Origin of the sequence: Spirulina subsalsa PCC 9445, from assembly GCF_000314005.1 — a bacterium.
Taxonomy (GTDB): domain Bacteria; phylum Cyanobacteriota; class Cyanobacteriia; order Cyanobacteriales; family Spirulinaceae; genus Spirulina_A; species Spirulina_A subsalsa.
In genome coordinates, this window is the sequence record NZ_JH980292.1 from 4,666,598 (window position 1) to 4,724,268 (window position 57,671).

47 protein-coding genes and 1 pseudogene (1 of these 48 cut by a window edge) are annotated in these 57,671 nt (G+C 46.0%); 32 read left to right on the plus strand and 16 right to left on the minus strand.

Annotated elements, in window-relative coordinates:
- Positions 1–100: 100 nt before the first annotated feature.
- Both SPI9445_RS0121260 and psaX read right to left on the minus strand, forming a co-directional pair.
- The gene (locus SPI9445_RS0121260; protein WP_017306811.1) at positions 101–295 is read right to left on the minus strand and encodes a hypothetical protein; all 195 of its coding nucleotides are present in this window, start codon (positions 293–295) and stop codon (positions 101–103) included.
- Positions 296–538: 243 nt separating this feature from the next.
- Entirely contained in the window at positions 539–661 is a 123-nt protein-coding gene (gene psaX, locus SPI9445_RS28920) for a photosystem I protein PsaX (protein ID WP_017306812.1), read from the minus strand.
- Positions 662–747: 86 nt separating this feature from the next.
- On the opposite strand from psaX, the gene sixA reads away from it, so the two are divergent.
- Together sixA and SPI9445_RS0121275 are read left to right on the plus strand one after the other, a co-directional pair.
- Positions 748–1,233, plus strand: a complete 486-nt coding sequence (gene sixA / locus SPI9445_RS0121270) for a phosphohistidine phosphatase SixA (RefSeq protein WP_017306813.1) — start codon at positions 748–750, stop codon at positions 1,231–1,233.
- Between the two features lie 299 nt (positions 1,234–1,532).
- Positions 1,533–2,675, plus strand: a complete 1,143-nt coding sequence (locus tag SPI9445_RS0121275) for a citrate synthase (protein WP_017306814.1) — start codon at positions 1,533–1,535, stop codon at positions 2,673–2,675.
- Between the two features lie 70 nt (positions 2,676–2,745).
- Here SPI9445_RS0121275 and SPI9445_RS0121280 read toward each other — a convergent pair whose 3' ends face one another.
- Complete coding sequence (locus SPI9445_RS0121280) at positions 2,746–3,690, minus strand: DUF5357 family protein (protein ID WP_017306815.1); 945 nt, start codon at positions 3,688–3,690, stop codon at positions 2,746–2,748.
- A 20-nt stretch (positions 3,691–3,710) separates the two neighbouring features.
- Positions 3,711–4,241, minus strand: coding sequence for a filament integrity protein FraC (gene fraC, locus SPI9445_RS0121285; protein WP_017306816.1), 531 nt, complete (start codon positions 4,239–4,241; stop codon positions 3,711–3,713).
- Positions 4,242–4,390: 149 nt separating this feature from the next.
- Here fraC and SPI9445_RS0121290 point away from each other — a divergent pair, with 149 nt between their 5' ends.
- Together SPI9445_RS0121290 and SPI9445_RS0121295 are read left to right on the plus strand one after the other, a co-directional pair.
- A complete protein-coding gene (locus tag SPI9445_RS0121290; RefSeq protein WP_017306817.1) occupies positions 4,391–5,032 on the plus strand; it encodes a TetR/AcrR family transcriptional regulator in 642 nt (213 codons plus the stop codon).
- 44 nt (positions 5,033–5,076) lie between these two features.
- Positions 5,077–7,257: a protein kinase domain-containing protein gene (locus SPI9445_RS0121295; protein ID WP_202803746.1), complete on the plus strand. Its 2,181-nt coding sequence runs from the start codon at positions 5,077–5,079 to the stop codon at positions 7,255–7,257.
- A gap of 102 nt (positions 7,258–7,359) precedes the next feature.
- Here SPI9445_RS0121295 and SPI9445_RS0121300 read toward each other — a convergent pair whose 3' ends face one another.
- Positions 7,360–8,745: a hypothetical protein gene (locus tag SPI9445_RS0121300; protein ID WP_164674571.1), complete on the minus strand. Its 1,386-nt coding sequence runs from the start codon at positions 8,743–8,745 to the stop codon at positions 7,360–7,362.
- Between the two features lie 74 nt (positions 8,746–8,819).
- Positions 8,820–9,671, minus strand: a complete 852-nt coding sequence (locus tag SPI9445_RS0121305) for a formylglycine-generating enzyme family protein (RefSeq protein ID WP_017306820.1) — start codon at positions 9,669–9,671, stop codon at positions 8,820–8,822.
- 173 nt (positions 9,672–9,844) lie between these two features.
- Here SPI9445_RS0121305 and uvrA point away from each other — a divergent pair, with 173 nt between their 5' ends.
- A complete protein-coding gene (uvrA, locus tag SPI9445_RS0121315) occupies positions 9,845–12,724 on the plus strand; it encodes an excinuclease ABC subunit UvrA (RefSeq protein WP_202803827.1) in 2,880 nt (959 codons plus the stop codon).
- Between the two features lie 44 nt (positions 12,725–12,768).
- Here the strand turns inward: uvrA and SPI9445_RS0121320 are convergent, their stop codons facing one another.
- Together SPI9445_RS0121320 and SPI9445_RS29450 are read right to left on the minus strand one after the other, a co-directional pair.
- Entirely contained in the window at positions 12,769–13,143 is a 375-nt protein-coding gene (locus SPI9445_RS0121320) for a response regulator (protein ID WP_017306823.1), read from the minus strand.
- Between the two features lie 642 nt (positions 13,144–13,785).
- The gene (locus SPI9445_RS29450; protein WP_083883575.1) at positions 13,786–14,307 is read right to left on the minus strand and encodes a response regulator; all 522 of its coding nucleotides are present in this window, start codon (positions 14,305–14,307) and stop codon (positions 13,786–13,788) included.
- 112 nt (positions 14,308–14,419) lie between these two features.
- On the opposite strand from SPI9445_RS29450, the gene SPI9445_RS0121330 reads away from it, so the two are divergent.
- The gene (locus tag SPI9445_RS0121330; protein ID WP_017306825.1) at positions 14,420–16,609 is read left to right on the plus strand and encodes a Tex family protein; all 2,190 of its coding nucleotides are present in this window, start codon (positions 14,420–14,422) and stop codon (positions 16,607–16,609) included.
- 129 nt (positions 16,610–16,738) lie between these two features.
- Here the strand turns inward: SPI9445_RS0121330 and SPI9445_RS0121335 are convergent, their stop codons facing one another.
- The gene (locus SPI9445_RS0121335) at positions 16,739–17,593 is read right to left on the minus strand and encodes a universal stress protein (RefSeq protein WP_017306826.1); all 855 of its coding nucleotides are present in this window, start codon (positions 17,591–17,593) and stop codon (positions 16,739–16,741) included.
- 260 nt (positions 17,594–17,853) lie between these two features.
- Here SPI9445_RS0121335 and SPI9445_RS0121340 point away from each other — a divergent pair, with 260 nt between their 5' ends.
- Both SPI9445_RS0121340 and lexA read left to right on the plus strand, forming a co-directional pair.
- A complete protein-coding gene (locus SPI9445_RS0121340) occupies positions 17,854–18,153 on the plus strand; it encodes a hypothetical protein (RefSeq protein ID WP_017306827.1) in 300 nt (99 codons plus the stop codon).
- 260 nt (positions 18,154–18,413) lie between these two features.
- The gene (gene lexA, locus SPI9445_RS26520; protein ID WP_017306828.1) at positions 18,414–19,070 is read left to right on the plus strand and encodes a transcriptional repressor LexA; all 657 of its coding nucleotides are present in this window, start codon (positions 18,414–18,416) and stop codon (positions 19,068–19,070) included.
- 56 nt (positions 19,071–19,126) lie between these two features.
- On the opposite strand, the gene SPI9445_RS0121350 is transcribed toward lexA, so the two are convergent.
- Positions 19,127–20,101 (minus strand): DMT family transporter, encoded by a 975-nt coding sequence (locus SPI9445_RS0121350; protein WP_017306829.1) that lies wholly within the window; start codon positions 20,099–20,101, stop codon positions 19,127–19,129.
- A 490-nt stretch (positions 20,102–20,591) separates the two neighbouring features.
- Positions 20,592–21,013 (minus strand): annotated as a pseudogene (locus SPI9445_RS32245) (Uma2 family endonuclease); the annotation flags it as partial.
- Positions 21,014–21,119: 106 nt separating this feature from the next.
- Between SPI9445_RS32245 and crn3 (SPI9445_RS0121360) the strand changes: the two are divergent.
- The 13 genes from crn3 (SPI9445_RS0121360) (at position 21,120) to SPI9445_RS0121420 (ending at position 36,216) form a co-directional block, all read left to right on the plus strand.
- Positions 21,120–21,461, plus strand: a complete 342-nt coding sequence (crn3, locus tag SPI9445_RS0121360; protein WP_017306830.1) for a CRISPR-associated ring nuclease Crn3/Csx3 — start codon at positions 21,120–21,122, stop codon at positions 21,459–21,461.
- A 15-nt stretch (positions 21,462–21,476) separates the two neighbouring features.
- A complete protein-coding gene (crn3, locus tag SPI9445_RS0121365) occupies positions 21,477–22,415 on the plus strand; it encodes a CRISPR-associated ring nuclease Crn3/Csx3 (RefSeq protein ID WP_017306831.1) in 939 nt (312 codons plus the stop codon).
- Between the two features lie 139 nt (positions 22,416–22,554).
- On the plus strand, positions 22,555–23,769 hold the full coding sequence (csx2, locus tag SPI9445_RS0121370; protein WP_017306832.1) for a TIGR02221 family CRISPR-associated protein: 1,215 nt from the start codon (positions 22,555–22,557) through the stop codon (positions 23,767–23,769).
- 54 nt (positions 23,770–23,823) lie between these two features.
- Positions 23,824–24,444, plus strand: a complete 621-nt coding sequence (locus tag SPI9445_RS0121375) for a hypothetical protein (protein ID WP_017306833.1) — start codon at positions 23,824–23,826, stop codon at positions 24,442–24,444.
- 66 nt (positions 24,445–24,510) lie between these two features.
- The gene (locus SPI9445_RS0121380; RefSeq protein ID WP_017306834.1) at positions 24,511–26,241 is read left to right on the plus strand and encodes a Cas10/Cmr2 second palm domain-containing protein; all 1,731 of its coding nucleotides are present in this window, start codon (positions 24,511–24,513) and stop codon (positions 26,239–26,241) included.
- Positions 26,238–28,637 carry an RAMP superfamily CRISPR-associated protein gene (locus SPI9445_RS0121385; RefSeq protein ID WP_017306835.1) on the plus strand — a complete coding sequence of 800 codons (2,400 nt, stop codon included), beginning with the start codon at positions 26,238–26,240 and terminating at the stop codon, positions 28,635–28,637. Before SPI9445_RS0121380 ends, SPI9445_RS0121385 begins: the two co-directional genes overlap by 4 nt.
- A 3-nt stretch (positions 28,638–28,640) precedes the next feature.
- Positions 28,641–30,227, plus strand: coding sequence for an RAMP superfamily CRISPR-associated protein (locus SPI9445_RS0121390; protein ID WP_017306836.1), 1,587 nt, complete (start codon positions 28,641–28,643; stop codon positions 30,225–30,227).
- Positions 30,224–30,841, plus strand: a complete 618-nt coding sequence (csx19, locus tag SPI9445_RS0121395; RefSeq protein ID WP_017306837.1) for a type III-D CRISPR-associated protein Csx19 — start codon at positions 30,224–30,226, stop codon at positions 30,839–30,841. The genes SPI9445_RS0121390 and csx19 overlap by 4 nt, the downstream gene beginning before the upstream one ends.
- Before the next feature lie 108 nt (positions 30,842–30,949).
- On the plus strand, positions 30,950–33,370 hold the full coding sequence (locus SPI9445_RS0121400) for a TIGR03986 family type III CRISPR-associated RAMP protein (protein WP_017306838.1): 2,421 nt from the start codon (positions 30,950–30,952) through the stop codon (positions 33,368–33,370).
- Positions 33,371–33,407: 37 nt separating this feature from the next.
- Entirely contained in the window at positions 33,408–34,655 is a 1,248-nt protein-coding gene (csx2, locus tag SPI9445_RS0121405) for a TIGR02221 family CRISPR-associated protein (protein ID WP_017306839.1), read from the plus strand.
- Positions 34,652–34,876 (plus strand): nucleotidyltransferase domain-containing protein, encoded by a 225-nt coding sequence (locus tag SPI9445_RS30795; protein WP_017306840.1) that lies wholly within the window; start codon positions 34,652–34,654, stop codon positions 34,874–34,876. Before csx2 (SPI9445_RS0121405) ends, SPI9445_RS30795 begins: the two co-directional genes overlap by 4 nt.
- 131 nt (positions 34,877–35,007) lie before the next feature.
- Positions 35,008–35,256 (plus strand): hypothetical protein, encoded by a 249-nt coding sequence (locus SPI9445_RS26535; protein ID WP_017306841.1) that lies wholly within the window; start codon positions 35,008–35,010, stop codon positions 35,254–35,256.
- A gap of 12 nt (positions 35,257–35,268) precedes the next feature.
- Positions 35,269–36,216, plus strand: coding sequence for a putative CRISPR-associated protein (locus tag SPI9445_RS0121420; RefSeq protein ID WP_017306842.1), 948 nt, complete (start codon positions 35,269–35,271; stop codon positions 36,214–36,216).
- A gap of 79 nt (positions 36,217–36,295) precedes the next feature.
- On the opposite strand, the gene SPI9445_RS0121425 is transcribed toward SPI9445_RS0121420, so the two are convergent.
- The 4 genes from SPI9445_RS0121425 to SPI9445_RS0121440 form a co-directional block, all read right to left on the minus strand.
- Positions 36,296–37,507: a 4-hydroxy-3-methylbut-2-enyl diphosphate reductase gene (locus tag SPI9445_RS0121425; protein ID WP_017306843.1), complete on the minus strand. Its 1,212-nt coding sequence runs from the start codon at positions 37,505–37,507 to the stop codon at positions 36,296–36,298.
- Between the two features lie 117 nt (positions 37,508–37,624).
- Positions 37,625–38,461, minus strand: a complete 837-nt coding sequence (locus SPI9445_RS0121430; protein WP_017306844.1) for an SGNH/GDSL hydrolase family protein — start codon at positions 38,459–38,461, stop codon at positions 37,625–37,627.
- A 161-nt stretch (positions 38,462–38,622) separates the two neighbouring features.
- A complete protein-coding gene (locus SPI9445_RS0121435; RefSeq protein WP_026079999.1) occupies positions 38,623–40,119 on the minus strand; it encodes an ammonium transporter in 1,497 nt (498 codons plus the stop codon).
- A 503-nt stretch (positions 40,120–40,622) separates the two neighbouring features.
- Positions 40,623–41,399 (minus strand): sulfite exporter TauE/SafE family protein, encoded by a 777-nt coding sequence (locus tag SPI9445_RS0121440; RefSeq protein ID WP_017306846.1) that lies wholly within the window; start codon positions 41,397–41,399, stop codon positions 40,623–40,625.
- A 108-nt stretch (positions 41,400–41,507) separates the two neighbouring features.
- Between SPI9445_RS0121440 and SPI9445_RS0121445 the strand changes: the two genes are divergently transcribed.
- The 4 genes from SPI9445_RS0121445 to SPI9445_RS0121460 all read left to right on the plus strand — a co-directional run bounded on the left by SPI9445_RS0121445 (position 41,508) and on the right by SPI9445_RS0121460 (position 44,417).
- A complete protein-coding gene (locus tag SPI9445_RS0121445; protein WP_017306847.1) occupies positions 41,508–41,711 on the plus strand; it encodes a DUF751 family protein in 204 nt (67 codons plus the stop codon).
- 166 nt (positions 41,712–41,877) lie between these two features.
- Positions 41,878–42,291 carry a 30S ribosome-binding factor RbfA gene (gene rbfA / locus SPI9445_RS0121450; protein WP_017306848.1) on the plus strand — a complete coding sequence of 138 codons (414 nt, stop codon included), beginning with the start codon at positions 41,878–41,880 and terminating at the stop codon, positions 42,289–42,291.
- Complete coding sequence (locus SPI9445_RS0121455) at positions 42,291–43,898, plus strand: glycoside hydrolase family 3 N-terminal domain-containing protein (protein WP_017306849.1); 1,608 nt, start codon at positions 42,291–42,293, stop codon at positions 43,896–43,898. Before rbfA ends, SPI9445_RS0121455 begins: the two co-directional genes overlap by 1 nt.
- Positions 43,899–44,165: 267 nt before the next feature.
- Entirely contained in the window at positions 44,166–44,417 is a 252-nt protein-coding gene (locus tag SPI9445_RS0121460; RefSeq protein WP_017306850.1) for a DUF4327 family protein, read from the plus strand.
- Positions 44,418–44,878: 461 nt separating this feature from the next.
- On the opposite strand, the gene SPI9445_RS0121465 is transcribed toward SPI9445_RS0121460, so the two are convergent.
- Positions 44,879–45,220, minus strand: a complete 342-nt coding sequence (locus SPI9445_RS0121465) for a hypothetical protein (RefSeq protein ID WP_017306851.1) — start codon at positions 45,218–45,220, stop codon at positions 44,879–44,881.
- A 623-nt stretch (positions 45,221–45,843) separates the two neighbouring features.
- Between SPI9445_RS0121465 and cdf31 the strand changes: the two genes are divergently transcribed.
- The 7 genes from cdf31 to SPI9445_RS0121510 form a co-directional block, all read left to right on the plus strand.
- Positions 45,844–46,752, plus strand: coding sequence for a CDF family zinc efflux transporter Cdf31 (gene cdf31 / locus SPI9445_RS0121475; RefSeq protein WP_017306853.1), 909 nt, complete (start codon positions 45,844–45,846; stop codon positions 46,750–46,752).
- Between the two features lie 212 nt (positions 46,753–46,964).
- The gene (locus tag SPI9445_RS26540; RefSeq protein ID WP_017306854.1) at positions 46,965–49,697 is read left to right on the plus strand and encodes an NB-ARC domain-containing protein; all 2,733 of its coding nucleotides are present in this window, start codon (positions 46,965–46,967) and stop codon (positions 49,695–49,697) included.
- A 201-nt stretch (positions 49,698–49,898) separates the two neighbouring features.
- Positions 49,899–50,135 (plus strand): hypothetical protein, encoded by a 237-nt coding sequence (locus SPI9445_RS0121490; protein WP_017306855.1) that lies wholly within the window; start codon positions 49,899–49,901, stop codon positions 50,133–50,135.
- A 506-nt stretch (positions 50,136–50,641) separates the two neighbouring features.
- The gene (locus SPI9445_RS0121495; protein WP_017306856.1) at positions 50,642–53,689 is read left to right on the plus strand and encodes a CHAT domain-containing protein; all 3,048 of its coding nucleotides are present in this window, start codon (positions 50,642–50,644) and stop codon (positions 53,687–53,689) included.
- A 30-nt stretch (positions 53,690–53,719) separates the two neighbouring features.
- Positions 53,720–55,426 (plus strand): methyl-accepting chemotaxis protein, encoded by a 1,707-nt coding sequence (locus SPI9445_RS27905; protein WP_017306857.1) that lies wholly within the window; start codon positions 53,720–53,722, stop codon positions 55,424–55,426.
- 168 nt (positions 55,427–55,594) lie between these two features.
- Entirely contained in the window at positions 55,595–56,002 is a 408-nt protein-coding gene (gene psb27 / locus SPI9445_RS0121505) for a photosystem II protein Psb27 (protein WP_017306858.1), read from the plus strand.
- Between the two features lie 276 nt (positions 56,003–56,278).
- Positions 56,279–57,671 carry the 5' portion of a family 10 glycosylhydrolase gene (locus SPI9445_RS0121510; RefSeq protein WP_017306859.1) on the plus strand. 65 nt of this gene lie beyond the right edge of the window, so only the first 1,393 of its 1,458 coding nucleotides appear in the window; the start codon lies at positions 56,279–56,281; its stop codon lies beyond the right edge, outside the window.

The window sequence follows — 57,671 nt, forward strand, 5'->3', positions numbered from 1 at the left end:
TAGGGAGTCGGGAGAGCGTGAGAGAGGGGGAGAGGGGGAGCAGGGGAGAGGGGGAGAGGGGGGGCAGGGGAGAGGGGAATTAAGACTTATTCCCTATTCCCTATTCCCCATTCCCTATTCCCCGTTCCCTAATTAAGAGGAAGACAGCCAGTAGGAGGGGGGGGAAGGCGATCGCAATTAACGCATCGAGGGTATTCGCAGGAATCGGCCAGAGGGGGGCAAGATACTTGATGAGGAGGGAAATTGCACCCGATAGAGCCAAGACTTTGAGGATAAAGATTAAGGGACTGTTCATAGGGGGGGGGAAACTGAGGAGTGGAAGCTAAGTCTACTCCCCAAGTTTAACCAATGCGCTCTGAGACTAGATAGGGTCTGCTGAATATCCATCTAATCACTGTTAGTAGGGCTTTCGATTGGGAGCGAGAAAGTGCAAGGTTTTAGGGATAAATCATCAAAAAGGCTTGCCTTTTTCCGATTCCCCCTGTTTCCTGTTCCCCGTTCCCTGTTCCCCACCCAGAGTAGAGTTATTCAGCAAGCCCTAGATATCTAGGATTCCTGCATAAATTGCAGCCACCAGAATATTGACTCCGAGGAGAAGACCAGCCCAGAGAACACGGAAGGTGTAGGGGGGTTTGCCATTGGGAACGGGACGATCTGTCATGAGTTTTGCTCCGTATTTTAATGTTGACGTTATATTAAGAAGTAACCAAAATCTATCATAATTAACCCGCTTTTTAACCTCTTTTGATGGATATTTATTTCATTCGTCATGGGATTGCAGGCGATCGCACCCTCTACCGGACTGATCAGGAACGCCCCTTAACAGACCTCGGCATCAAAAAAACCCGTAAAGTCGCCCAACGGATTCGATCTGTGGGAATACAGGTTGATCTCATCTTAACTAGCCCCCTTCTGCGAGCCAAACAAACGGCCGAACTGTTACAACAAGAGGGTTTAGGTCAACAAGTCCAAGAATTTGCGCCCCTCGCTCCCGAAGGCGATATTAACCTGTGGGTGAACTGGTATAGTGTCAATTCTCATTATCAGGCGATCGCCCTCGTTGGGCATCAGCCCGATTTAGGCAACTGGGCCGAACAGATCATCTGGGGAAGCCATCACGAAAAACTGATTGTTAAAAAAGCAGGTATAATAGGCGTTCATCTTTCCAGCCCTGGATCCCCCCTCGGTCAAGGTGAACTATTTGGCTTGATCCCCCCCAAATGGTTTTTATAGTTTTTGGATACCCCTCAGCCAATTCGACCTAAAAACGGTAAAACCAGATAAATTTAGCCCAAACTTTACCCTATTAACCTATTCTTAAGGTGTAACGCAACCTTACACCCTCTTACTTCTGTTCTTAATCAGCCCTTCCCCACCCCTCCCAGCAAAATCCTAAGCTATTCCGTAAAAATCGAGACTCTTCAAACTTTTGCTGTAAGTTAACGTCATATCTTCCAGATCGAGTTGAGCCTTGTTTAAGAAGGCCCATGACAAGAGAGGACAGATATTTCCCTCTAGCTACGAGAAGAGACATGACAGCAGTTTGCGAATATATTCCTGGCCTAGAGAATATCCCAGTTGCCGAATCTGCCATCAGCTATGTTGATGGACAAAAGGGTGTTCTGGAATATCGTGGGATTCCCATTGAAGAACTCGCCCAAAAAAGCACCTTTCTCGAAACGACCTATCTCCTGATTTGGGGAGTTCTGCCCACCAAAGAAGAACTAGCCGCCTTTGAAAACGAGATCCGCTTTCACCGTCGGATTAAATACCGCATTCGGGACATGATGAAATGTTTCCCCGAAACCGGACATCCGATGGATGCACTGCAAACATCCGCCGCCGCTTTGGGCTTATTCTATTCCCGTCGGGCTTTAAATGACAGTCACTACATTCGGGAAGCTGTAGTGCGTTTAATTGCCAAAATCCCGACCATGGTTGCTGCCTTTAAGAGTATGCGCAAAGGGAATGATCCCATCCAGCCGCGAGATGATTTGGACTATTCCACCAACTTTTTGTATATGCTCACCGAACGCATTCCTGAGCCTGTGGCGGCCCGAGTGTTCGATGTGTGTTTAATTCTCCATGCAGAACACACCATGAATGCGTCTACTTTCTCCGCTATGGTGACATCTTCCACCCTGACTGACCCTTACGGGGTGATTGCATCCGCCGTGGGTACTCTAGCGGGTCCCCTTCATGGCGGTGCCAATGAAGAAGTCATCGATATGTTAGAAGCCATTGGCTCCGTGGAAAATGTGCGGCCTTACATTGAAGATTGTATTGCCAACAAGAAAAAAATTATGGGCTTTGGCCACCGAGTTTATAAGGTCAAGGATCCCCGGGCAACCATTCTTCAAGGGTTAGCAGAACGTTTGTTTGAACAAATGGGTCACGACCGCTTCTATGATATTGCTTTAGAGCTAGAAAAAGTCGTAGAAGAGAAATTAGGCCATAAAGGCATCTATGCCAACGTAGATTTCTATTCCGGTTTGGTGTACCGCAAATTAGGAATTCCGACGGATCTCTATACGCCCATTTTCGCCATTGCTCGGGTCGCCGGATGGTTAGCTCACTGGCGCGAACAAATCTCGGAAAACCGCATTTTCCGACCCACTCAGGTTTACGTCGGGGAGCATAGTCGTCCCTACTTACCCTTTCATGATCGGGGATAATCTCCCAAACTAGCGCACTGTCTGTTACAGGTCGCTAACTCCTCTTTTCTCTTCTCTCCTCCCTCCAGTTCTAGTTATCGAGAGTGTAGCCAGCCCGGCGCGCTCTTTGACAACGGGTAATCACTCCTTGGATGGAAGGTTCTACCCGACAATTCATTGCACCTAAATAGGGATCTTGTTCCTGACTGCGATTAGAGCGCGGTCCAGTCCAATGGGCTTGTAAAGTGACAAGATAAAGATTGGGCTGCTCCGACACTTGAATGGTAATTTTCCAGAGTGGGTATTCGGCTAAGGGTTTGAGGCGGTTTTCTAATTCTGCGATCGCCTCCTGCCGTAATGCCCCCAAAGAATCCCGCTCTTCCTTGCTTTGGGTGGGATGTACAGCCCCCCGCAACCACTCCCCAGCATCCGTCCAGTTTCTCTCCTCCAACGTTCTCCCTAACAACTCCCCCATTGTGTCCAACAATAACAACCCTTGAGGGTCAATCCTTGGGGTGAGTTGCCATTTCACCACAAAGACACTGCGGCTAAAATCATCCACTAACAGACTGGGATATTGTTCTAACCAATTTTGCATCAAAACATTGACTTGAAAAAGACAACTGCCGAGCAGTTGAATTCCGAGCAAAATCACTAATCTTTGCCGTTCTATAATAGTCGGGGAATGGAAATGACAGAATTTATCAAAAAAACAGGGATAAGCGGCAATAGTCCCCGCTAAGGGCAACCACAACAACAGGAGAGTCTCTAGGGGAATTTTTATCAACAAAAATAGGTGAAAACAGATTAATGCACTGGCAATCCAAGGAGTTAAGGGAACATGGTTTTTAATGCAAAGCCATGTTATACTAATTGTAAAAAAAATAGCGGCAAATAGTAGTAAAATAAAGCGAAGAGTGGGACTCAGCAAAGCCGACATCACGAGAGAAAAAAAACTAATCCAAAGAAAACATTGCCAAGAATAGGCTTGAATTGGTAAAATGTTTTGCCATAAATTTTGTAAAGTTTTAATCATAAAGTTTTAATCATAAATTTTTAATCATAGGTCGGCAAAATTTTGAACAACACAACCAATAAAATAACGCTATTACTACAAATATTAGCTAAGACAATGACTGAAGCCTTACTAACATCCGTTTTCAAAAGAGCTTTGTTAATTCGATTCACTAACAGTTGTTCTTCCTCCGAACTGTCTTGAGAACTTAACAGTAATGCTTGTAAAATATCGAGTCCTTTAAATTCAATAACGCAGACCAGAACAAAGAAGAATAAAAACATAACAAAAAAGCTCAAATTAGCTTGAAAAGAGCTTAATTGATAGAAATTACTAAAGAGTACATAACTCATTAACTGCATTTTTACCGGGTCAGGGGCAACAGAAAGAAAGATGGAAAAAGAAATCCAGAGGAAAATGGCGGATAACAAATTAACGGAAACAGAAAACTCAACACTCCGTTTATGATTAAGATTTAATTTATTTTGATAGATCATCGCTTCAATGGCAATGCTAATCAATAACGTGAGACTTTGAAGCAGAATTAGGGGGAAGGGGATCAAGTAGGCCATCGTTCGTGACAGGGGAGATCTAAGAGAGGGGGGAAGGCGGAACAGACTAGGGGGAGATCGAGAAATTTTATGAAGCTTTTGCAGCAATTGCTCATATTTCGGGTCAAATAAGGTTACGGTGTAAAGTAAGCCTAATTCAAGTCAGACCCATGCGAGTATTTCACCAGCGACCTGTTTTAGAGCAGCCTACGGAAGAAAGTACGCGCACTCGTATTTTACAGGCGGCTCTTCATTTGTTTGCCCAACAGGGCTATGATGGCACAACGACGAGGGATTTAGCGGCGGCGGCTCATGTAGCCGAGGGAACCTTATTCCGCCATTTCACCAATAAGAAAGCGATTTTAGTGGAGGTGGCTACTCAGGGGTGGGTGGATATTCTCACGGATTTGCTGACGGAATTGAGCGAAATGGGGAGTTATAAGGCTGTGGCGCAAGTGATGCGACGGCGGATGTTGCGGATGAATGAGAATAGCGATTTGATGCGGGTGTGTTTTTTTGAGGCTCAGTTTCATCCGGATTTGCGCGATCGCATTCAAACGGAAGTAATCGAAAAAATGACGGATGTCGCCGAGGCCTTTTTTGAAACCGCCATGGAGCGGGGAATTTACCGCCGTATGAATCCCCGGGTAGTGGCTCAAGTCTTCTTAGGAATGTTCACCATTGCCGGATTTTCTAAAGCAACGATTGGGGAGCCTCAAGCCTCCCCTAAAGCTATGAAGGAAATGGCGGAAGGCATTGCGGACATCTTTCTTAATGGAGTGTTACAACCCGACAAGGGAGAATCTCCGTGAAATTTGGGATCTCCGGTTGTTGGTCGCACAACAAGTGTTAGATTTTGTTTAACCCTGTTTTGCGACTCTCCATGAGTTATTGTATCAACCCGTCCTGTCCTCATCCTCAAGACTCCACCCTGACGGATCAAGTGGTTTGTCCTCATTGTGGCTCATCCCTGGTCTTGTTGGGACGTTATCGTGTGATCAGTCTTCTGAGTACCAATAGCGGGTTTGCGGTTATTTATGAGGTGGAAGATGGTACAACCCGTAAGATATTAAAAACGCTACAAACACGCCACAACGAGAGCAAAAAGGCCGTTGAATTGTTTAAACAAGAAGCGGCGGTTTTAGGTCAACTGGATCATCCGGGGATTCCCCAAATTGATCCACCGGGTTATTTTCAGTTTTTCCCCAAAAATTCGTCAGAACCGATCCACTGTTTTGTTATGGAGAAGATCGACGGACCGACCCTTTATGATTGGATGTTACAGCAGGGTCATTTGCTCATTAGTGAACAACAGGCGATCGCTTGGTTAGAACAAATTGCCCAAATCCTCCACCTCGTCCACCAAAAAAACTACTTTCACCGGGACATCAAACTACAAAATATTATGCTGCGCTCCACCGGACAGTTAGTCTTAATTGACTTCGGCACAGCGCGGGAGATGACCTACACTTACTTAGCCCAGATTGGCAGTTCCGGCAATATTACCCGCATTAGTTCCGCCGGATATACCCCCCCAGAACAGGAAAAAGGCCACGCAGTACCCCAATCAGATTTTTATGCCCTCGGGCGGACATTTGTTTACCTACTCACCGGACGAAAACTGACCGACACTGATATTTACAACCCCTTTACCGATGAGTTTTGTTGGCGAGAAAAAGCCTCGGATATTTCCCCCCAGTTCGCTAATTTTATTGACCATTTAATGGCACATCGCGCCATTGATCGTCCTAAAGATACCCAAGAAATTTTAGATACTTTACGCGAGATTAAAAAACATCTTGCAGATCCCGCGACAACGGCCACAACGCTCCGTTTACCTGCAACTAAGATCCAATTTTCTCCCGACAGTCCCACCCTCCCGGAATACAAACCTCCTCGGAAAATTCCTAAGATTTGGTGGGGGCTAGGATTAATTGGTTTAACACTACTAGGGGGGTATGGAATTTGGGAGGGTTATCATTACCTAACCTTGGAGAGTTCCCCCCCCGAAGTTGTGCAGGAAGTGGCCACAGCTAAAAGCTTCCAAGGTCATCAGAGTTTAGTCAATGCGATCGCCATTAGTCACAACAATCAAATTCTCGTCAGTGCCAGCGAAGATCAAACCCTGAAAGTGTGGGATCTCAACAGAGGAGAACTCTTAAAAACCCTCACCGGACACACCAGCGCCGTCCGCGATGTAGTCCTCAGTGATGATGGTCAATTTGTCATCAGTGCTAGTTCTGACCGCACGATTAGAATTTGGGATTTAAATACCGGAGAAGTTCGTCATAACCTAACAGGTCATGCCAGTTTTGTCAACCATGTAATTCTGTCCCAAGACCAGCAAATTTTAGTCAGTATTGGCACCGACCGAACCTTACGGATTTGGGGCGTAGAAACCGGGGAAAACCTGCACACTCTGACCGGACATACCAGTTTTATTAATGATATGTTGATCAGTTCTGACGGGACTCAATTAATCAGTGCTAGTGCAGACCGAACCTTGAAAATTTGGGACATTGCCACGGGGGAATTATTACATAATCTCGTCGGACACGCCAGTTTTGTTAATCGCTTAACCCTCAGTCCTGATGGGCAATTTGTCGCCAGTGCCAGCGCCGATCGAACCGTGAAAATTTGGAACATTACCACAGGGGAATTGCAAAAAACTTTAAGTGGACATACCAGTTTTGTCAATGATGTAGTGATTAGTCCTGATGGTAAATTAGTGGCTACAGCTAGCGCAGACAAAAGCATTAAAGTGTGGAATTTTGCCACAGGAGAGGAACAATATACCCTAGATGGTCATGCCAATTATGTCAATCGTTTAGCCATCACCCAAGATGGTCAAACTTTAATTAGTAGTAGCGCCGATCAAACAATTCGCTTGTGGGATTTATCAACAGGGGAAGTCAAGCGGGTTTTAAGTGGACATAATGCACCGATTAATGATTTTGCACTCAGTCGAGATGAACGATATATCGGCACGGGAAGCGAATCTTCCCAGATTATGGTCTGGACTATTAATCGGGAATAGGGAATAGGCAAGAGGCAACCTTGACCCGTTAGACCTAAAGTTAGCAGTCAACGGCACCACCTCACGCCCTCGCAGGTGGGGAGAGCTTCAACGGTGGCAGTTTTAAAATAATTTGCGGTTTAAAAATTGCCAGAAGTCCAGCAATAATTCCTCAATGGCCAACATGATGGCATCGAAAAAATGAAGGAGGCGCTCTAAGGGGTGTTGAACATAGCCAATGGGAGTGACTTCTGTTTCAATCCAATCGGGTTGATACTCTGGTGAGTTGCCGGAATGGCCTGATCTTGCCAGATGTACGGAGGAGGAGGATTTTGGGGGGAGGGGCTTTTTGAGACGGGAGGGGAACCAGGGGGGGCGGGGGAACTGGCGGGGGGCGGGGGCTGACATTTCTCCTAATTCTAGGGGATCTTCCAACTGGGGACGCTGAGGAACAAAGGTTTCGGGTTCTATTGGGCCTTGATATAGGTCTTCCCAGGTTAACCAAGGGGTGGCTACAACGGAACGAGTGGGGGGGAGATCGGTGTTAGGTTTTAAGGGTTTGGGGCCGAAAAAGTAGGCGATCGCACCCTGAATTAAAACGATAATCTCCCAAGGTTCTAACTCCCCGGTTTCGATGGTTTCTCGGCGATGGATTTGTTCCCAAGCTTGGGCGACTTTATCACTCCATTGATCCTGTTTGACCTCCCAGAGGGCAATTTTGGCATCCAAACGACTGAGCAATCCCGGATGATCCGGTTGGAGAGGTTCTAGGATGTCTCCTAATGGCAGGGTGGGTAAGGGTAAGGGGAGGGGATTGGGGCGAATCGGCTGTAGGGATGACATCATCTGCTCGGAAACCACTTCAATGGGAACGAGATGTGCCTCCCCAAAAACATTGGTTGTCACCGCGACAGGGCTTTTTTGCATCCAGCGCATGAACTGCCAAAAGCGTCGCAGGAGGGGGAATACTTGGGGATTATCGGTTAGGGTGTGGGGAATTAAAAACCGTTGACGTTCCACCCGTTGCAGATACTGTTGATAGGCATAATCGGCCATTTCCCAGAGAATATGCTGTTGAAGCTGTTGCTGTTGTGGGGGGGTGAGGATATCTAGGATTTGATTTTCTGGTGTGACTAAAACAAGGGCTTGTTCCTCCAAGGTACAAGCCAACCCCTGAAGGGCGGGCATTTCCCCCTGTTCTGGGTCTGCTAATAAACAGGACTGGGCGATGAATAACAGATTGCCTAGAGGTTGATTAGTGTCGGGGGGGGGATTGCTGCCGAGGGGGGGCAAACTGGGAGCATTGGCTACTTTTTGGGCGAAGGCAAAGCCCACACCGCGCCCTAGTTGGGTGAGTAAATAGAAGGGATAAACTAAGACCTGTAAGCCCCAAACGGCGGCTAGTTTGACTGAGCGCGCTGTTTGATCAAGGCGATCGCGCCAAACAATCCGTTGTTGATTAATAAAATTAAACAGACGACTTTGATAAGGACGCTCTGGGGCAGGCATAACATTTTGATTCCCTCCAATTTGTCCTAATTTTGACATACTCTCCTGCCTGAAGGCTGAAAATTCTCCAAACATCACATTCTGTTGGAGGCGACGACACGGAAACCGATGTAGTCGTACTTAAGGTGAGGGGGACAACTATCACGACAAGCTGAACGACAGAACTCCGGTAGATTAAGCCAAGAACCGCCGCGTAGAAGCTTTTTAGGGGATCGGTTTTGTTCTAATAATTGTCTTAATCCAGTGCTGTGATATTGAGCTTTAGAGTGATGATTGAGCCATGCTCTTCCATCCTTGGGCGCACCTTGATAATGGTCATGCCAATCATCTAAACACCACTCCCATACATTGCCGTGCATATCATCAAGGCCCCAAGCATTGGGCGCGTTGAAGTGACCGACGGGGCTTGTTTTGCGCCCCGTTTTCCCCAGATTTTCCCGGTCATAGTGGCGACAGTTAGCGACTTGGGGGGAGAGAGTCAACCCAAAGGAGTAGGGTGTGGTGGTTCCGGCACGACAGGCATATTCCCATTCCGCCTCACTGGGAAGACGGTAGAATTGACCCGTGGCTTGATTTAAGCGCAGACAGAATTCTAGACAGTCTTCCCAACTCACTTGTTCTACGGGGTGGTTTTGACCTTTGAATTGAGAGGGGGCCACATCAAGGGAATGCACTACTGGGGGCAGTTGGGCGACAATGCGCCATTGTTGTTGGGTAATGAGGGTTTGACTGATGAAAAATTCGGGTAGGATGACCCGATGTTGGGGGCCTTCGCTGCTGTGTCGCTCGGGTTCGTCTTCAGGAGATCCCATCATAAATTCTCCAGCCCGAATAACTATCATGGCTAAGTCTAATCCCCCGACGGTTTCTCTGTAGCCTTGGGGCTGTAACTTTTGCTCTTGGATGCTCTTTTCTGAGTCATTCATCGTTCAAATTGGCGGCATCAACACAGGGAATCGGGAATAGGCAATCATTATCAACTCCCCCTCCCCCCTGCTCCCCCCACCAGTAAGCCCTCCTTCATCATTGCTGGGAAGAAAATCCCTCATCAAGATACAATTGTAAACGGATTGTTACATTTTTCCTCATGTCCCACACGATGAACCTGTCCGATAACTTACCTGATAGCAAGGGGAAATCCTCTAATCTACGAGAACGCAATTTAATCTGTATCCGGGGGGCCAGACAACATAATCTGAAGAATGTGGATCTGGATTTACCCCGCGATCGCTTGATTGTGTTTACAGGGGTGTCCGGATCGGGGAAATCGTCCTTGGCGTTTGATACCATTTTCGCGGAGGGACAACGGCGTTATGTGGAATCCCTCAGTGCCTATGCGCGGCAGTTTTTGGGACAGTTGGATAAACCGGATGTGGATGCCATTGAGGGGTTAAGTCCGGCCATCTCCATTGACCAAAAATCAACCTCCCATAATCCTCGCTCAACGGTGGGGACGGTGACGGAAATTTATGACTATTTGCGCTTATTATTTGGGCGGGCGGGAGAACCTCACTGTCCCCACTGCGATCGGAATATTGCCCCCCAGAGTATTGATGAAATGTGCGATCGCATTATGGAACTCCCGGAACGCACCAAGTTTCAAATTCTCGCCCCTGTGGTACGAGGGAAAAAAGGCACCCACAAAAAACTACTCTCGGGGTTAAGTTCGGAAGGGTTTGTGCGGGTGCGGATTAACGGGGAAGTGCGAGAATTGAGTGATGCCATTGACCTGAACAAAAACCACAGCCACGATATCGAAATTGTGATTGATCGGTTAATCACAAAACCGGGCATTGAGGAACGTTTAGTAGACTCCCTCAGCACCTGTTTAAAACGCTCCGAAGGCACGGCCATTATTGCCATTCAACCCGACGAAAGCGAGGAAATCCCCCCCAAAGAGTTGATTTTTAGTGAAAACTTTGCCTGTCCTGAACATGGGGCCGTGATGGATGAACTGTCTCCCCGTTTGTTCTCCTTTAACTCCCCCTATGGTGCTTGTCCCCATTGTCACGGTATCGGCAGTTTACGCACCTTCTCGCCGGATTTAGTCATTCCTGACCCCAGTCAGCCCTTATATAGTGCGATCGCCCCTTGGTCCGATAAAGATAATGCCTACTATCTCTCCATACTCTTCAGTTTGGGGGAAACCTTCGACTTTACCATCCAAACCCCTTGGGAAAAACTCACCCCTGAACAAGAGCAGATCCTGTTCTATGGCTGTGAAGACCCCATCTTAATCCAAGCCGACACCTACCAAGGAAAAGGCTATTATCGCAAGTTTCCCGGCATTCTCGCCATGTTGGAGCGCAACTATGAAGAAACCAACTCGGAAACCTACAAACAAAAACTAGAGCAGTACATTGTCTTTCAAACCTGCGAAGTCTGTCACGGCAAGCGCCTAAAACCCGAATCCTTAGCCGTCCGTTTAGGAAAATATCACATCGACGAGTTAACCAGTGTGTCGGTGCGGGATGCCCTAGAACGGGTGAATCAGATGGATTTGACCCCCCGACAGGCCCTAATCGGGGAACTCGCCCTCAAGGAAATTAAAGCCCGTCTCCAATTCCTCTTAGATGTGGGCTTAGATTACCTGACCCTAGACCGGGCGGCCATGACCTTATCCGGGGGAGAAGCCCAACGGATTCGTCTGGCGACCCAAATTGGGGCGGGTTTAACCGGGGTGTTGTATGTATTAGATGAACCCAGTATTGGGCTCCACCAACGGGATAACGGGCGCTTACTCCTGACCCTGCAAAAATTGCGGGATTTGGGCAATACCTTAATTGTGGTAGAACATGACGAGGACACCATCCGGGCGGCCGATTATTTGGTAGATATTGGCCCGCAAGCGGGAGTTCACGGGGGAGAAATTGTCTGTCAGGGGGATTTAGAAACCCTGTTAAATACCGAAGCCTCGCTAACGGGAGCCTATTTGTCCGGTCGAAGGGCGATCGCCACTCCCCCAGAACGACGGAAGGGAAACGGGCGCTCCCTAATCCTCCAAGACTGTTCCCGGAATAACCTCAAACACATTACCGTAGAAATTCCCCTGGGAAAATTAGTCTGTGTCACAGGGGTTTCCGGTTCTGGCAAGTCCACCCTGATTAATGAACTCCTCTATCCTGCTCTACAACACCATCTAACCAAAAAAACCCCCTTTCCCCCAGACTTAGGCGAGATCAAAGGTCTAAACGCCATTGATAAAGTGATTGTGATAGATCAATCCCCCATCGGACGCACCCCCCGTTCCAATCCAGCCACCTATACCGGGGTTTTTGATGTGATTCGGGCGATTTTCGCCGAAACCATCGAGGCCAAAGCGCGGGGGTATAAACAAGGTCGTTTTTCTTTCAACGTCAAAGGAGGACGCTGTGAAGCCTGTTCCGGCCAAGGGGTGAACGTGATTGAAATGAACTTTTTGCCTGATGTCTATGTGCAGTGTGAAGTATGCAAAGGGGCGCGTTATAACCGGGAAACCCTGCAAGTGAAATATAAGGGCTTTTCCATTGCCGATGTGCTGAACATGACCGTAGAAGAGGCGTTAGGGGTGTTTGAGAGCATCCCCAAAGCCGCCCCCCGTCTCCAGACCTTAGTGGATGTGGGGTTAGGTTATATTAAACTGGGTCAACCCGCCCCCACTCTTTCCGGGGGAGAAGCGCAACGGGTCAAACTGGCCTCGGAATTGTCCCGACGGGCGACGGGGAAAACCTTATACCTGATTGATGAACCCACCACTGGGCTATCCTTTTATGATGTCCACCATTTACTCAATGTGTTACAGCGCCTTGTGGATAAGGGGAATTCGGTGTTAGTGATTGAACATAATTTAGACGTGATCCGGTGTGCCGATTGGATTATAGACTTAGGGCCAGAAGGAGGCGATCGCGGCGGTGAAATTGTGGCCGTTGGCACCCCGGAAACCGTTGCGGAACACTCCCATTCTCATACGGGGGTTTATCTCAAGCAGATTTTGCGATAGATGGGGATTCTTCCTTCAAAGACTCGCCAGAACCAAACCTCAACTTACCAATTCAAAACTTTAGCAATAAAATCCCCCAACGTTACGGGATCAAACGGTTTCGTTAAAACGGCATTCACTCCCAACTGGGCATAATAACGCTGTTCGGCCGCTTGTACCTTAGCCGTGAGGAAAATCACCGGAATTTGAGCCGTTAGGGGATCTTCCTGTAATTTATGCCACGTTGTTGGACCATCCATTTCTGGCATCATCACATCCAAAAGAATGGCATCCGGTTGTTCTTTTTGACACAACGCTAAAGCCTCAGATCCTGACGAGGCCGCGACTACTTCCCAGCCTTGACCAATTTCTAGACTAAGTTTCGCCACTTCTCTAATATCTTCTTCGTCGTCAATAATCAATATTTTCCGGTTGCCCATTACACCAATGCCCCATTCAACAGTTTGCGTGACTTCTTCCCGACGCTAACCGCAAGCGGTACAGCGCAGGCCTCCCCATATCACTATGAGGCTTTTCTGCTTTTACATAGGGCCTACTGAATAACACCAGACGCTAGACTCAGCAGGGGAGCAGGAGAGCGGGAATGGGGAATACTAATCAACTCCCGATTACCCAACTCTCGGACTTATTCAGCAAGCCCTACATAGGGTCTGCTGAATATCTCTCTAAGCAGTGTTACGAGGACTTTTAGCCGTTTTAAGAGCGAGAAACTGCAAGGTTTTAGGGATAAATCATCAAAAAGGCTTGCCTTTTTCCGATTCCCCCTGTTCCTTCCCGTTCCCTGTTCCCTAGCCCAGTTATTCAGCAAGCCCTACATAGTACGTGATGTCGCTGAACCCGCAACAAGAATCTCTCAGCATACCCGTTAGGATTCCTGGGAGAGTATCTCAACTAAACCACTATAGCAATTGTAGGGAAGGATGGCTGAACCTCAAGCCGAGAACTCCCACTATCCCTCCTCGATCAGATCCGGTTCAAACTCTGATTCTCGCCTTGGCTGTGATGGCGAAGATTCGTTAAAATCTTCCAGAGTGACAGAAGAGAGATAGTATCAGTTAACCTCAAAGCAAATTTTCAATACACTGATTTAAGTTAGCCACATCCAAGGGTTTGCCAATAATCCCGGCCACTCCAAGGGAGGCAAAATAATGTTGATCGAATAAGCGGACTCGTTCGAGTAGGATGATAATAGGGATTGATCTTGTCTCCGCATTTTGTTGCAACGATGTCAGGAGATCAATGGAGGAGGGTATCCGTTCAAAATCCCAGAGAATGACATCCGGTTTAGCACTTTGGGCGAGTTCTACGGCCTCGGAGGAAGCATTTGCCGTTAAAACTGTCCAAGAGGTGGTCATTTCTAAGGCCATTTGGTGGATTAGAAGTTGATCCGGGTCAGTTGTGATTAGCAGAACTTGTGTTATGTGGGAGGGATGGCAAGAAAAATGACCGGAGGGGTTGATTTGACAAGACAAACCAGAGGAAGTCACTTCTTGAGCGGAGTAAATGCTCATGACAGGCATAGTTAAAGAAGTGGGGTATAGGACAGGACAAGATACAGGACGAGCTTGAGGACGATTGGTCAACAGTTATAGTGTTGGTTGTACTGTACAAGCAATTTGTGAAAAAACTGTGAATGGGACAAGAGGACTGTTCATCAGGGTAGACAATGGGTTTGAGGAAAGAGTAGGAGGGAGAATGAGTTTTAATCCGACCGAGACGTTCACGCCGCGTCTAGAAACAAGAATCGCCGAGGAATTATCGTTGGGGGTGTCTCAAGTCAAATCGGCGTTAGATTTACTGCAAGAGGGGGCAACGATTCCCTTTATTGCTCGTTATCGTAAGGAACGCACGGGGGGCCTCGATGAAATCCAATTGCGGGAGTTGGGGGAGCGCTTCCATTACTTGACGGAATTGGAGAAGCGGAAACAGACGATTTTAGACGCGATCGCCTCTCAAGACCAACTCACCCCAGAACTTCAGGCCAAAATCCTCACCTGTAGCCAAAAAAACGAACTCGAAGACCTCTACTTACCCTATAAACCCAAACGCCGCACCCGCGCCACCCTCGCCCGAGAAAAAGGCCTCGCCCCCCTCGCTCAATGGCTACAAAGCCAAAATACCCCCCCATCTCCCCCCGTTCAATTATTATCCGCCGCCCAAGACTATCTCAATCCAGAACAAGGCATCGAACAGCCCGAAGATGCCTTACAAGGCGCCGCCGATATCTTAGCCGAGGGAGTCGCGGAACAATCAGACTATCGCGCCTATTTGCGCGACTATCTCAGCCAAAAGGGGGTATTTGTCGCCAAAATCAAAAAAGACTATCCCCCCGGAACCACCAAATTTGAAATGTATCGGGACTATCGCAGTCCCTTAAACAAAACCGCCCCTCATAACATTCTTGCCCTACTCCGGGGAGAAACCGAAGGCATTTTAAGTCTTGACATCGACTATGATGAGGCCTTTGTTCAGGACTACCTCGAAGAACAGGAAATCCACACCCGACACCCAGAACTCCGGCAATTCTATCAGGGGATGTTAAAAGATGCCTTTAAACGTCTCATGCGGACTTCTCTCCTCACAGAAGTCCGGGGACAGTACAAGAGTTTTGCCGACCGAGAATCTATCAAAACCTTTGAGGCCAATTTACGCCATCTCCTGCTGGCTCCTCCGGCCGGGATGAAACCCACCCTCGGCATTGATCCCGGTTTTCGCACAGGCTGTAAAGTGGCTGTTTTAGACCAAACTGGGCAGTTTGTGGAGTATCAGGCGATATTTCCTCATACGGGGGAGCAGAAGCGTCAAACGGCCGCTAAAACCCTACAACGATTGATTACCCAGTATCAAATTGAATTAATTGCCATTGGTAACGGCACCGCTTCCCGAGAAACCGATGCTTTTGTGGGGGAAGTCTTGGCAACATTGCCCCAAAAACCCATTAAAGTTATGGTCAATGAGTCTGGCGCTTCGGTCTATTCCGCCAGTCCTGTGGCCATTGAGGAATTCCCCGATCTCGATATTACGGTGCGGGGTGCCATTAGCATTGGTCGTCGTTTACAGGATCCACTGGCTGAGTTAGTGAAAATCGACCCCAAATCCATTGGCGTGGGACAATATCAACACGATGTAGACCAGAAACTGCTCAAACAAAAGCTAGAGGAAACCATCGAAAGCTGTGTCAACTATGTGGGGGTCGATCTTAACACGGCTTCTAAACAACTCCTGACCTTTGTTTCCGGTTTAACTCCCACCATTGCCCAAAATATCATCACCTACCGCAATCAAAACGGCGCATTCCAGAACCGTCAGCAACTCCTGAAGGTGTCTAAACTCGGCCCCAAGGCCTTTGAGTTATGCGCGGGGTTTTTGCGCATTCGCAATGGAGAAAACCCCCTCGATAATACAGCCGTTCATCCAGAAAGTTATGGTATTGTGCAGCAGATAGCGAAGGATCTCCAGTTACCCCTAGAGAATATCAGTCAAGGGACTTCCCAACTGCACCGTCTGGATCTCCAACGCTATGTTACCCCAGAGATTGGACTCCCGACCTTGCAAGATATCCTCAAGGAACTAGAAAAACCGGGACGAGATCCCCGAGATCAGTTTCAATACGCCACCTTTAAAGAGGGAATTCAGGAAATTAGTGATCTTGAAACCGGGATGGAATTAGAAGGGGTGATCACCAATGTAGTCAATTTTGGCGCGTTTGTAGATATTGGGGTGCATCAAGATGGTTTGGTACATATTTCCCAAATGGCCGATCATTTTGTTAGTGATCCTAAAACTCTTGTTAAGGTTGGGCAGGTCGTCCGGGTAAAGGTGTTAGAAGTAGATCAGAAGTTGAAGCGAATTAGCCTCTCAATGAAAGCAGTTAATCCTCGATAATCTTTAGGCTTTTATCGATTTTTGAGGATAGCTGCTTATTTTTTCGGTCTTGATTTTTTGGCATTCAACCCATACGGTAGGGGTAATTTAGGAATTACCCCTAGTCGGAGTACACAGAAAACTCAGGGGTTAACCTTCATTTTTTCGAGTTAACAACACAGGACAATTGGCATTTACCCTTACATAATCTGAAAGAGAAGTCCCTAATAATCGATCTAAATCAGGTAATGCTTTGGCCACAGAGGGACGACGATCGGGAGATCCCAATAAGAATAAATCTACATTTTTTTCGTCTACTAATTGGCAAAGTTGCTCACCGGGTTTCCCGGCTAAAACAACAGCACTGTAGGGAATACCAAAGCGTTTGACTTTAGCAATGGCGGCGGCAATAATGGGGTTGTTTTCGATTTCTGCTTTAGAAAGGGGTAATAATTTGGGGTCTAAATCTGGGTTAACCCGTGCCAAAATCAGTTCAACGCCTGTGGCACCATTTAACAAAAAGGTGGCCAAATCTAAACTACTTTGAGAGGTTTCTGATTTATCTAAGGCGACCATGACCCGCTTTAATTTACGCACATAGAGATCATCGCGCACCAATAGCATGGGACGTTTGGCCAGTTGAAAAACATATTGACTGACGGAGTTTTCCAAAATGGCTACAAGGCGTTTTAAGCCTCGGGAACCCATAATAATCAAGTCAGCTTCTACTTCCTCGGCCACTTTCAGAACTGTATCTTTGGGTTCCCCTTGACGTTTCAGGGTACTGATTTGCTCAGGATTTAAATTCAGGGTGTCTACGGCTTTAGCCAGTACCTCATCCGCTTCTGCCATTTTGCTGCTCATGGCATCCTCGGACGCTTGGGGGGGGACAATGGTTAAAACCGTGACATTGGCACCCCCAAGACTCGGCAAGTCCAGCAAGGACTGCAACATTTCTTTAGAATTTCCCGTGCCGGAATCTGCTAATAAAATCTTTTTAATCATTGCAACAATCCTTTTGTATCGGCTACAAAGTTTGTAGGTTTTATCCCTCTCTCTTTAATCTAGAATACGGTAAATGTTGACGAAGAAACTTAACGAAATGTGACTAAAGTTATAGATTTATGTCATTTTTTAAGTTTATGTTAGCATAAACACCCCTAAAGATTTCGAGGATTTTGGGGCTTTACGTCCTGAAAGTCTGGGTTCAATAAGGGTTCACGAAATCGTGTTTGTTCTGGGAATGCACTGTTTTTGTTTTGATCATGTTATCTGAGACTCATTATCTGATTCGCTCTTTACAAAATGGCCAGTATTTGGTAGCGCGTCCTCATGGTGAAATAGAGCGGACGGGGTATTTACTTTTATTTCACGAGCATTACGAAGCGTTAAGTTATTTGAATGCTCACGGGCAGGATATAGCGAGTCACTTCGCGGTGGAGTGCGTGGGGAAACCTCAAGTGCGGGGATTGCTTGACCGTTGGGGGTTTCAGGGGGTGGGCTTGGTGCGAGATCCTCTGATTCCTCAGATTGATTTTTTGCGTTATGAAGGAATGGGACACTAAGGACTAGGGGGCTGAGAGCAATCTTGGGGGATTTGTCAACGACTCCCTTCTTTCGACTACCCAAAGAGGGACGGTGGAACAGGCAGCCGTCAATTTACTATTAGTTGCACGCCTCATCCCCTTGTGGGTGGGGCAGTTGACAAAATTTTGGCTAGGGTATTTTCTTTTTAGTACTAGAGTTCTAAAATAGTAGAGAGAGCAGTTGATCTAAAAAATGCTCTCCCTATTTCTTTCAATGTACTATGATTTAACGAGAAATTATGGAACCTTTGACAAAACCGCAACGAGAACTGTATGAGTGGTTGGTGGAATATATTCACAATGCTCAACACGCGCCTTCTATTCGTCAGATGATGCGGGCTATGAATTTGCGATCGCCGGCTCCGGTGCAAAGTCGTTTGGAACGGCTGCGTTCCAAGGGTTATATTGATTGGACGGAGGGAAAGGCGCGGACGATTCGCATTCTCTACCCCCCCCAAAATCAGGGTTTGTCTATTTTAGGGGCGATCGCGGCTGGGGGCTTGGTGGAACCCTTCACGGATATGGAAGAACAGTTAGATTTGGCGTTCATGTTCCGTCAATCGAATTGTTTTGCGCTACGGGTAACGGGAGACAGCATGATTGAAGACATGATTCAAGAGGGGGATCTGGTGGTGATGAAGAAACCTCTGGCCGATGAGTTACCCAAAAATGGGTCAATTGTGGCCGCCCGGGTGGATGGCTACGGGACGACGCTCAAACGGTTTTATCTGGATGGGGAAAAAGTGACGTTACAGCCGGCTAATGCCAAGTATCCCCCGATTACCGTGAATCTGGGGAACATCCAAATTCAGGGGGTGTTAGTGGGGGTATGGCGAGATTGCAATTCTGGGTTACAGGTGAAGATGCAGGCCAGAACTGAGGCCGCGATGCTTTAGGGATTAACCTAGACCCAATTATCAATTATCAATTCTCGATTCTCGATTCTCAATGGTTAAGTCTCAGGACATCCCGCAAGGCAAGGTTTTTGAAAAATGCGATCGCCATACTGACTGGATTGAGCCAGATACATCCCCAGTAGCACCGTCCCAAAGGCAAGGGCATTAATCAGGCTTAAACCCTCGGCAAACAACATCCAAGCAATCAGTCCGGCAAATACGGGGTCTAAGAGGAGGAAAATCCCCACTAAGCTGGAGGGTAGGTGTTTGAGGCTGTAAGCTTGCAAACCTTGCCCAATCACTTGGCAAACTAGGGCTAAAGCGGCCACAGACAGCCATCCCCCTAGGGTGATGGGAAAAAGGCGTTGTTCCGTCACTAAGACGACAGGCAAGGAGAGAATCGCCCCCACCCCACAACACCAGAGGAGGATGATCAGGGCGGGGAATTTGGCGCGCAGTTTCTCAATTAACATCAAGTTAGCCGCCGAAAGGATGGCGGAAAAGAAGGCCGCTAGATCCCCGTTGAGGTGTCCTGTGCCAATTTCAAAGTCTCCGATACCCAAGGCGATCGCTCCTATCATAGCCACCCCTAAACCGACGAGAAAACGCCGATCAAAAGATTCACGCCAAAGCAGCCAAGCGCCGAGGGTGGTAAAGAGGGGGGTCAAATTATGCAGTACCGTTGAGTTGGCGACTCCTGTCAGGGTGAGGGACCAAGCCCAAAAGCCGAGACAGCCCCAAAACAGAACCCCTGCCATAATTAATAAGAGGCGATCGCATCCCGTGATGATTGGAGGCTGACGCGGTTTCACCCCCTGCACGGTGTAAATGATTGCCAGGATGACAAACGCCATCCAAAACCGATTAAAAATCGTGGAAAACGGGCCTAATTCCCGTTCACTGAGTCGAATCAAAATCGAAGCAAAGGATAACGTCGCGATCGCCAAAAACACCGCCACCAGCGCCGACACCATCGGACTGATCCTCGGCCATTGAAAGGAGGGGGAAGAAAGGGTTAAAGTTTGAGCCATATTCAGAGCAGCGAAGTAAACACCAGCGAGAAAATAAAGCCAGCATCAGTATGAGACACCCCCGACTGACAAAATTCCGCCCCACCCCTCGGAAGCAGAAAGATCCGTGTTTCTTCTGATATTAAGACCACCTCAAACCCAACGTTACCAATACAAATAATTCGTCGTCCCGTGATCTTGATACCCTATCCGGCTAATCCATCAGTTTTGTTGTTTACCGTGTCAAAACACCCCAACAAAACCACTCCTACGGTTTCCCATGATGAGAGATTCCACCCCCATCAACACTGTTGCGAAGAACCTTGTCTCTAGGTATTTGAGCATATATACTCATGCTTCCTTGATCTTAAGGGGTTTACCTTGACTTTGGGCAGACCTTTACAATTTGTTACCCGTTCCCCTATTCAAATTCCAGAGGCCATAATTCTACAATGGGCAATTCCCAACCCGGCAGTAACTCCTTCACTTGCAACCTATCCCCCGCTTGTAGCCGTTCAACAGAACCATTCGGGCGATAGACTTCCACCGTTTGATTGTCGGGATTAATCAGGATTCCTACTTGAGTCCCAGCCTCCAAAAATGCGGCAATTTTAGCCCTTGTTTTGACCAAAGAATCCGTCGGAGACTTTACCTCCACCATTAAATCAGGAGCAAGATTGGCAAAAGTCCGAGGACTCTGTTTGAGACGCGCTGCACTCACAAAGGAGACATCAGGCGATCGCATATCCCCATTAGGCAACAAAAAACCCGCCCCCTCACCCAATTTCCCAACTGTCGCACAAACTCCGCCGCCACCTCATCCGACTCATACCCCGAAGGACTCAGGACAACAACTTCCCCCCCAATCAACTCCATCCGATAATCCGGACAAAACGATTGCATCCTTTGCAACTGTTCCAAAGTCAGTGACATAACCCTCAACTCACTTCCCCTCCCAACTTACCCCCCCATTATACTACTGGAAAACCCATCTTCCACCCCCTGCTATAATAACTTCACCATCAAAATACAAACCTAAATGAGCGCCATTCAACTCCAACTCATCCCCCATAAAACCCAATGTGGGCACCCCTACCAACACCTCCATATTCACATCACCAACCCCAACGGAATCATCATCCCCAGCGACATCCAAGGCCTAGAACTCCCCCGTAAAATCGACTACTCCCAAGGCATAGTCATCGAAGGAAAAGGCCCCATTTGGCTCTATGGCTACCTCGTCCATGAATGCCATCCCGCCGCTTGGGTCGGTTGTTACGACACCCGTCTAGGCGCCATCGTCGTCGCCACCCACACCCCAGACATCAACATCAGCCAAATCTTCAAAATCGACCTACCCGACGCAACCTTCCAAAAATAAAAAGGAACCCCCTTCATGACCCAACCCCTCACCCCCCAACCCTTCCCAATTGAACTCCAACTCACCACCCTCCCAGGAGCCTCCCAACAAACCCATCAAACCCTACTGATCAAAATTCGAGAATACCCCCTCCAATACCACCACCTAAACACCCTCACCCTCCCCCCCCAACTCGACCCCAAACAAGGCTTAATCCTCTACGGAAAAGCCCCCACTTGGCTCTATAGTTACCTCATTGAAAAACTCCTAAATTGGCCCTGGTTAGCCTGTTTTGACATCAAAGAAGGAGCCGTCATCATCAGTAGTCGAATCCCCTCCCTGCGACCCGGCCAAATCTTACCCATTGTCCCCCCTCATCCCCCCAGTCCAGCCATCCTCATTGGCGGCCCCCCCAACAGTGGAAAAAGCGTCCTATCCAACACCATTCGCAGCACAATAGAACAGCAACATCCAGAGCTTGAATTCTACTTACATCGCGCCAATTGGGATGGAGAAGGCAACCATACCTATGAAACCCCAGACCGAGCCTTAGCCGCCCGTTTAAAACAAGAAAATAAATATCCCATCCACAAACAACCCAACGCAGAACAAGAATTAGCCCAATACTTTCACTATCAAGCCAATGCCACCCAAAACATTCGCAAATTCGTTAACTTAGTCCTAGTAGACATAGGCGGAAAACCCGAACCCGTCAAATTACCCGTCATCGAACAATGCACCCATTGCCTCATCATCAGTCGTGACTCAGAGCAGATTCAAAACTGGCTAGATTTATGTCAAAACTTAACCCCTATTGCCATCATTCACAGTGTCCTAGAAGACAAAATAGAAATATTAAAAACCAACCCCCATTTAGAAATAGTAGCAGGTGTTTGGGATCGGGATAAAATGAGAAATCCACCCGATATATTAATCAAAGCTATTCTGAATATATTGCCAAACACTTCAGGCTAAAGTCAAGGAATAATTTCAGAAATAATTAATCATTAGTTTCCATATTTCCGAAAAACCCATGTTATAATTAGATCAAAGAACTTGGCTTGAATTGACATTTTGTTTTCACTCATCTCAATTAAAGATAGGAGTTAGAATCATGAAGCTTTTGACCGTTTTAGGAACAGGCAAATACAATAAAACTTGCTATACTTGGCAAGATAAAGAAGTCAAAACTTGCTACGTTGCTAAAGCAATTTGTGAATTCTTTCACCCAGATGATGTCACCGTCTTAGTAACTACTCAATCCAAAGAAACGCACTGGGATAAGTTTAAAGAAGAATTGGGCAATACAATTCCAGTTACTGATGCACTGATTCCACTGGGAGAATCCGAAGACGATATTTGGAAAATTTTTGATGTAGTTGTTAATGCCATTGAGCCTAACTCACAAGTAATCTTTGATATTACCCATGCCTTTCGTTCAATTCCACTGTTTGTTTTCCTTGCAGCTGCTTTCTTACAAAAAGCCAGAAATGTAGATATTCAAGGAGTTTACTATGGTGCATTCGAGGTCAACCGTGAAAAACCTCCGATTTTTGACTTAACTCCTGCCGTTAAATTGTTAGATTGGTTAACAGCAACTGATAAATTTATCAACACAGGATCATCAGTTGAACTCGGAAAACTTCTATCAAATATTCAACGAGATTTTTATCGTACAGGTCAACAAGAAAAAGCCGACATTAAACCCACTCGTTTGTTAAGTTTTGGTGATCGAATTCAAGGAATTTCACGCTCTTTAGAATTAGTGCGACCCATTGACTTAATTCAAGAAACAGCCAGATTACAAAATTTACCTCTCGACCAACTAGAAAACCAAATTGGTGCATTTGCCAAACCCTTTGAGTTATTATTTAGTCAAATTCAACAAGACTATGGACAATTTGCTCTACTAGAACTTGACAATAGTTCTGCATCAGAGCAACTGCAAAAACAGTTTCTACTCTTACGTTGGTATGTAGCTAAAAATTTAGGAACACAAGCAATATTGTTAGGACGAGAATGGTTAATCTCTGCTCTGTGTGTGGCCGAAGGAATCACAGACTATCGAAACAAAGATGAGCGTGAAGTCATCTCTCATCAATTAGGTCAAATGATTGGCAGTAATCCTAACTTAGATCAACCCATTACTCGTCATGTAAGTTCGGCTCAACAACTGTCAGCTTTTTGGTCAAAATTAACAGAGTATCGTAATGATGTCGCTCATGTTCAGATGCGTTATACTACAATTAATGCAGATACCTTACAGCGTTTTATTATTCAAGAGTTGATTCAAAACCTTTCATCTTTTTTTCCTCACTTTGTTGTATAAATCTACACCATAAATTGTGCATCTGATGTTTTTTCTATTTTAGAGCAAAGTATTATGTCATTGAGTCACTTCAAAAACATTGGTTCTGTCCTCAAGGAATTTCAAATTACTTATGCAGAAGCCAACTTTATTGAACCTTGTCCCTTTGAAATCCCTGATTATTTTCGGGAATATTTAGAATTCATGATGAACGAAGGCGTTGTAGATAACTCGGAATATGCCATCTGTGAAAACTTGATTTACCCGGTTTTAAAGCAAGTGTGGAAACAATATAGTCGTTCCTTTATCCTCTGGAGTCATCAATCACTAAATTATACTGAAGACTTGTCCGGCTTTCCTGAGTATATTTTAGCCAAACGTTCAGAGTTAGGAAAACTGATTTTTGACCAGCCTTACTTTTTGTTAGTCGAGGCAAAACAAGACAAATTTGCTGAAGGATGGGCGCAATGTTTAGCGGAAATAATTGCAGCACAGCGATTGAACCAAATTCCTCATATTATTGTTTTTGGGATTGTGTCGAATGGTAAAAACTGGGAATTTGGAAAGCTAGAAGGCTCTAATTTTACCAAAAATAAAGAGTTTTATAGCATTCAATCTTTAGATCATCTTTTTTCGGCAATTCATTATATTTTCCGGCAATGTGAAGTACAGTTGAATTCGTTAGTTTTGGTGTAGTTTTGTTCAAATCATATTGGGAGAATTAGTGAATAACAACGATATTCATTCATCAAAAGGAACATCATGACAGCTACAAAAAAATCTTTTTACTTGGTTTTAATTGAAACTTCTGGGAATCAGCAGTTTATATTTTCGACGAACCGCCTCCGGGAAAATATCGGCGCGTCTGAGTTGACGTATCAGGCAGGAACAAAGTGGGTCTTAGAAGCAGTTGCAGAAGCCAATGATCAAACTTCCTTACAAGTTTGGACGGATTCTAAACGACTGCGGAAGTTATTGCGTGATTCTGAAATAAATCCACCGATTGAGGATGAGAAAAAGCCAGTTGAAATTTTAACAGCAGCTTCCGGTAAAGCATTGCTCTTAGTTAAAGATAAAGAAACAGCAAAAAAGATTATTTCTGAAGTAACACGAAAAGCATTATTTGAAGCACCGGGACTTGATGTTGCTGGTGTTTATGAAAAAATCGAAGACTGGACGGAAAAGAATTCTTTAGCACAGGCAATTAAGAAAGTCCATAAAACCTTTGAAAAATTGCGATCGCGCCGTCCCTCCCCAGAAAACCGCTTTCTAGCTCTTCCCATCATCGCTAAGTGTTCTTATAGTGATTTCCCCGCCTTTGACCTAGAAGACCTGAGTCAAAAGCAACGTAAAGATGGACAAAAACCTAAAGCTATTTCTCTTGCTAGTCATGTTAAGCGAGACAAAGCGAATGAGGCTAAAAATCGCTTAACTAACTTGGACTCAAGGTTACAACCCCAAATTGATAAACTATTGAATTCAGACGAAGAACACCAGGGGGAAAACCGTGCTTGGTTAGCAATTATTCATGCTGACGGCAATGGTTTAGGGCAAGTTTTTCTTAACTTTGAAGATTATATTGGTGAAGATAAAAGCAACCCTAATTATATCAAAAAGTATCGAGAGTTTTCATTATCTCTTGATGAATGTACAGAAGAAGCATTTAAAAAAGCCCTTGATGTGTTTACTCAAAAAGAAAACCAAAAAAAACAAAATGTCGCCCCTATTGTTCCGCTTATCATTGGTGGAGATGATCTAACTGTTGTTTGTGATGGTCATTATGCTCTTGAGTTTACTCGGACATTCTTGAAAGAATTTGAACAACAAACTCAGGATAGTTTAGGGATTAAAGAAGTAGCAGAAGAGGCTTTTGGTGTGGGTCGTCTTTCAGCTTGTGCGGGTGTTGCCATTGTCAAACCTCATTTTCCCTTTTCAGTTGCTTATCATCTAGCAGAACAACTCCTTAAATCAGCCAAAATAGTTAAGAAAAACGTAACGATAAAGCAAAATAAAAATGCACCATTCCCCTGTTCTGCTATTGATTTTCATATTCTTTATAATACCACTGGCATAGAGTTAAATGATATTCGAGAAAAACTGAAGCCAGAACAAAATATTCAACTCTATAACCGTCCCTACATTGTTAGCGAAAATCTCGACGAAGCCGACGGTCAAGAATGGATACAACGACACCAGTGGGAATTATTGAGTGAGCGAATCAAAGCTTTCAAGAGTGATATTCTCCCCAGGAATCAAAGTCATGCTTTGCGCAATGCCTTATTCATCGGTAAAAAAGTGGCAGATTCTGAAGTTAAGCTGATTGAACAACGCTATAACTTGACCCCCTTTATTGAAGACAAAGACAGTAAATCTCTTTTTCATTACAGTGAAGGTATTTATAGTACATCATTCCTTGATGCACTAGAAGCACAAAACTTTTTGGAACTTGATCAATCTAAAAATAATCAACATAAAATGGAGGAAATACAATGAGCATAAAAGTTCCTGAACAGTTCATAATTACTATTGAAATGACCAGCGATTGGCACGTTGGTGATGGTTCTGGTCGTGGTGAAATTGATAGCGTTGTCCAGCGAGATCAGGACAATTTACCCTATATTCCGGGTAAAACTTTAATAGGTATTTTGCGAGATAGCTGTGAACAAGTTGCCTTAGCCTTAGATAATAACTCAGGCAAAAAGTGGCAAAATTGGATTAATTTTTTACTAGGTGATCAGCCTGCTCTAGCTGATGGTACTATTGAGGCAGAACCCCGTCCATCCCTAGTTTTTATTGGCTCTGCTTATTTAGACAAAACCTTACGAGATGCACTGAACAGTAAGCCTAAGTTAAAATCGGCGATCGCCTTTATTAAACCAGGTGTTGCAATTGACCCAATAACAGGTTCAGTAATACCAAAGTGTCTGCGGTTTGAAGAAGTCGTTAGGAGGGGTGCAACCCTCACCTCTGAACACTGCACTCTAAACTTTTCAGGTTATCCAAATCTTACAGAGGATGAGAAAAAAACTGCTTTTGCTATCCTGATTGCTGGAGCAGAACTCGTTGAGCGTTTGGGAGGAAAACGTCGCCGAGGTTACGGCAATTGTAAAATTACAATTGACGAACATTCAGATTATTATCTCAAATGGTTACAAGAAAACTACTTAGCTATTGGAGAACCACCCCAATGGGAAAATCCTGTTATACCCAATAATTCAAACCAGTCAATTTCTGGACATTCAACATGGTACAGTGTTCCTCTCACCATTACTCCTGAAGCACCTATCATTATTCCAAAACGAACTGTAGGGAATGTTATTGAATGTCTAGACTATATTCCGGGTCGTTATTTCTTGGGTTATTTGCATCAAAAGTTTGGGCAGTACCTCAATGTGACTCAAGCGATCGCCATGAATCATTTAATTGTCACTAATGGTACAATTGCTATTAATCATGCCCCCAGTCGTCCCACTCCATTCTGTTTATTTACGGAAAAGCTCAACGGGGATATCAAGACAGGTAAAGGGGTTTATAATCGCCTTGAAGAACCAGAAACCGAAAAAGTGCAACTGAAAGGCGAACGGGGCGGATATATTGGGATGCTACAACCCGGTGATACTCAGTTTCCTGAGTATAAAACCGTCAAGTTACAATTGAACACCCATAATACAATTCGGGACGAAGTTCAACGTCCAACCAGTGATGTTGGGGGGGTTTATAGTTATCAAGCTATTTCACCTGGAACAACATTTAAAGCTGAGTTACGTTTACCTCAGACGATTAAAAAACATCTGGATGAAAAGTTACCAAATTGGTGGAAAGAACTTGAGGGTCATCTTCGGATTGGTCAATCCAAGAAAGATCAGTATGGCTTGATTAAAATTAAGACAGAAGAACCTAAAAAGAAGACTTACCCATTTAAGAGTGACTTAGAAAAGCTGTATATTTGGTTTTTGTCTGATGTTTTATTAAGGGATGAGAAACTTAACTCTACAACTGACCCAGATATTTTTCGACAAGAATTAGCCAAGGAATTAGGTGTTACTTTAGAAGAACGAGAAGATGATGATTTGCTGTCCTTGATGATGCGATCGCGCCGGACAGCAGCTTGGCAAGTCCGTTGGGGTCTGCCACGTCCTACCCTAGTGGGATGGCAAGCTGGAAGTTGTGTAGTTTATCAGGTAACACTAGGAACAATTAAACCGGAAAAACTGGCAGAACTGGAAGCCAAAGGTATTGGCGCTCGCCGTGCGAAAGGGTACGGACAAATTTGTTTTAATGATCCCCTATTGACCCAAAACTTATGTAAGTATCGACAATCTAATTCCCAATCAGATAATGCACCTAAATCTGAAAATTCCGCTACTTCAACTAATTCTCAATCCTTCATTAGAGCCAATGATCTATCCTTTGAATATGCTCGCACCATTGAGATAGCTGCATGGCGAGAGGCGATTGAGAACAAAGCAGTTGAAATTGCCGCTAATGAGGAAAATCGAGAACGGATTTTAGGTCTTAGAATCTTAGGTGATGAAAGTCATCCTTCCATGAGTCAATTGGGCAACTTACGCTCAAATTTAGCTCGCTTACAACAGGTTGGAGATCGAGAAAACATAACCCGTTGGATTACCGCGTTACAGAATGTTCCTAATCGTCGAGAAAAATGGGATAAAACCGCTAATGGATTAAAAAAAATTGGTGAGTTACTGACTGACGTTCACAAAATATGGCAGGTGTTAGATTTACCTTACTTAGACCTTAATATGACCCAAGAAGGATGGAATACACTGCAAAAAATTCTCTGGGCGGAAGCAGTACGAACCTTAATCAGTTTTATCATTCGCGCTCATAAACGGGACTTGGAAAAAAGACAAAAGGAAACAGCATAAATCATGGCACGAGAAATACAGACACGCTGGAAAGTTACCGGAATACTCACAGCAGAAACCCCCATTCATATAGGGGGAATCGGAGGCGATGCGGATACAGATCTCGCTTTAGCTGTTAATGGTTGTGGAAACTACTACATCCCCGGTACAAGTTTAGCGGGGGCTTTGCGAGATTGGATGAAGCGATCTTATGATGAGACAACTATTAATAACATTTGGGGGTTTCAGAAACAAGATAATGGTCATGCCAGCTTCATTATTGTTGATGATGCTGAAATAATCCTCAACAACATGACTCTTGAAATACGAGAAGGAGTAGGTATTAATCGCCGTACTGGTGCTGCTGCTGACGAAGCAAAATATAGTCGCGCTATTCTGCCAAAAGGAGTAAAATTCCCTCTGAGTATTACATTAGATATTGGCAAAAAAGAAAACCAAAATCTTGATGCGTTTTGGCACCTGATCCAGGCCTTAGAACAAGGGGATATCCGCATTGGAGCAGCTAAAACTAGAGGATTGGGCAAAGTAAAGCTCCAACATATTAAGATTCAAAAGCATGATTGGAGTACCCCCAAGACTTTATTCGATTCTTTGTTGAAGCAAAACTTAAAGCGAAAATGGGCTGAAATTAAGCAAGGACTAGAAGATTATAATCCTCAAAGATTGAGTTTAGAGATTACCTGGAATCCCCAAGATTCGGTAATGGTGAAAGCAGAAGGAGATGGGATTGCAGTTGATATTCTGCCTTTAGTGAGTCAAGTAACTGGAAATGTCCATTTTGTGATTCCAGGAAGTTCTATCAAGGGGGTGTTACGTTCTCATGCTGAACGAATTGTGCGGACAGTTTGCAATCTATCAACTCGTGAGAGGTTCTTAAAACAGGTTCAACTGAATCTAGTTGATGAAGTATTTGGGGCTGCGGAAAATAGTAATGGTAGTCAACATCAAGGAAAGATGGGTGCGCTATCTGTTGATGATTGTTATGCCAAAATTTCTATGACTGCTAAAAATTGGTCAGCCGTTGAGAATGCGGCAAAATCTGACAAGGACGAGTTTAGTTCTTTTAAAAAGGTTCTCAAAACAGCTATACTGTCCCCGAATAGCACTGAAAACCCATTCCAAACCTTACAACCTGCGATGCACGTTGCGGTTGATCGCTGGACGGGTGGTGCGGCGGATGGAATGCTGTACAGTGTTTTAGAACCGATTGCGGTTGACTGGGGACAAATTGGCATCAATCTAGATTTGGCGCGACTTCAAACGTACGAAAACTGCAAGAATCAGAACAAGAAGGAGGGTGAAGATAGAGAAATGTGTGTTCAACCCGCGATCGCACTTCTCCTCCTTGTCCTCCGTGATTTCGCCAACCGTAAACTCCCCATTGGTTACGGCACTAATCGCGGCATGGGAACGGTTGAGGTAACAGAGATGAGCTTTAACTGTAGTCCGATTGAGGGATTGGCAGGAATTGATCAAGTTAGGGCGATCGCACCAGATTTACCAAATCTAGGTCTAAGTCATGATTTACTTAACCTTTTAAACTCAGCTTGGAAAAAATGGATTGAACAACACAACAAGAAAGGATTATGAATCAACTATACAGTTACACTTACCAAAGCCAAAACTCCCCGAAAAAGGGGTTAAAACTAGAGCAGTCAATTGAGAAGTTTAAGACCTATTTAGAAGGTGCAACTGCCCTTCTTTATTCACCCACAAAATGCTATGTACTCCAATTAAAAAATGGTCAACTGCAAGACGCTTTCTGCCAAGTTATTCAGTCCCAAGACCTGAGCAAGTGTTTTGAAGCGAAAATCTTTAACCCGGAATGTGAATTACGTTGGCTTAACGTTCAAAATGGTTCAGGTCAAGTGGCTTTGCTATCCGAAAACAGAGTCCCAACTCCCAACAATTTTCTAGAAAAGTCCCTAGAGTATCAGGACTCTATTAAACAGCAATATTTACTGTGGGGAGAAATCGTCCCTTGGGATCGAGTCGTCTCCAAACAAAAAAAATTCCAAAAAGGCTGGCAAAGACTCACAGAAGCCCGCATTGACAAAATTGATATTCCCTTTAATGGTGAGTTAAAACAAAAAAAACGAATGTATTTGAGAACTCAGGAATATATTGCACAATACAAGTATGGAAATATGGTCGTTATTGAAGAACGTTTACTTGAATTATCTTCTATGACAATCAAAACTTAGTTAAATAATTAATCAGTTAGCTTAGAAGTAATCATTTTAATGATTTGTTTGAGCAAAATTTAAAATCAACCACTCAAGCCATTTAGAAACTTAAGAGGAATTTAGAAAATGACTATTGAATCTGGAAACCTGATTTGTATTACTGAAGGATCTAAGAGAACTAAACGTACAGTTGTTAAGCTTGAATGCCAAAACGTTAAAAAAACTAAAACGGTCAAACTTGACATCAAAGATGAATGGCTTTCTATCGCATTGACAGAAAAGAAAAATCAGTCACTGCAAAATCTTAATGACACTCAAGTTGAATTTGAGCGTAACGATAATAATGATCCTTATCGTATCTGGGAGCAAGGTCAAGAATGGGATCGTCAAGAAGTTAAGCCAGTAATCACACCGCAAAAAACTCAACCTGTCAAACAGCAAAAACGGGTAAAAGGCGATTTCCACAACCCTTATAATTTTGTCCCTGCTTTACCCCGCAAGACGGATGATCTAGAACTAGGGGATTGCAAACCCGTTGGTCATGGTCGGTATCTACCAGATCATTGGTCAGGTCGAATTGCTGTCAAGCTTACCACCGTCACTCCTCTACTCATTCCTGATGCCGCAGAAATGAGGGAAGATGATAATGGTCACAAAACATATCCGGTGCGATTGGACGTAGATGGTAAGCCTTATCTGCCGCCAACTTCAATTAAAGGGATGCTGCGATCGGCTTACGAAGCCATCACGAACTCACGGTTATCGGTGTTTGGAAAAGAGCATGATGCAAGATTAGCTTATCGAATGCCTGCCACCGAGGGAACTACGGCTAAACCTGCACGCATTGAAAAGCGTAAAGATGGACTGTATCTCCGAATATTAGAAGAATCGAGTTGTGTGGGAGGAGCAGCCAAACTGCCTCGTTATGATAAAAGGGGACGGGATCCAGACAAAGGAGAGCGTAGGGTTGCCTTGAAATATTCACGAACTCAACAATTGCCACAACATGGCGATCGCGTCCAAGTCAGACTCAACAAAGGTAAAATCACACAGATTGAACGTTGCAACAATGACAACCTACCCGGTGGTGATTGGAAACTAGGCTGGGTGTGCGTAACAGGTGCCAATATTGGCGGTAAACAGAATGAACGGGTGTTTATACAACATGACCGAGATCCTGTCGTCAAGGTTAATTCAGCGATTACCGAGCTTTGGGAAAATTTGATTTCTGACTATCAAAAAGTTCATGAAAAAGACTTACAAAACAGAAGAAATAGAAATCAGTCTCCCAGTGCTTATCTAGGAAATAAGCCCGGAGAAACAGCATGGTCACGCCATGTTTACGACTCTAACCAGCGCAACCTCACGGAGGGAATACTCTGCTACGTTGAACTCGATCCAAGCTTTGATCCGAAGCATTTACACGCAAGTGATATTATCGCTTTACAGCCTGTCACAATTTCTCGACGACTTTATGATAAAAAGCCAGCCGATTTGTTGCCAGAATCTCTACATCCTGCGGTAGATATTTCTGAATTATCTCCAGCAGATCGCGTTTTTGGTTGGGTTAATCAAAAAAATCGAAAACCCAAAGAAAAAACATCAAATACGAATGCTTACAAAGGGCAATTAAGAGTTCATAGTGTACAATGCCAAACCCCTCCAGAACAGGCAATTACCATCTTTAATGGTCTTGGGCTTCCTCTCGCTATTCTAGGAGAGCCAAAACCTGCTCAAACTCGCTTTTACACCGCAGAAGATAAAAACGGTACACCCATTAAGAAAGGAAAAGCCAAAGAATATGGCTATGAAAGTACGGAGCGAGGATTACGAGGTCGTAAAGTTTATCCCCATCACAATGGATTACCCGATCGCTATTGGGATAATCCCATGGACGATCGAACTAATCAAGACCTAGGAGGAAATCACTATCAAGAATATCGCCGTCCGAGTGGAGAAAACGAGCGCGATTCTCAAAACAAATCAATCAAAGGCTGGGTAAATTCACACACAGAATTTACGTTTGACATTGATATTATAAATTTATCGAATGTTGAACTGGGTGCATTACTCTGGTTATTGACTTTACCAGAAAATGCCTATCATCGTTTGGGTGGAGGCAAACCGTTAGGCTTTGGCAGTATTCGTCTTGAGGTTGATTGGCAAAACAGTGATTTACGCGATGGAGAACAGTGGAAAGAGTTTTATAAATCCCTGAATCAAATTTCTCAACCGATAATCAATCCAGATGATTTCATAGAAAAATATCGTAATGCTGTTCAATCTGCTTACGGTTCTCCTTTTGAGCAAGTTCCATTTATTGCTGCCTTCTCTCATTGCGCGAAAGGCTTTGAGGATGGTTTACCCATTCATTATCCACGACTCAATCATCCAATTGATCCAGGGGGTAAAAATTACGAATGGTTTACTGATAACGAAGGAGGTGAACGTTTTAGCTTACCTAGTTTAGTGACAGGAGATGGGTTGCCAATAAACCCGCGACCTGATGGCAAATCTGAAAATACAAACAAGGCTTTGCAAAGATAAATAGAATCTGATTATTAATCTTTTTGAGGTGTTAGTGATGGCTAAAATTTTGATTTCCCCTTTAGGTGTAGGTGGAAGATTTAAGGACAAAACTGCTGCTGATCGTGAATATCAGGAGGCAGATTATCAAATTGATGGAAAAAGCTACAAAAATCGATTTATGGCTTCTGCATTGTACGATCATCTTGAACTAGATGAAATTATTTTTATTGGTACTGTCCGATCTATGTGGGAAGAAGTTTACCGCTTTTTTTGTGAAAAAAATAAACAAAATCTGAATCAAGAATATTGGCTTGAATTGGCTGAAAAGATTGATTCTATGAACCATGAAACTAATCTTGATGATTTAAACCTATCTCCTGTTAAGGATGTTTTAGGAGAACGATCTGATTGCATTCTGATTAAATATGGATTAAACAATGAAGAACTTTGGGAAAATCTTGATTTAATCTCCCAAGTTGTTAAACTTCTGAAAAGTGGAGATGAAGTTTACATTGATATCACCCACTCATTTCGTTCTCTATCCCTATTTCTGTTTTTGGTCTTAACCTTTATCAAAGATTTACCTGAAAATGAGAACATTAGAATTGCTGGCGTTTACTACGGGATGCTAGATATCTCTAGAGAAATGGGGTATACACCTGTAATTGATCTCAAATCTCTATTTGATATGACTGATTGGATTAAGGGTAGTTACATTTTGAACCATTATGGTGATGGCAATTTGATTGCTCAACTCCTTCAAGAACAGGGAGAATCTACCGTTTCTGATCAGATACGTCAGCTATCCTCAGCCATTAATATCAATTACCTACCTGCTATACGTGATCGAGCTAGACCCCTCAATCGTTCACTTACAAATATTTCTATTCCAGGGCCATTTAAGTATATCAAAGAAACTCTGACTCGATTTGTTAGAAAATTTTCTAATACATCAGACACAGAATCTGAGTTTCAGCTTAAGTTGGCTGGATGGTATTTTGAAAATGATCGATATGCGGCTGGTTATATTACTCTAACTGAGTCGATAATCACATATTTATGTGAGATACACAATCAGGATGTCAACACTAAAGATGATAGAGAGCAAATGAAAAAAAATTTGTTTTCCCAATACCGAAGTAGTGAGCTTAAGAGAGAATATGATACAGTTAACTCTATTCGCAAGCAAATTGCTCATGCTTCCCTCGAAGAGAACCGTGAAAGTTACTCGAATGCCATTAATCAAGCCAAAAATCATCACAACAAAATTTCTAACATTTTTAGAACTGGGATAATCAGATGAAAATATCAACCCAACAAATGCAGGAATATTTAATTTCTGCCAGAAAACATGAAAAACAACGTTTAGCCGCATTAGAAAAACGGCGGACTCATGGCTTAGAAATTGCTCAAAAAGCAGCCTATATGCTTAAAACCGAGTTTATGGCTTCTCGTGTTGTGCTATTTGGTTCATTACTCAATCAAACATTTCACGAAAACTCAGATATTGATTTAGCCGTTTGAAATCTTCCTGAAAAAAACTACTTTAAAGCAGTATCAAAACTTTTAGGATTAAGTGAATTTGAGTTTGACTTAGTTCAGGTTCAATTTGCTAGAGATGAAATTCTAGAAGCGATTTTAAAAGGAAGAGAGCTATGAGTAAATATAACGTTTTAGTTGCTAGATTAAATCAGGAATTAACTAAAATTGAAACGGCCGTTAAAACAGCAACTTCTCAAGCTAAAAAAGCAACAAATACCGGAGATTTAGACTATCTTCAAACCGCAGCACTCAGTTTGCAGAATTTTTATATGGGCGTTGAACAAGCTTTTGAAGAAGAAGAATTAAACAAAGATATCAAAAGTTTTTGTCAATTCTTGCTTCAATTAAACCAATCACTTTAAGTTCTAAAAACCATGCAAACTATCATTATGACTGTAGGGACATCCCTACGCACTAACCCTGACCGCGATTTACCCAATGAACAAAAACGCCCTTGGGTAACAAACAAAAATCGATTTGAAGATCAGCGTATTTTTAACAGTATTGATGAACCTTTGAGTTGGATGAAAACGGCGGAGTTAGAACTGATCAGCGCAGAAACTAATACCCTGTGGCGACTTGATCCAGATGAAAATGATCGCATTCTCCTCCTCCACTCTGCTACTCCCTCCGGTCAAGAATGTGCGGAAGTGCTACAAAATTACTTTAAAACCTGCCTCGAACAGAATTATGTTGATATTGAACCTATTCCTGATATTAACTATGAACTAGATGAATCGGGTTCGGCATTGGAACAAATGGCGAGTCTTCTACGGGAACGTATTCAACAAGGGGATGGAATTGTCACCTTGGCCGCAACGGGGGGATTTAAAGCACAAACAATGGTGATGGGATTGGTGGGAAATGCTTTGGGTGTGCCTGTTTGCTATATTCACGAAGCTTATAAGGCGTTGGTTTATTTACCCTATATTAACACCAGTGGACAACCGGAACAACGGGTTCAGCGTAACTATGGGGGCAATTTACCAGACTCTGGACGACCTCGTAATCAAGTGATTCAAGTGCAAGGGGAAAAACAAGGCCATCATCGCCCTAAAAGTTGGAAAAAAGTTGAGAAAATTCTGCAAGATTTACCTTGGGTTGATTTAGTTCGTTTTGACCCTCAAGCCTTTTATGCTCCTAAAAATGGGGTTAAAGGTTCACCACGGGATCTAGATGATGGGCGTAAAGTGCTTTGGCTACATTTACATGATAGTGATCAATCTCATATCGCTGTTTCTATTGAAACAACGGGTCACACCCCAGAACATTTGAAAGCGGCAGCGACTGAATTACGGGAACGTCTAGGTCGTATTTTCTAGAGCAAGCGCGATCGCCCTTAATTTAATCATCCCCCACTGACTAGAAGAGAATGGGGGATGATTGGCTTCACTAATCGGCTTAAACGAGGGCGGGGGTGGCGGATTTAATGGCGAAAATCTTCTCAATCACGGCTTCAACGGCCTTGTCGGGAGTGGAAGCGCCGGATGTTACCCCGACGACTATTTCCCCTTCGGGGAGCCAATTTTCGGTCAGGACTAAATCTTGTCCGAGGGGTTTATGTTCAATGGCATTCCCTTCTTTAATCCGATCGGCACAGTCAATGTGATAGGAGGGAATATTTTTCTCGATGGCAATTTCTTGTAAGTGGGTTGTGTTGGAGGAGTTGTACCCCCCAATGACAACCATTAAATTTAAGGGTTCATCCACTAAGCCAAACATGGCATCTTGACGTTCTTGGGTAGCATCGCAAATGGTGTTAAAGCTCATAAAATGGTCGTTTAAGGTGGTGGGGCCGTATTTTTTGAGCATGGTTTTTTCAAAGAGTTTGCCGATGGATTCGGTTTCACTTTTGAGCATGGTGGTTTGATTGGCAATGCCAATCTGGTCTAAGTCTGTATCGGGATCAAAGCCTTCGGAATAAGCATGGGCAAATTTGGTTAAAAATTCTTGTTTATCGCCCCCGTTCAGGATGTAGTGGCTCACATATTCGGCTTGTTCTAGGTTCAAGACGACTAAATATTTTCCGGCGAAGGAACTGGTAGCTACGGTTTCTTCGTGTTTATATTTGCCGTGAATAATGGAGGTATAATCCCGTTTTTTGTGCTTTTCTACGGAGTTCCAAACTTTAGCGACCCAAGGACAGGTCGTATCGACAATGGTACAGCCTTTATCGTTTAAAAGCTGCATTTCTGAGACGCTGGCTCCAAAGGCGGGTAAAATTACGACATCTCCCTCTTGGACAAGGGAGAAGTCTTTAATCCCTTGTTCGACGGGAATAAATCCGACGTTCATCTGGCGTAAACGTTCGTTGACTTCGGGATTATGAATGATTTCGTTGGTGATCCAAATGCGTTCGCTGGGGAAGTGTTGGCGGGTTTCATAGGCCATCGCAACGGCGCGTTCTACGCCCCAACAAAAGCCAAAGGATTCGGCGAGTCGGATGGTGACGTTGCCCCGTTGGAGGGTGTAGTTTTGTTGGCGAATTTCTTGGATTAAATTACTTTGGTATTCGGTGTTTAGCAGTCCGGTGACTTCTTCTTGATGGCCGAATCCTTTACGATGATATTTGTCGGATTGGTTGAGGGATCTTTTAAAGGCTTTAGTGTCCATGAATTTGGTTTAGAATGGTTGGGTATGTTAATTATTTTTTGAAGTTAAGGGAGGTTCTCCCAATTAAATGGTAAAGGTTAATTGTCTCAATTGAAAGGGGGTTTTGCGGAGGGAAAGCTAACGGCCGGCGGTTCGTTGATAAATGACTTGATTAAAAATTTGTAGGGCGGTAGACCAGATTTTGTAACCTTCCCCATTTAAGTGTAAACCGTCGGTGCTGAGTTCCATTTTTAAGTTGCCTTGGGTGTCGGCGAAGAGGGGGTAAAGATCGAGGAAGTAGATCCGCTCGTTTTTGGCGATCGCTTCTAGTTGACGGTTGAGGTTACGAATGCGCTGGTTAGGGATGTTCAGCAGGCGATCGCGCCCTTCCCAAGTGGCCCGTTCTGCACTGTGGGGTAATATGGACTGGAGGACGATCCGGCTTCTGGGGTGCGATCGCTTTAACTGACTGACAATTAAGCGGTGATTGGCTAAAATCGTCTCGTCCCCAGTACCGCGCAAAATGTCATTAATGCCGATCATCACATAAATTACTTCCGGTTGGGTGGTATCCAACAAGTTCAGCCGTCGCAATAACCCCACTGTGTTCTCGCCGGAAATCCCCTGATTTAACCAGGTGTAATTCGGAGGTAGATAGTCTTTAGAAAACCAGAGGGTGATAGAATCCCCCAACAAAATGGCTAAATTTTCCGGGCGTTTGTCTGCAATAACGGCGGCTTCTTGCCCTAACAAGTCTACCCACTGTTGATAATTTAACTTATGCTGTTGACCCACTTCTGAGGGAATGGGGGTTCTGGCCAATAACTGCATCGACGCTCCGGAAAAGTTGGCTAAGGCCACCTCTGAGACAGCCGCATCCCGTTGCCAGAGCAAAGCTAACACTAATAACAGCAGACCATTGGCTGCCAGAGAAAAAAACGATACCTGAGAATAGCGCTTAAATCGGGCCGACACAGATTCTCTCCCAGACCATACGGATCACGAAAACAACTGCAAAAAAACTACCTTTTACCGAGATGCTGCATTCTTCCCAACATTCTAAGGCAAAAGGTAGATCGAGTTAGTAATCATTAGACAGATATCTAGGGGGGAACTTCCCCCCTTCTTGTGGGTGACTACGGCAGATCACTACTGCCACTAATCCCCAAGGGACTCCCCCCGGCAAAGGTATCAGTTTGAGTTACAAAGCCACTGTAGGCCTCCATGCCATGTTCCCCGATATCCAATCCTTGGAACTCTTCCTCTTCGGATACGCGAATCCCCAAGGTGAATTTCAGGGCAAACCAGACAATGGTGGCAAAGAGGACGGTAAACCCGCCAATGCTCACAATCCCTAATAATTGAACCCAAATATTCGCACTGCCAAACAGACCCACGGCAATGGTTCCCCAAATTCCGCAAACTAAGTGAACGGAGGTCGCCCCTACGGGGTCATCAATCTTGATTTTGTCGAAGAGACTCACGGAGAAGACCACCAGCACCCCGGCAATGCCGCCGATAATCACGGCGCTTAAGTAGGAGACATCATCACATCCGGCGGTAATACCTACCAGACCCGCTAAGATGCCGTTGATGACCATAGAAAGGTCGGGTTTACCGTCTTTAGTCCAAGAGGTGATCGTGGCAGTAATGCCTCCGGCGGCGGCCGCTAGGTTGGTGGTTACGGCAATATAGGCCACGTTGGGGGTGGCGGCTAATTCAGAACCGGGGTTAAAGCCAAACCAGCCAATCCAGAGGATTAAACAGCCCAGGGTGGCAATACTCATGTTATGACCGGGGATGGCGTTGATGTTGCCATCTTCGGTGTATTTGCCGCGACGAGAGCCGAGGATAGAAGCTCCCATTAGGGCCGCCCATCCCCCCACAGAGTGAACGACGGTGGACCCAGCAAAGTCATGAAATTCCATGCTTGATAACCAACCATCAGACCAAACCCAGTGTCCGGTGATGGGGTAGGAAATCCCGACAAGCAGGATGCTAAAAATCAGGAAGTCGAGGAATTTCACCCGTTCGGCCACTGCACCGGAAACGATGGTGGCGGCAGTTCCCGCAAAGGCAACCTGAAAGAGGAAGGAAACGGAAATGGGTAGACCTTCGGGGAAGGGATCTAATCCATAGGTGCCGGGGTCATCACTGGCGAGGAAAAAGCCTTGTAGACCAATGAAACCGTTTTCTACAGAGCCGTACATGAAGGCAAAGCCGATAGCCCAGTAAGCAATGGAGGCGATCGCAAAAACGATCAGGTTTTTGGTCAAAATATTCACGGCGTTTTTCTGACGACAGAATCCGGTTTCCAACATCCCGAAACCCGCATTCATGAAAATCACCAAAATAGCCGAGGCTAGGATGAAGATCACATCCAAGGTGCCTTTGAGATAGGCTGGATCCGTGAGATCCATTTCGTCCAAGTCATAGAGGTGTTGAGCGACGGCTACGCCATCCCACAGCACCACTAAAATGGCCACTAAGGGAATACAAGCTAACCAATAGGGCGAAAACCGATTCAATAACCACTGAACCGACTGGAGATAATAGTTTTCCCGCACAAGAGGGGAGGACTCGGATCTCTGCCGAGTCTGTTTTCTAGGTGTTTTAGTTGATTTAGACATCATTGAAGACACTTCTCAAAATTCTGGCACGTTCTGGTAACGGATTTGAACAGAAAGGCAGGTTCAGAGTCACTCCCCGAGGGGAGAGTTGTCCCATACTGTTCAAGTCCTAATCAACTCAAGTCCTAATCGACGTTTAGGCAGCTTCTGACTATCCTTTAGGAAGGAGCGCAATGGACAGATAACAGACGGATTAACCCCCATCCTATGGACTCTGAACTTATACAATTAACTGATTTAATATGTCAAAGTTTTGTCCCAAAGTCTAGTCTTATATCCTAATTTCTGGTTCTTCTAAAGATTTAGATTATCTTTGGAGTTTTCCCTAATCTAGACATAAATCTCTCAATACTCTAGCTTTTTGCCCGGTTTTGCTGTATCTTTAAATACATTTTTACGCCGATAGAGGATAATTAAAAATTAGGAATTGGGACTGGGGAATGGGGGGGTTTCGGAAGTCATGAACCATGACTTCCGAAAAATTACTGATGGTTTGTTTTCCCTACTTAACCGGGATAAACATTCCAAGCGCGCCAAAAAAAGTAAAGGGATAAAAGGGCTAAAAGGGAACGAAAACAAAGATCAACCACTCGATCGGGGAGGCGGGGTAAAAACCGGGTGCTAATCTGTGCGCCGATTAACCCACCAGTCCCTAATAATAGGCCGGGAATCCATAACACATTGCCATAGTAAGCATGACCTAAACAGGCGGAAAAGGTGGTAATGACAATGACTCCTAGGCTAGTTTGAATGGCAATTTTAATCGGTTCTCCTAGTAACAAAATTTGGAAGGGAACCATGATCACCCCGCCGCCGATGCCGAATAAGCCCGCAAGGAGTCCGGCGGCGGCCCCTGTGCCTAAACGGGCAACGAGGGGGGAAATCCGGGGGGTGATTCTCTGATCGGGGGCTTGTTGAACCAGTTTTTTGCGGAGGGTGACAAGGTAGATATTGAGCCAGAGGAGAGCGCCAAAGGCGGCAAGGAGGAGGTAGGGGGCAATGCGATCGCCAATAAATACCCCCAGTTGGGCGGTGATTAAAGCGGGGCCTTCTAAGGCTAAGACGCGGCGGAAATCGAGGTACCCCATGCGCCAATTTTGGATACTGCCGGAGGTGGACGTTAAGAGAATGGCGAGGGTACTGGTGGCGGTGGCTTGGACGGGCTGGTAATTTAAAGCGACGAGGATGGGAACGAGAATCACACCCCCCCCAATGCCCAACAATCCGGCTAATAGTCCTGAGAGTAAGCCCCCCAAAAGCAGAAGCAAGCTATGATCTAGCATCCCGTTGAGTTCTCCTGTGTTCCTTCTAATGGTGCATTTGCCCAAGGGCAAGAATGCGATACAATGCCCGAACAGTCCTAGATTAAAACCCTATTTTTTGCTGCCGCCATGAAGGATTTTTGGGAAAACGTCTCACGCTATCCTCGCTACTTTATCACCTTTACGTTAGGGATCTTTTTCTCCATTTTTGGCTGGTTAAAGCCCTTGTTGAAAAATCCGGTTAGTGCGATCGCCCTTTTCGGGATTGTTTTTGGGGGGGGGATGTTTGTCCTGCTCACCCTACGGGGAATGTTAGGACTAGGTGGGGTCTAGGATCGAGGGGACTCGTCCCTTTTTGCCGGGGATTGTGTCACACTAGAAACGGGTTATTGTGGCTCTTAAATGGCAATCAGCCCCCAGTCGGAAGTGAGGGAACAACACCCCCTAGACCCACCAACCACTTAACCCCAGCATTGATTCTTTCAAGAGGACTAAAATTATGGCTACCAGTCGTCGTGTTTCTCGCGTTTCCTCGCTGATTAAACGCGAAGTTAGCCAGTTATTATTTAATGGCATCAAAGATGACCGTGTAGGAGCAGGCATGGTCAGCGTCACCGATGTAGATGTGTCGGGGGACTTACAACACGCCAAGATTTTTGTCAGTATTTACGGCACCGACGAAGCTAGGGCCGAAACGATGGCGGGGTTAAAATCCTCCACCAGTTACGTCCGCCGGGAACTGGGACACCGCATCCGTTTAAGACGAACTCCAGAGGTGATTTTTCTCGAAGATCGTTCCATTGAACGGGGAGATCGGATGTTGAATTTACTCAACCAGATTAATCAAAATCACCCCGAAGAGGAGTTTGAGGCGGAATTTGAGGAGGGCGACGAGTGGGGTGAGGAGGAATAATGCCCCACCCTTCCCTGATTGAACAAATTGGACAGATGATCGTGGTGCGGGCTTCTGGTCATTGGTTTGACCAACAAATCCGTTACCCCATCTGGGAAGCCACCGCCGCCCAGTTAGAAGATTGGTTAAGCCGTCTCAATGTGGGCGGTGTGATTTTGTTAGGGGGGACGGCGGTAGAGTTGGCTGTGCGATCGCAACAACTCCAAGCCTGGGCGAAAACCCCCCTACTCTTGGCGGCGGATATTGAGGAAGGAGTCGGCCATCGGTTCCCCGGTGCGACGTGGTTTCCTCCCCCCATGACCCTCAGCGCCATCCCCGATCCCCAGTTCGCTCAAAACTATGCCCGCCAAATGGGGAAAATCACCGCCCAAGAAGCCGTCGCCTTGGGCTTAAATTGGCTTCTTGGCCCGGTGGTAGATGTGAATAATAACCCCGAGAATCCGGTGATTAATGTCCGGGCATTTGGGCAAACTCGGGAACAGGTGGAAGCCCTGACCTCGGCCTTTATCGCCGGGTGTCAAGAGTACCCCATTTTGACCACCGCCAAGCACTTCCCCGGTCACGGCGACACCGCGATGGACTCCCATATTACCCTGCCCGTCCTCCCCCACAGTGCCGAACGTTTGGCCGAGTTGGAACTTCCCCCCTTCCAGCGCGCCATCGCGGCCGGAGTTGATGCCGTGATGACCGCTCATCTCCTGATTCCCGCCTGGGATACCGAGTCCCCCGCCACCCTCTCTGGGCCTATCCTCACGGGTCAATTGCGGCACAAACTGGGCTTTGAAGGGTTGATCGTCACTGATGCCCTGGTCATGGCGGGTGTAGCCCAATTTGCCGCCGCCGAGGAGGTTTGTATTCGGGCCGTGGAGGCCGGAGCCGATATCCTCCTGATGCCCCCCCATCCAGAAATCGCCCTCGCTGGGATTTTGCGCGCCGTTGAAGGGGGACGAATTACTCCCAGTCGCATTCAAGAGTCTTGGCAGCGCATTCAACGAGCGAAGGAAAAACTGGGGTTATTTTCCCCCCCCAAGGCTCAGGGGGCGGGAATTTCCCTAGATTTAAGCCTCGTAGCCACCCCCGAAGCAACGGCAACGGTGGAAGAAATTCTACGGGAGTCTATGCAGTGGGGGGGAGATTTACCCTATAACGTGCCGCCCATTCCTCATGGCGGGCTGAATTTGTTGTTAGTGGGCGATCGCTTTAAGTGTCAGGATATCCTCACCGAACAAGCCCCCGCCATTGTTGCGCCCCGACGCTTAGGTTATAGTCCCTACTGTGTGGATCAGGAACTTTTGTCTACCTTCTCTTGTCCAGAAGATATCCCCCTGATTTTACAGGTGTTTATTCGGGGTAATCCGTTCCGAGGCCATGCGGGCTTAACCCCAAAAATCGAGGAATTATTGAAAAGATTGTTAAGAAACCAGCAAATTAAAGCCCTGGCTCTTTACGGTAGTCCGTATCTGCTCGATTGGTTTCATCACCACCAGCCCTCCGATTTACCCTGGGTCTTTTCCTATGGTCAGATGCCCCTAGCCCAAGGTTTAGCTTGTAACATTTTATTAAGTGCTAAAGCATCCGTTGGACAAGAGATTCAGGCGTTTATATAACTTCTGTTAATGAGTCGATTCTCAGATTTCTGAGTCCCCAACTCCTAGACAGCAAACATCTAGACGCTAAACCTAGAAACTGGTGCGCCCCCTTTTACGCAGAATAAATTGTCGAGACTTACAGGCAGAATTCTGAATTCCCAAGGTTTTGTTATTCTTATCTGGGTATCCAATGAATCTGTAACTCTCTATACTGAATAAGAACGAAGATCCCGCTAGGGGTGATTCGCTACTCACACAAAAGCTCGATATTAGGTAACATCAACCATGACTGTCAACACCTTACCGCTCGTCCCGCAAACTGCACCCATCCGCTACTCTATTGATTTGCTCCAAGAAGAAGCCCGTCAATTAGTAGATCAGGGATATGTTAGCCGCCAACAACCGATTTATGTGTTGTGCCAATACATTCCGGCTCGGGAATGGGTTGGTGTGGAATATGAGTTAGAACAGTGTGATTACTTGCTGCGCGATCGCATTGGCGATTTAATTGGCGCGGAAAAATGGGAAAACGATTAATTCAGGTTTTCGTTTAAGGTTCAGTTCAGATATTCTGATTTAATCTAAGCTGGCTAGTTCCTTTAACTCTGCATTTTGACCCATTCAACCCTATAACCAAACGAACAGCTAACCGAATAATCGACGAGTAATGTTTTGTTCTAAAAACGAGCCTATTGCTCCGATTTGTGATCTAGCATTACTGGTTTTGATTTTACTGGTTTTGGTTTTTTTCGGATTGTGATTGTTGTATTTCGTGCAGGAATTTCAAACCGGAAGATTTAAAAGTCCAACATTTAAAAGCCATTTCTTGAATCCCCCTTGAAAGACTAATTTACTTCAAGACTAATTTACTTCAGGATTAATCATTAAACCCGTCTGGAAGATTCGACCCAGATATTAGGTTTTCTCATCTCAGCGCTCGCTCAGGTTATAAGAAGACTAGCCAACAAGATTAGCTAACAAAATGGCGCTTCTAGTCCCTATTGTTCTAGAAACAGATTCACGTCTTCAATTAAGCGAGTGAGTTCCGCTTCTGCCGTCAGGCGAATCCGATCATCTCGGACTGTAACCAACACCTTAGCCGCGAAAGGACTAGGGTAAATATTGGGATTGCAGAACAATTCCAGAAACACATCACCCGTATAGCGATAGTCTAGAGAGGGTTGGGGGCTAGGTCTTTGACCCGCGCTTGACCCTTGACTGGCGATCGCCTTTAACCGTTGCACCAACTCAGCCACCTGCCCCTGCAAGTCTTGGGCAGACTCACGGGAAAAGCTAAATGAAACAGAACCTTGGCTTAGGTTAAGGGTGAGAGGAGTCATTTTTAACGGAAGTTAACAAAAGGGAAGTAGAAACTTAAGGTAAATATGTAGTTTCCGTGAACTACCCCACCCTGCCTAGGCGCGAGGATGGAGCTTCCTGATTCAATGGGAAGTGCTTTCTATACCGAAATATAGCGAGTCTTATCTTCCCTCCCCAGGCAGAAGTCCTAGTTCCTAAGACCCAAATTTTCTCTTGCAACACAGCCCTTTTTAGCTTGGTTTTCGCTTTGGGAGTTAGTGGTCAAGATATATTGATTTTATCATGGATTCGCTGTCGCTCAGTATATTGCTGGGTTGCTATCCATCCCCTCCCTGCAAGCGAGGAAGGGGAATTGCGCAACATTTTTGTTAAAGAATTTACCAGACAAGGGGACAGATTGGAAGTTTTTTCAAAAAAAAAGTCAGACCACTCCCCCCCATCTTGTTCCCCCACATATTCCCCCCGTCTTGTTCCCCCCTTCCAAAGGGGGGCTAGGGGGGATAAGTCCATAATTTCCCCACTCTTCCCTCTTCCCCGACACCCGACACCCGACACAAGATTGCCCCTCCCCTCAGACGCACCCCCTACAAACCCCTACAATGTAGGGTTGTATTGCATCAACCCTGTTTCCTCTTGTCCAATCATGCTCAAAGACAACCGAAAAACCGTTAATCGGGTTTTAGTGATTACCTTAATCCTAAATATTATTGTCATGACCATTAAAGGAGTCGTGGGGATTCTAACCGGTTCCCTCAGCTTACAGGCCGACGCGCTGCACAGTGTCACCGATGGGGCCAATAATATATTAGGATTAGTCGCCACCCGCTTCTCCTCCCCTTACCCAGACCGAGATCATCCCTATGGTCATCAAAAATTTGAAGCCGTCGGAGCCTTGGGAATTGCCGCATTTTTAGGTATTGCCTGCTTTGAGATATTACAGGGAGCCGTCGAACGGATTTTAGAAGGTTTAAGTGCAGTCGAAATCGGCACAAGCGAACTCTGGATTTTATTAATTGTCTTAGGGATTAATATTTTTGTCGCCTTTTATGAACGATCCGAGGGGAAACGGGTGGGGAGTCCCATCCTCATAGCGGATGCGAAACATACCATGAGTGATGTCTGGGTGACAATTACCGTGTTATTTGGTTTAGTGGGGATTTGGCAGAGTCAAGTCTGGAGCCTCCCCCAATTACAATGGCTGGATGTCGTGTTAGCCTTTCCCGTGGCGCTGTTAGTCTTTAAGAGTGGTTGGGAGGTATTAAAGGCAAACTTACCCTGGTTGGTGGATGAAATGGCGATCGCACCAGAAGCCATTCATCGCGTTGTCATGGAAGAACCCGGCGTAATGAACTGTCATGATATCGCCTCACGGGGTCTATTAGGGCGACAAGTATTCATTGAAATGCACCTCATTGTAGAAGCCCCCGATGTAGAAACCGCCCATCAAATCACAGAAGCCGTAGAAGCGCGTTTAAAAGCTCGTTTTGACCCCGTGCGCGTCTTAATTCATGTAGAACCCCCCAGTTATCAATCAGAACAGATTACATTTTAAGGCCAAGTTTTCCACAATTTAGGGGACTTTTCCACAGATTTCTGCGAGTTTTCCACAAGGTTAAGCCCTTTTTAATCCTAACGCAATCTTTTCTTAAGAGTTCATCCTAGCCCCTCAAAATTGCCCTCTGGAGATAGTGGGAAAAACCCAGAGCATCCACCCCCATCAACTTCGCTACAATTGAACCATACCCCCTCTTTTGCTCAACGTTCATGGACTTGTTAGACCAGCGTCAGCAGCGTTTAATCACCTCCACAGCCATCCTAGCCGGAGGGGCCCTATGTGGTGGCATCTTGGGAACTATTGCCACCTCCGTCGCTGGGGGAATAGTCGCCAACGACATCATCCCCCAATACCTCAATCATATTGCCGTCCGTCTCCGTCGCAGTGGGGACAAATTAGCCAATCACGACCTAACCGCCGCCACAGGTTTCGCCATTGCCCTGATTATCAAAGCCATTGCCGAGGCCGGCACCTATCCCCAATCCAGCCAGAAGCTTACAGCCCTTGCGAAAACCACCCTGAAAGCATGGCAGGAGGTCGCCCAAGCCCTGAAACAGAGTCAAGAGGTCAAATTTGACCAAATTCAAGAAACCGGGCTTTCTGAGCTATTCCAGCAGGGGACGGCGGATTATGTGAATCAGAAAGTGTTGCAGGTGGAGGATTGGCGGGAGTTGTTGCAGTATTGGCTTTGTCCCCAAGCGGGAGTCACCTTGCCGGAGAATGTGTTAAAGGAAGTCGCCACCCAGTTACGGGATAAGTTTGCCTTAGCCTTGCGGGAGGTATTGAAAGCCGATTTTGAGGAAGGGGGGAAAGCCTTTGCGGGGTTGACGTTATCCCTATTGGGGGAAATGGGCAGCGTTTTAGAAGAGTTGCGGAAAAACAATCCACAGGGGCCAGAGTTAGAACAAACTTTAGCCGCAGTGGTTCAACTGCGGCAGGAATTGGAAGGGAATGGGGAACGATTTCGGCAGTTAGGACAGCAGATAGATTTAGGGTTAAATTCCGTCCTCCATGAGTTGGGAGTAACTCAGGAGAAAATTGCAGAGGTGCGGGATTGGTTTGGGCAGGAATTACACCAGTTACAGGAGAACTTAGACAGGTTACGGCGAGAGTTAGCAGAAGGTTTTAAGGGAATTAGTGAAGAAAATAAGCAGTTACAACAGACGGTAGAAGAGGTTAAGGAGAATACCGAAGAAATCAAAGACACTCTTCAGGTGATAGGCGGCTTTTTGGAATCACAACAACAGCCAAAAGTGCAGGCTGTTTCCTATTTTCTGGATACAAACCTCCCACAAGTGACCCATTGGCAGGGGAGAAAACAGGATTTAGAGATTGTCAATGGGTGGTTGGATGATGAGAATACGAAATTGGGGGTGATTGTGGCCATTGGGGGGATGGGAAAATCAACCCTAGCGGCGAAAGTGTTTGAGGCGCGGACGGATTTTGTTGATAAACTGTGGATTGATTTGGGGCAGCGTCCCAGTTATACGATTGTGGCACGGGGGATTCTACAACATTTAGGGAAGCGTTCCCTAGAGGATTTACAACAAATAGAAGAAACTCGTTTAACGCGGGTGGTGATTAACTGTTTAGCACAACAACGGTTTTTATTAGTTTTGGATAACTTCGAGTCTGTTTTGCAGGATGAAGGATATCAGGACTTTTTGCAGCAGTGGGTAGGGGAATGTCGCCATACAGAAATCCTCGTCACGACGCAGGAAGTCCCCCGTTTACATCAGGTTAAACCCACGGAATTACCCTTGGGAGGACTTTCAAACCAAGAGGGACAGCAATTGCTGCAAGCGTTGGATATGGGGGGAAGTGAGGCCAGTTTACAGGAGTTTGTGGCACAGGTACAGGGGCATCCTTTGACTTTAACTTTGGTGGCCGGGTTATTGCGTGACGAGGTAGGGAAAGGGGGGACGATTGAGGATTTAAGAAGGTTAGGATTAGGGGACATTGGGGGATTATTGGGGGGTTTGACAGCCTATCATCGTCGGGAAACGGTGCAGTTAGTGGCCGTGTTGGATGCCAGTTTTAACCGTTTGTCGGAGTCATTACAAAGGGTGTTGTTGTCCTTGGTGGTATTGCGTCAGGGGTTTGATGCAGAGGTGGCCAGTGCCATTGTGGGGGAAGCGGTGACGGGGAGAGACTTGCGGGGGTTGATGGGACGGGGGTTTTTATTGGAGGAGAAGCGGGGATTTTATACGTTTCAGCCCTTTATTGGGGAGTATCTCAAGTTTAAGCTGGGGGATTTAAGGGAGGCGCATTTAAGGGCGATCGCGTTTTATACAAGTCGGTTTAAGGCCCGTGGGGAATGGGGGACGGTGGAGGATGTGCGGGAATATTTGGAGGTGTTTTATCATCGCTGTGAGTTGGGGGAGTATGAAGCGGCGTTTGATGTGATTTATGATGGTGGAAATATTGATCAGGATGTTGATAATTTCCTGAACCTACGGGGCAATAATTTACTCCGGGTTGAACTCTACCAGCAGTTGGTGAATCATCTCCCAGATCACCACAACTGGCGATATACTGCTTCCTTAACCTCATTAGGCAATGCTTACAATTCCCTCGGACGCTACCAGGAGGCGATCGCCTTTTACGAGCAATCTCTGGAGATTAAACGAGAGATTGGGAACAGAGGGGGGGAAGCTACTTCTTTAATTGTGTTGGGTAATTTATATCAAAAAACAGGCAAAATCAAAGAAGGATTTGCCGCGTCTCAACAAGCACAACTCATTTTACAAGAGTTAAATTTACCCCTAGCTGCCTATCCTATTCCCAACTGGGCGAAAGCTATTGCTAAATTTGCCCAACGCGGCACATTTAACCTCATTTTGTGCTTTATTCTCGGTCTGTTTGCCTTCCCCTTCGCCCTCATTTTGTTTATCGCCCTCACCCTCTACCGTATCATCCGCAACCTCATCCCCCACCCCTAACCCCAGAAACCGGGTTTTTGCCCAAAATGTAGACCCCAAACCAGCCAATAAAATCAACCCGGTTTCTGGCTACAACCTCCGGTTAATTAAAGCCATAACACCACCTAAAAATTGAGCGTAAAATTTGGGTTACACTTCGTTTCACCCAACCTAGGGGAGGTTGCCAAAAAAGTGAGGTAAAATGGGAGAAAAGAGGACAAGATGAATATTTCAATCATTGAACAAGTTGTTGAACAATTAAAAGTCATGCCCCAAGATTTACAAGGGCAGGTTCTTGAATTTGCCCGTTCATTGGCAAAAGCAAAAACTCAAGGGACACCCGGACAGGAATTATTGCGTTTTGCTGGCTGCATTCCTACTGATGATCTTCAGTTGATGCGTGAAGCAATCGAGCAAGATTGTCAAGGGGTGGATGTAGATGTCAGGATAAAATATTAGATGACACTTTAATCAAGAAACCGGTTTTTTGCCCAAAATGTCAGCACTCCGTAGGTTCGGCACAGGAAGCGCAACCCAACCATTCAGGATAAAACATGAGATAACACTTCAATCAAGAAACCGGGTTTTTGCCCAAAATGTAGACCCCAAACCAGCCAATAAAATCAACCCGGTTTCTGGCTACAACCTCCGGTTAATTAAAGCCATAACACCAGCCAACAATTGAGCGTAAAATGTTGGGTTACACTTCGTTTCACCCAACCTAGGGGAGGTTGCCAAAAAAGTGAGGTCAATAGGATTGCCCCTTTTGTCCAGTCTAGCCCAAGCGATCGCCACACCAAGACAAGAAGGGCGTTGACTCAGCGAGAAAGGTGACTCTAGATATTCATTCCCCCACCCCCTAATCCCAGCCAGAGGGAAATTTTGGGAGAATTGGCGCAGAATCTCGTCCTAAATTTGAGTTATGCTAACAAAGGGATTTTCATAACTCGTTTAACACCGACTCGATGTTTGAAACAACTTTGCGGTGGCTGCAAGACTTCTTTAATGATCTGTTCGGCTCAGAAACCCGGATTCCTGACCCGACGGAGATTCCGCCCCTAACCAATGAGGGCTACAAGTCGCTGTTTTTCCAACTGATTGAAGGGATTGCCAAGGGATGGCAACAGGAACAGGTTGTGGAGAAGTTGGGGGAACGCCGTTATGATCCCTGGTTTGTGGCCTGGTTACAACGCTATGGCCGTAGTGCTTTACGGCAACCGGCGAATCAGTTAAGTCGGGAGTTGGCGCAACATTTTGTCCGACTGGGAGAAACGGATTGCGGGGATTTGGGGGATCTGGCGAAACAAATTGGGACGCGGATGCTGGAGTTGTTGGATCGGGTGGCGTTGAGTCATTCCCTACAAAAGAACATTTTGCCTACGATTACTTCGGATAATCCGGTTGAGTTGTTTAATCAGGCGGCCTCGCGCTATGTGTCCGGGGAGTTAAGCGGGGCGGTGGCACTGTGGGAGGCGGCGCTGGAGTTACAGCCAGATTTTGCGGATGCTCATAATGGCTGTGGGGCGGCGTTGTTTTATTTGGGGCGCTATCGGGACGCTTTGGCGCATTTTAACCGCTCGTTGGAGGAACAGGGGGATTTTTATTTTGCCTACTACAATCGCGGTCATGTGTATTTAGAGTTGGGGGAAGTTGAGGAGGCGATCGCGGATTTTACCCAGGCGATTGAAATTCAACCGGATTCCCATTTAGCCTACAATGGGCGGGGGATTGCCTTGGAGCGGTTACAACGTTATCAGGAGGCGATCGCAGACTTTAATCAAGCCATTACCCTACAGCCGAGTTTTCCCTTTGCCTACAATGGTCGGGGCATTGCCCACGCCAATCTAGGGGACTATACCGAAGCGCTGGCGGACTTTCGGGAGGCCTTAGCTTTAGATCCCAACTCTCAGGATGCCTACCACAATCGGGGCAATGTGTTACGGGCATTAGGACGTTATCAGGAGGCTTTAGAGGATTTTAACCAGGCGATTTTAATTCAACCCAATTTTTATCAAGCCTATTACAATCGGGCGAATACCCATTATGAGTTAAGCCAATATAGTGAAGCGATCGCCGATTATAAAGAAGCACTGGCCTTAAAACCCGATTATGCCATTGCCTACAATGGACGCGCCCTCACCCTGCGCAAAATTGGCCGTTATACCGATGCGATCGCCGATTTTGACCAAGCCATTGAACGAGAGCCAGAACTGTGGCAAGCTTGGGGGAATCGGGGCTGGACGATGTATCATGCCCCCTCCCCCCTAGGCTACGAAGCCGCCCTGCGCAACTGGGATGAAGGCCTGAGTCATTTGGCCCCGGACGCGGCCGACTCCCGAGAAGCCAGAGGGACACTCCTACACTATAAAGGCATGGCACACCACCAGGAGGCCGACCGGGTAGCCTCTCGCCATGAGAATCGTCCCGAAGACTTTACCCCCTATTTAGAAAAGGCCATTGAACAATATCAAAAAGCCCTCGATGCCTTCCAAGATCAGCCCCACCTCGAAACCGCTTACTTGGCAGTCATGCAGGACTTAGTGATTACCCATAATCAACTGGGCAATTATTTAAACGCCAAAAACTACATCAATATTGCCCTGATTATGCTGAATCAATTGTTACTCAGCACCCAACACCCGCCCCACAAAATCCAGATTTCTCGCCAATTTATCGGCCTCCATCAATTAAAAGTCGATCATCTCGCCGTCGCCAATGATCCTAAACAACACACCCAAGCGCTGGAACTAGCCGAAGAACGGAAAAATCTCTGTATTCGTTGGTATACTCACCCCAACGAAGCAGAAACTAGCCTCATCAGCCCCAAATATCCCCAAATGCAGCAGGCCCTGGACGAGAAAACCAGTATGATTTACTGGCATCTTAGCCCGGCCGCTATTACAACCTTTGTTTTAAAGTATCAACAACCTCTCGCCGTCCTCACCAGTCACCCCCGACAACTCAGCCGTTTTCGTCAGTGGTTAAGCCAATGGCAACAAAGTTATGAAAGCAAACGGCAAAAAAACGCAAATCCGGCCGTTAATCAACAGTGGCGCAAGGAAATCACCAGTTCCCTCGAAGAATTAGCCGATATTCTCCAACTGCCCCAACTGTTAGCCCAAATCCCCCCACAGGTCAGCCAGTTAATTTTAGTCCCTCACCAAGACTTGCACCTGTTGCCCCTACATATCCTGTTTTATACCCCGTTCAGTGAACAGGATTACACCATTACCTATCTCCCCAGTGCCAAATTAGCCATTGACCTCAAAAATCGCCCCCAGACGGGCGCAGAAAACCCCAATCAGTGGCCGTTGTTGAGCGTGGAAAACCCCACAGGTTTTATGCCTTACGCCGATTTGGAATTAGCGGCGATCGCCCAACTTTTCCCCAGCCACACCCTCCCCAGCCCCGAAGCCACCCCAGAGAACCTCCTACAAGCCCTCTCCACCCCCACCTACTTTTTCCACTTTACCGGGCAATCCTATCAATCCGTTCCCCAAGAACGCTCCGCCCTCATCTTAGCTAACAAAGAGGAATTACCCCTCACCGACTGGCTCACCCTCGAAAATCCTAGCCCGAACTTCATCTGTTTATCCGCCTGTGAAGCGCAACTAAAAACCGCCAGCCCAATTTCCGACGACTTTGTAGGTTTTGGAGCAACACTCTTGACAAAAGGAACAAGATATGTATTGCTCAGTTTATGGCGCGTCTCGGAAATTTCCACCACCTTATTTATGATGTATTTTTATCAACGATTGGCGGAACAAATTCCCCCCGCCCAAGCCCTCCATAAAGCCCAAAATTGGTTAAGAACCGTTAGTTATGAAGAATTAATTCAGTTATACGAAAAACAGCTGAACGAACTGCAAGAAATCCCCCCCCACTGTCTCCATAACCTCAAGGTAGCCAGCGATTTAGTTAAAGATAAAGCCAATCGTCAAGGAAGTAATTACTCACCCTATGCCGATCCCTACTACTGGGCAGGATTCGTGTTAATTGGCACAATGGAATAAATAGCCTCTTGCCAGTTTCTCCTTGGGATTATGCTTTCCTTCGCTTTTTCCGGTCACTTGACCACCAAACAATTACAGCGCGTTTTGCTGCTGTACTCCTCCTTGGGCATTTTAACCATTAGTGCCTTAGTAGCTCTCGCTAGTATTTTGCCCCTGGCTCAACGTTTGCGGCAAGCGGAAGAACAAAACCTCATCTTTGCGGTAGAAACCCGTAAATTAGTGGTGGAAGAATATCTGACCAAAGCCCAAGATGTCGCCGGGCAAATTGCCAGTCGCACCCGGGCGAGAGAACTATTAAATGACTTTAATCAGGGTGAACTTGAGTTAGGGGAATTTGTCCAACTCATTCAAGGCATTTTAAACGATGCCCTGCAACAGTCCGACGACATCGCCAGTATTACCCGCTTAGATCGCACCCATCAACCTCGGATTACCGTTGGCCTAGCGCTGCCTGCTTCAGTGTTGGCCTTGATTGATACCCGCACCTCCTCTGTGCAATCCCAGCATATTGTCGAGGTGGGGGATATCCCCTATTTAGTCGTCAGCGCCCCCATTGTCAATCCCCAACAGCAACGCATCGGTACAGATATTTTATTGTACCGTCTCGACCGTTTAGAAAACCTGAGCGCCGACTATACCGGATTGGGGAACACTGGGGAGATGGTGTTAGGGGTAATGCGAGGAAATACCCTAAACGTTTTGTTTCCCTTGCGAGATGGCACTAGAACCCTCTCTCCGGCCTTAGAAGAGGGTTTAAGCCAAGGAATGGAGGGCAACCGGGGCCTGATACGTCCGAGGAGAAATACCCACCTCATCGCCTTTAGTCCCTTAGAAAATAGCCCTTGGGGGATTGCTGTACAAATGGAACGACGGGAACTCTATCAGCCCTTAAATCGCCAATTAGGGCGTATTGGGGTGATCATTGTGGGGTTAACGGGAGTGGGTGCGGTTGGGGTGGTGTTCTTGTTGCGTCCTTTGACCCGTCAAACCATTGTACAAAATGAAACCCTAGAACAACAGATGGCCAATCAGAAGGCGCTGCTGTCGGTGAAGGAGAAGGCCTTAATTCAGGAACAGGAGAAAAACCAACTGATTCAAGGGGTGTTACGTCAGATGGACGAGTTGAAGGAATCGGCGCAACAGGTGACCGATTTTTCCCGTCATGCCTTGGGGATTGCTCAGGGGGCATTAGGGGCGATTCAAGAGGGTTTAGCGGCGATTGGGGGGACTCAGGGGGAGATGGAAGCCTTACAAGTTACGGTAAATGCGATCGCCCAACAAACCAGCATATTGGATAATAACAGCCAACAAATCGCCATTGTCGCCGAGTTAGTCAATGAGTTAGCCCTACAAACCAATATATTAGCCCTCAATGCCTCCATTGAAGCCGTCCGTGCAGGCAAATATGGGGCCGGATTTGCCGTCATTGCCCAAGAAATCCGCAAATTAGCTGACCGCAGTCGTCAATCTGTGGAACGCATCAATCTACAATTGAGTGAAATTCAAACTTGTAGCGGGTTAATCTTAAAAACCACAGGTCAAGGCAATCAACAAGTTATAACCAGTACCGAACAAACGAAAATAACGCGAGAGGTTTTAAACCACATTCAACATTCTATTCGGGAAGTCAATCAACGTTCTCAGCAAATTTCCGACTCTACTCAAGTCCAAGCCCAAACCATTCAAGCCGTGGTAGAAACCATGAAAAATTTACACGAAAATAGTGCGGGAGTCTGAAAGCCCCGTCGCTTTAGCGCGGGGAGTGTCAACTTAGGGCTTTGTTCGACCAGAAATGGGGAGTCGGGAGAGGGGAAATTGATAATTGATAAGTGATAAATAGGGTGATGTGCAACGAACAAGGTAGGATAAAGTGCAAGCCATTTTTTGTACATAGAGTTCAATCTAATGTTTAAGAAACCCCTTTTATCCCGTTTACTGGCGTTGCTCTGCATCGCCGTCATTGGTTTAGTGGGCTGTTCTTCCACCACTACCTCTGGTTTAACCGGAAATTATGCTCAAGATACCATTACCGTTGTTGAACACTTAGACCGCTTAATTGACCTGCCCAATGATGACCCGAATCTGCCCGCAGAACAGGCGCTCGCTCGGCAGGAAATGAATGATTATGCAGCCCTGTATCGCCGTAACAGTAAAGTCTCCGGTTTGCGTTCCTTTACCACTATGCAAACCGCCCTGAACAGTTTAGCAGGATATTACAGTTCCTATGGTAGTCGCCCCTTAACCGATAAGCTCAAAAAACGCCTCCACAAGGAATTTAAAGACGTGCAGTTTTCCCTCAAACGGGGTTTCTAATCCTGAAAACCGTCAAGATTCTTGGACAATTCCCGGCCTTCTGGTGCGGGGATTGTCTGTTTTTTGGCCGTCCAGACTCAGTGATACCCATTTAGGGCTTGCTGAATAATTGGGTTAGGGAACAGGGAATAATTCTTGATTCCTCCTCTCCCCCTCTGTCCGAAATCGTTCCACTGGGGCTATAGTGGGGTTTTGGCAGGGTTGGCAACCTAAAAACCCTGTTCACGTCACTAACAGAACGTGCTGATTATTGATTGTGCAGATTATTGAACTTTGATGAACTCTAGTTTTTCCCTTTCCCTTCGCCCTCAGTTTTGGCGTAAACTGGTGTCCAGTCTCCTGATTGGAACCACCCTAAGCAGCCTCTTGCCTTGGCATAATCCCGCCTTGGCACAAACGAATCTCTACTGTCAATTTAGCCCCCAAGCGATCGCCGAAAAAGACACGCTGCGAGAACGGATGGTACAGGGAGATCAACAGGCCACCCGCCAGTACCAAGATTTAATCAAAACTCACGGGGATTTGCTGCGCCAATGTCGGACTCGGAACTGGCCACAAACCCAAGCCATTTGGCTGCGTCTGTACCCCTGTGATGCGGCTCCAGGGGCTTTAGATAAGGTCTTAGACCATATTGTTGATAAAGGCTATAACGAGGTCTATATTGAGGTGTTTTACAACTCTCAAGTCCTCCTCCCAGCCAATGATAACCCCACCCCTTGGTTGCCTGTATTGCGATCGCCCGGACAAGAAAATATCGACCTCCTCGCCACCGCCATCCAAAAAAGTCGAGAGCGGGGCTTAAAAGCTTATGCTTGGCTCTTTACCATGAACTTTGGCTATGGTTACGGCGTGCGTTCTGATCGTCAAGGTGCGATCGCCCGCAATGGCAGAGGTCAAAATAGCCTCGCCGTCGTTCATGACGGCTCTCAACTCTTCATTGACCCCTACAGTCGTCAAGCCCAAACCGACTACTATCAACTGGTGCAGGCCATCCTCAAACGTCGCCCCGATGGGGTTCTCTTCGACTATATCCGCTATCCCCGTGGCTCTGGACAAGACTCCGTAGCCGGACAAGTGCAAGACCTCTGGATTTACGGCCCCGCCTCCCGTCAAGCCCTCCTACAACGGGCAGGCAATAACCAAGGCCGAGAACTCATTGAACGCTTCCTCAATCGGGGTTCTATTAATGGTTCCGATATCCAAGCCGTTCGCAGTCTCTACCCCAACGAAAGCAGCCCCCAATGGCAAGGATTAAGCCAAAGTAACCTACAAACTGCCCTCTGGGACTTAGCCGTAGCCCATGCTGCCCAGGGGGTGATTGATTTTCTTAACTTTGCCGCTACTCCCGTCATGCGTCAAGGTCTTCCAGCCGGGGCGGTCTTTTTCCCCTTAGCCAATCAACCCGTCGGTCAACAGGGTTATGATTCCCGTCTCCAACCCTGGGATCGGTTTTCCACTCAAATGGAATGGCATCCCATGGTTTATTCCGTTTGTGGCCATACCCGTTGCATCTTAGAAGAAGTCCAGCGCGTCGTCAGTCGTGCGCCCAGTCAAACCCGGGTTGTCCCCGCCTTAGCAGGTTTTTGGGGTCGTCCTGATGGCAACCGACCCTCTCTCGACGCACAAATGCAAGACATTCGCCGTTACTTCCCGCAAATCAACGCCGTGA

Excerpts from the sequence above, each read along its gene's own strand:
- SPI9445_RS0121375 (WP_017306833.1), top strand. The coding sequence starts at position 23,824 with ATGTCATTGAGTCACTTCAAAAACATTGGTTCTGTCCTCAAGGAATTT.
- SPI9445_RS0121445 (WP_017306847.1), top strand. The coding sequence starts at position 41,508 with ATGAAGGATTTTTGGGAAAACGTCTCACGCTATCCTCGCTACTTTATC.
- psb27 (WP_017306858.1), top strand. The coding sequence starts at position 55,595 with ATGTTTAAGAAACCCCTTTTATCCCGTTTACTGGCGTTGCTCTGCATC.
- rbfA (WP_017306848.1), top strand. The coding sequence starts at position 41,878 with ATGGCTACCAGTCGTCGTGTTTCTCGCGTTTCCTCGCTGATTAAACGC.
- SPI9445_RS0121385 (WP_017306835.1), top strand. The coding sequence starts at position 26,238 with ATGAGCATAAAAGTTCCTGAACAGTTCATAATTACTATTGAAATGACC.
- crn3 (WP_017306831.1), top strand. The coding sequence starts at position 21,477 with ATGACCCAACCCCTCACCCCCCAACCCTTCCCAATTGAACTCCAACTC.
- SPI9445_RS0121495 (WP_017306856.1), top strand. The coding sequence starts at position 50,642 with ATGTTTGAAACAACTTTGCGGTGGCTGCAAGACTTCTTTAATGATCTG.
- SPI9445_RS0121335 (WP_017306826.1), bottom strand. The coding sequence starts at position 17,593 with ATGATTAAAAAGATTTTATTAGCAGATTCCGGCACGGGAAATTCTAAA.
- uvrA (WP_202803827.1), top strand. The coding sequence starts at position 9,845 with ATGAACCTGTCCGATAACTTACCTGATAGCAAGGGGAAATCCTCTAAT.
- sixA (WP_017306813.1), top strand. The coding sequence starts at position 748 with ATGGATATTTATTTCATTCGTCATGGGATTGCAGGCGATCGCACCCTC.
- SPI9445_RS0121350 (WP_017306829.1), bottom strand. The coding sequence starts at position 20,101 with ATGGCTCAAACTTTAACCCTTTCTTCCCCCTCCTTTCAATGGCCGAGG.
- SPI9445_RS0121490 (WP_017306855.1), top strand. The coding sequence starts at position 49,899 with ATGAATATTTCAATCATTGAACAAGTTGTTGAACAATTAAAAGTCATG.
- SPI9445_RS27905 (WP_017306857.1), top strand. The coding sequence starts at position 53,720 with ATGCTTTCCTTCGCTTTTTCCGGTCACTTGACCACCAAACAATTACAG.
- SPI9445_RS0121280 (WP_017306815.1), bottom strand. The coding sequence starts at position 3,690 with ATGATTAAAACTTTACAAAATTTATGGCAAAACATTTTACCAATTCAA.
- SPI9445_RS0121400 (WP_017306838.1), top strand. The coding sequence starts at position 30,950 with ATGACTATTGAATCTGGAAACCTGATTTGTATTACTGAAGGATCTAAG.
- SPI9445_RS0121455 (WP_017306849.1), top strand. The coding sequence starts at position 42,291 with ATGCCCCACCCTTCCCTGATTGAACAAATTGGACAGATGATCGTGGTG.
- SPI9445_RS30795 (WP_017306840.1), top strand. The coding sequence starts at position 34,652 with ATGAAAATATCAACCCAACAAATGCAGGAATATTTAATTTCTGCCAGA.
- SPI9445_RS0121390 (WP_017306836.1), top strand. The coding sequence starts at position 28,641 with ATGGCACGAGAAATACAGACACGCTGGAAAGTTACCGGAATACTCACA.
- SPI9445_RS26535 (WP_017306841.1), top strand. The coding sequence starts at position 35,008 with ATGAGTAAATATAACGTTTTAGTTGCTAGATTAAATCAGGAATTAACT.
- SPI9445_RS0121300 (WP_164674571.1), bottom strand. The coding sequence starts at position 8,745 with ATGCCTGCCCCAGAGCGTCCTTATCAAAGTCGTCTGTTTAATTTTATT.
- SPI9445_RS0121340 (WP_017306827.1), top strand. The coding sequence starts at position 17,854 with ATGTTATCTGAGACTCATTATCTGATTCGCTCTTTACAAAATGGCCAG.
- SPI9445_RS0121420 (WP_017306842.1), top strand. The coding sequence starts at position 35,269 with ATGCAAACTATCATTATGACTGTAGGGACATCCCTACGCACTAACCCT.
- SPI9445_RS0121330 (WP_017306825.1), top strand. The coding sequence starts at position 14,420 with ATGAGTTTTAATCCGACCGAGACGTTCACGCCGCGTCTAGAAACAAGA.
- SPI9445_RS26540 (WP_017306854.1), top strand. The coding sequence starts at position 46,965 with ATGGACTTGTTAGACCAGCGTCAGCAGCGTTTAATCACCTCCACAGCC.
- SPI9445_RS0121465 (WP_017306851.1), bottom strand. The coding sequence starts at position 45,220 with ATGACTCCTCTCACCCTTAACCTAAGCCAAGGTTCTGTTTCATTTAGC.
- lexA (WP_017306828.1), top strand. The coding sequence starts at position 18,414 with ATGGAACCTTTGACAAAACCGCAACGAGAACTGTATGAGTGGTTGGTG.
- SPI9445_RS0121460 (WP_017306850.1), top strand. The coding sequence starts at position 44,166 with ATGACTGTCAACACCTTACCGCTCGTCCCGCAAACTGCACCCATCCGC.
- SPI9445_RS0121290 (WP_017306817.1), top strand. The coding sequence starts at position 4,391 with ATGCGAGTATTTCACCAGCGACCTGTTTTAGAGCAGCCTACGGAAGAA.
- SPI9445_RS0121440 (WP_017306846.1), bottom strand. The coding sequence starts at position 41,399 with ATGCTAGATCATAGCTTGCTTCTGCTTTTGGGGGGCTTACTCTCAGGA.
- crn3 (WP_017306830.1), top strand. The coding sequence starts at position 21,120 with ATGAGCGCCATTCAACTCCAACTCATCCCCCATAAAACCCAATGTGGG.
- SPI9445_RS0121305 (WP_017306820.1), bottom strand. The coding sequence starts at position 9,671 with ATGAATGACTCAGAAAAGAGCATCCAAGAGCAAAAGTTACAGCCCCAA.
- SPI9445_RS0121380 (WP_017306834.1), top strand. The coding sequence starts at position 24,511 with ATGACAGCTACAAAAAAATCTTTTTACTTGGTTTTAATTGAAACTTCT.
- csx2 (WP_017306839.1), top strand. The coding sequence starts at position 33,408 with ATGGCTAAAATTTTGATTTCCCCTTTAGGTGTAGGTGGAAGATTTAAG.
- SPI9445_RS0121320 (WP_017306823.1), bottom strand. The coding sequence starts at position 13,143 with ATGGGCAACCGGAAAATATTGATTATTGACGACGAAGAAGATATTAGA.
- SPI9445_RS0121275 (WP_017306814.1), top strand. The coding sequence starts at position 1,533 with ATGACAGCAGTTTGCGAATATATTCCTGGCCTAGAGAATATCCCAGTT.
- cdf31 (WP_017306853.1), top strand. The coding sequence starts at position 45,844 with ATGCTCAAAGACAACCGAAAAACCGTTAATCGGGTTTTAGTGATTACC.
- csx2 (WP_017306832.1), top strand. The coding sequence starts at position 22,555 with ATGAAGCTTTTGACCGTTTTAGGAACAGGCAAATACAATAAAACTTGC.
- SPI9445_RS0121425 (WP_017306843.1), bottom strand. The coding sequence starts at position 37,507 with ATGGACACTAAAGCCTTTAAAAGATCCCTCAACCAATCCGACAAATAT.
- SPI9445_RS0121260 (WP_017306811.1), bottom strand. The coding sequence starts at position 295 with ATGAACAGTCCCTTAATCTTTATCCTCAAAGTCTTGGCTCTATCGGGT.
- csx19 (WP_017306837.1), top strand. The coding sequence starts at position 30,224 with ATGAATCAACTATACAGTTACACTTACCAAAGCCAAAACTCCCCGAAA.
- psaX (WP_017306812.1), bottom strand. The coding sequence starts at position 661 with ATGACAGATCGTCCCGTTCCCAATGGCAAACCCCCCTACACCTTCCGT.
- SPI9445_RS0121435 (WP_026079999.1), bottom strand. The coding sequence starts at position 40,119 with ATGATGTCTAAATCAACTAAAACACCTAGAAAACAGACTCGGCAGAGA.
- fraC (WP_017306816.1), bottom strand. The coding sequence starts at position 4,241 with ATGGCCTACTTGATCCCCTTCCCCCTAATTCTGCTTCAAAGTCTCACG.